At 64.3% G+C, this 54,786-nt stretch carries 57 protein-coding genes and 1 pseudogene (2 of these 58 running past the window's edge); 32 read left to right on the top strand and 26 right to left on the bottom strand.

Translation table 11 applies throughout. The features are described 5' to 3' along the window. Positions 1-735, top strand: the 3' portion of a protein-coding gene (locus tag CK227_RS26065; RefSeq protein ID WP_095774881.1) for a lytic transglycosylase domain-containing protein. The gene continues 63 nt to the left of window position 1, outside the view; the window shows 735 of its 798 coding nt (coding positions 64-798); its start codon lies off the left edge, out of view; the stop codon is at positions 733-735. A 134-nt stretch (positions 736-869) separates the two neighbouring features. Here the strand turns inward: CK227_RS26065 and CK227_RS36880 are convergent. Together CK227_RS36880 and CK227_RS26060 are read right to left on the bottom strand one after the other, a co-directional pair. Further along, positions 870-989: pseudogene (locus CK227_RS36880) on the bottom strand (IS110 family transposase); the annotation flags it as partial. Between the two features lie 75 nt (positions 990-1,064). Further along, a complete protein-coding gene (locus CK227_RS26060; protein ID WP_095774837.1) occupies positions 1,065-2,288 on the bottom strand; it encodes an argininosuccinate synthase in 1,224 nt (407 codons plus the stop codon). Positions 2,289-2,638: 350 nt separating this feature from the next. On the opposite strand from CK227_RS26060, the gene CK227_RS26055 reads away from it, so the two are divergent. Then, the gene (locus CK227_RS26055) at positions 2,639-4,717 is read left to right on the top strand and encodes a bifunctional diguanylate cyclase/phosphodiesterase (protein WP_245318255.1); all 2,079 of its coding nucleotides are present in this window, start codon (positions 2,639-2,641) and stop codon (positions 4,715-4,717) included. A gap of 120 nt (positions 4,718-4,837) precedes the next feature. Further along, positions 4,838-5,479 carry a LysE family translocator gene (locus CK227_RS26050; protein ID WP_095774836.1) on the top strand — a complete coding sequence of 214 codons (642 nt, stop codon included), beginning with the start codon at positions 4,838-4,840 and terminating at the stop codon, positions 5,477-5,479. Here the strand turns inward: CK227_RS26050 and CK227_RS26045 are convergent. From CK227_RS26045 to rlmN, 3 genes are read right to left on the bottom strand one after another with little or no spacing between them, the layout of a single operon-like run. Beyond that, positions 5,451-5,933, bottom strand: a complete 483-nt coding sequence (locus tag CK227_RS26045) for a hypothetical protein (RefSeq protein ID WP_095774835.1) — start codon at positions 5,931-5,933, stop codon at positions 5,451-5,453. The two genes, CK227_RS26050 and CK227_RS26045, sit on opposite strands and share 29 nt — an antisense overlap. Next, positions 5,930-6,379, bottom strand: a complete 450-nt coding sequence (locus tag CK227_RS26040; RefSeq protein WP_179295982.1) for a hypothetical protein — start codon at positions 6,377-6,379, stop codon at positions 5,930-5,932. The genes CK227_RS26045 and CK227_RS26040 overlap by 4 nt, the downstream gene beginning before the upstream one ends. After that, on the bottom strand, positions 6,376-7,608 hold the full coding sequence (rlmN, locus tag CK227_RS26035; RefSeq protein ID WP_095774834.1) for a 23S rRNA (adenine(2503)-C(2))-methyltransferase RlmN: 1,233 nt from the start codon (positions 7,606-7,608) through the stop codon (positions 6,376-6,378). Before rlmN ends, CK227_RS26040 begins: the two co-directional genes overlap by 4 nt. A 383-nt stretch (positions 7,609-7,991) precedes the next feature. On the opposite strand from rlmN, the gene CK227_RS26030 reads away from it, so the two are divergent. Continuing rightward, on the top strand, positions 7,992-8,291 hold the full coding sequence (locus CK227_RS26030) for a hypothetical protein (RefSeq protein WP_095774833.1): 300 nt from the start codon (positions 7,992-7,994) through the stop codon (positions 8,289-8,291). Between the two features lie 112 nt (positions 8,292-8,403). Beyond that, complete coding sequence (locus CK227_RS26025) at positions 8,404-9,759, top strand: chloride channel protein (RefSeq protein ID WP_095774832.1); 1,356 nt, start codon at positions 8,404-8,406, stop codon at positions 9,757-9,759. Between the two features lie 55 nt (positions 9,760-9,814). On the opposite strand, the gene CK227_RS26020 is transcribed toward CK227_RS26025, so the two are convergent. The 3 genes from CK227_RS26020 to CK227_RS26010 all read right to left on the bottom strand — a co-directional run bounded on the left by CK227_RS26020 (position 9,815) and on the right by CK227_RS26010 (position 11,380). Further along, positions 9,815-10,318 (bottom strand): invasion associated locus B family protein, encoded by a 504-nt coding sequence (locus tag CK227_RS26020; RefSeq protein WP_095774831.1) that lies wholly within the window; start codon positions 10,316-10,318, stop codon positions 9,815-9,817. Between the two features lie 274 nt (positions 10,319-10,592). After that, the gene (locus tag CK227_RS26015; protein WP_095774830.1) at positions 10,593-10,955 is read right to left on the bottom strand and encodes a YkvA family protein; all 363 of its coding nucleotides are present in this window, start codon (positions 10,953-10,955) and stop codon (positions 10,593-10,595) included. A 128-nt stretch (positions 10,956-11,083) separates the two neighbouring features. After that, positions 11,084-11,380, bottom strand: a complete 297-nt coding sequence (locus CK227_RS26010; protein WP_095774879.1) for a 4a-hydroxytetrahydrobiopterin dehydratase — start codon at positions 11,378-11,380, stop codon at positions 11,084-11,086. Between the two features lie 104 nt (positions 11,381-11,484). On the opposite strand from CK227_RS26010, the gene CK227_RS26005 reads away from it, so the two are divergent. Next, positions 11,485-11,997, top strand: a complete 513-nt coding sequence (locus tag CK227_RS26005; protein WP_095774829.1) for a low molecular weight protein-tyrosine-phosphatase — start codon at positions 11,485-11,487, stop codon at positions 11,995-11,997. Here the strand turns inward: CK227_RS26005 and thpR are convergent. Both thpR and CK227_RS25995 read right to left on the bottom strand, forming a co-directional pair. After that, positions 11,901-12,497 (bottom strand): RNA 2',3'-cyclic phosphodiesterase, encoded by a 597-nt coding sequence (thpR, locus tag CK227_RS26000; RefSeq protein WP_019862074.1) that lies wholly within the window; start codon positions 12,495-12,497, stop codon positions 11,901-11,903. The two genes, CK227_RS26005 and thpR, sit on opposite strands and share 97 nt — an antisense overlap. 128 nt (positions 12,498-12,625) lie before the next feature. Continuing rightward, positions 12,626-13,270, bottom strand: coding sequence for an arylesterase (locus CK227_RS25995; RefSeq protein WP_095774828.1), 645 nt, complete (start codon positions 13,268-13,270; stop codon positions 12,626-12,628). Positions 13,271-13,352: 82 nt separating this feature from the next. Between CK227_RS25995 and CK227_RS25990 the strand changes: the two genes are divergently transcribed. The 4 genes from CK227_RS25990 to CK227_RS25975 all read left to right on the top strand — a co-directional run bounded on the left by CK227_RS25990 (position 13,353) and on the right by CK227_RS25975 (position 18,318). After that, a complete protein-coding gene (locus tag CK227_RS25990) occupies positions 13,353-14,048 on the top strand; it encodes an ABC transporter ATP-binding protein (protein ID WP_095774827.1) in 696 nt (231 codons plus the stop codon). After that, positions 14,048-16,597, top strand: a complete 2,550-nt coding sequence (locus CK227_RS25985) for an ABC transporter permease (RefSeq protein ID WP_095774826.1) — start codon at positions 14,048-14,050, stop codon at positions 16,595-16,597. The genes CK227_RS25990 and CK227_RS25985 overlap by 1 nt, the downstream gene beginning before the upstream one ends. A gap of 243 nt (positions 16,598-16,840) precedes the next feature. Continuing rightward, complete coding sequence (locus CK227_RS25980) at positions 16,841-17,614, top strand: Bax inhibitor-1/YccA family protein (protein ID WP_095774825.1); 774 nt, start codon at positions 16,841-16,843, stop codon at positions 17,612-17,614. A gap of 119 nt (positions 17,615-17,733) precedes the next feature. Continuing rightward, positions 17,734-18,318, top strand: coding sequence for a GNAT family N-acetyltransferase (locus tag CK227_RS25975; RefSeq protein ID WP_095774824.1), 585 nt, complete (start codon positions 17,734-17,736; stop codon positions 18,316-18,318). Between the two features lie 162 nt (positions 18,319-18,480). Here CK227_RS25975 and CK227_RS25970 read toward each other — a convergent pair whose 3' ends face one another. Together CK227_RS25970 and CK227_RS25965 are read right to left on the bottom strand one after the other, a co-directional pair. Next, entirely contained in the window at positions 18,481-18,867 is a 387-nt protein-coding gene (locus CK227_RS25970) for a DUF2794 domain-containing protein (protein ID WP_027055166.1), read from the bottom strand. A gap of 631 nt (positions 18,868-19,498) precedes the next feature. Then, positions 19,499-20,284, bottom strand: a complete 786-nt coding sequence (locus CK227_RS25965) for a thioredoxin family protein (RefSeq protein WP_095774823.1) — start codon at positions 20,282-20,284, stop codon at positions 19,499-19,501. Positions 20,285-20,460: 176 nt separating this feature from the next. On the opposite strand from CK227_RS25965, the gene CK227_RS25960 reads away from it, so the two are divergent. Continuing rightward, on the top strand, positions 20,461-21,129 hold the full coding sequence (locus CK227_RS25960; RefSeq protein WP_095774822.1) for a ceramidase domain-containing protein: 669 nt from the start codon (positions 20,461-20,463) through the stop codon (positions 21,127-21,129). A gap of 56 nt (positions 21,130-21,185) precedes the next feature. Here CK227_RS25960 and acnA read toward each other — a convergent pair whose 3' ends face one another. Further along, positions 21,186-23,876, bottom strand: a complete 2,691-nt coding sequence (gene acnA, locus CK227_RS25955; RefSeq protein WP_095774821.1) for an aconitate hydratase AcnA — start codon at positions 23,874-23,876, stop codon at positions 21,186-21,188. 285 nt (positions 23,877-24,161) lie between these two features. On the opposite strand from acnA, the gene ccmA reads away from it, so the two are divergent. The 4 genes from ccmA (at position 24,162) to CK227_RS25930 (ending at position 26,554) form a co-directional block, all read left to right on the top strand. Continuing rightward, positions 24,162-24,770, top strand: coding sequence for a heme ABC exporter ATP-binding protein CcmA (ccmA, locus tag CK227_RS25950; RefSeq protein ID WP_095774820.1), 609 nt, complete (start codon positions 24,162-24,164; stop codon positions 24,768-24,770). A 208-nt stretch (positions 24,771-24,978) separates the two neighbouring features. Beyond that, positions 24,979-25,644, top strand: a complete 666-nt coding sequence (gene ccmB / locus CK227_RS25940) for a heme exporter protein CcmB (RefSeq protein WP_095774818.1) — start codon at positions 24,979-24,981, stop codon at positions 25,642-25,644. A 161-nt stretch (positions 25,645-25,805) separates the two neighbouring features. Beyond that, positions 25,806-25,979: a heme exporter protein CcmD gene (gene ccmD, locus CK227_RS25935; RefSeq protein ID WP_095774817.1), complete on the top strand. Its 174-nt coding sequence runs from the start codon at positions 25,806-25,808 to the stop codon at positions 25,977-25,979. Beyond that, complete coding sequence (locus CK227_RS25930; protein WP_095774816.1) at positions 25,976-26,554, top strand: DsbE family thiol:disulfide interchange protein; 579 nt, start codon at positions 25,976-25,978, stop codon at positions 26,552-26,554. Before ccmD ends, CK227_RS25930 begins: the two co-directional genes overlap by 4 nt. A gap of 227 nt (positions 26,555-26,781) precedes the next feature. Here CK227_RS25930 and CK227_RS25925 read toward each other — a convergent pair whose 3' ends face one another. Further along, positions 26,782-26,949, bottom strand: coding sequence for a hypothetical protein (locus tag CK227_RS25925; protein ID WP_019862058.1), 168 nt, complete (start codon positions 26,947-26,949; stop codon positions 26,782-26,784). A gap of 292 nt (positions 26,950-27,241) precedes the next feature. Here CK227_RS25925 and CK227_RS25920 point away from each other — a divergent pair, with 292 nt between their 5' ends. Both CK227_RS25920 and CK227_RS25915 read left to right on the top strand, forming a co-directional pair. Continuing rightward, entirely contained in the window at positions 27,242-28,162 is a 921-nt protein-coding gene (locus tag CK227_RS25920) for an SMP-30/gluconolactonase/LRE family protein (protein WP_095774815.1), read from the top strand. A 56-nt stretch (positions 28,163-28,218) separates the two neighbouring features. Beyond that, entirely contained in the window at positions 28,219-28,425 is a 207-nt protein-coding gene (locus CK227_RS25915; protein ID WP_010912352.1) for a 4-oxalocrotonate tautomerase family protein, read from the top strand. A 207-nt stretch (positions 28,426-28,632) separates the two neighbouring features. Here CK227_RS25915 and CK227_RS25910 read toward each other — a convergent pair whose 3' ends face one another. The 9 genes from CK227_RS25910 to CK227_RS25870 all read right to left on the bottom strand — a co-directional run bounded on the left by CK227_RS25910 (position 28,633) and on the right by CK227_RS25870 (position 36,724). Beyond that, entirely contained in the window at positions 28,633-29,163 is a 531-nt protein-coding gene (locus CK227_RS25910) for an NADPH-dependent FMN reductase (RefSeq protein ID WP_095774814.1), read from the bottom strand. Between the two features lie 39 nt (positions 29,164-29,202). Next, a complete protein-coding gene (locus CK227_RS25905) occupies positions 29,203-29,823 on the bottom strand; it encodes a pyridoxamine 5'-phosphate oxidase family protein (RefSeq protein WP_095774813.1) in 621 nt (206 codons plus the stop codon). Between the two features lie 24 nt (positions 29,824-29,847). Further along, the gene (locus CK227_RS25900) at positions 29,848-30,522 is read right to left on the bottom strand and encodes a septation protein A (protein WP_095774812.1); all 675 of its coding nucleotides are present in this window, start codon (positions 30,520-30,522) and stop codon (positions 29,848-29,850) included. Between the two features lie 45 nt (positions 30,523-30,567). Continuing rightward, positions 30,568-32,439: a signal recognition particle-docking protein FtsY gene (gene ftsY, locus CK227_RS25895; RefSeq protein ID WP_095774811.1), complete on the bottom strand. Its 1,872-nt coding sequence runs from the start codon at positions 32,437-32,439 to the stop codon at positions 30,568-30,570. Positions 32,440-32,451: 12 nt separating this feature from the next. After that, on the bottom strand, positions 32,452-33,792 hold the full coding sequence (gene mtaB / locus CK227_RS25890) for a tRNA (N(6)-L-threonylcarbamoyladenosine(37)-C(2))-methylthiotransferase MtaB (protein WP_179296520.1): 1,341 nt from the start codon (positions 33,790-33,792) through the stop codon (positions 32,452-32,454). Further along, positions 33,792-34,676 carry a diaminopimelate epimerase gene (gene dapF, locus CK227_RS25885; protein WP_095774810.1) on the bottom strand — a complete coding sequence of 295 codons (885 nt, stop codon included), beginning with the start codon at positions 34,674-34,676 and terminating at the stop codon, positions 33,792-33,794. The genes mtaB and dapF overlap by 1 nt, the downstream gene beginning before the upstream one ends. 98 nt (positions 34,677-34,774) lie before the next feature. Next, positions 34,775-34,936 carry a DUF1328 family protein gene (locus CK227_RS25880; protein ID WP_095774809.1) on the bottom strand — a complete coding sequence of 54 codons (162 nt, stop codon included), beginning with the start codon at positions 34,934-34,936 and terminating at the stop codon, positions 34,775-34,777. Positions 34,937-35,033: 97 nt separating this feature from the next. Continuing rightward, the gene (locus CK227_RS25875) at positions 35,034-35,600 is read right to left on the bottom strand and encodes a hypothetical protein (protein WP_179296519.1); all 567 of its coding nucleotides are present in this window, start codon (positions 35,598-35,600) and stop codon (positions 35,034-35,036) included. Positions 35,601-35,671: 71 nt separating this feature from the next. Further along, the gene (locus CK227_RS25870; RefSeq protein ID WP_179296518.1) at positions 35,672-36,724 is read right to left on the bottom strand and encodes an MBL fold metallo-hydrolase; all 1,053 of its coding nucleotides are present in this window, start codon (positions 36,722-36,724) and stop codon (positions 35,672-35,674) included. Positions 36,725-36,959: 235 nt separating this feature from the next. On the opposite strand from CK227_RS25870, the gene CK227_RS25865 reads away from it, so the two are divergent. Both CK227_RS25865 and zapE read left to right on the top strand, forming a co-directional pair. Then, positions 36,960-37,499: an AprI/Inh family metalloprotease inhibitor gene (locus CK227_RS25865; RefSeq protein WP_095774807.1), complete on the top strand. Its 540-nt coding sequence runs from the start codon at positions 36,960-36,962 to the stop codon at positions 37,497-37,499. A 188-nt stretch (positions 37,500-37,687) separates the two neighbouring features. After that, entirely contained in the window at positions 37,688-38,902 is a 1,215-nt protein-coding gene (zapE, locus tag CK227_RS25860) for a cell division protein ZapE (RefSeq protein WP_095774806.1), read from the top strand. A 36-nt stretch (positions 38,903-38,938) separates the two neighbouring features. On the opposite strand, the gene CK227_RS25855 is transcribed toward zapE, so the two are convergent. Continuing rightward, on the bottom strand, positions 38,939-39,367 hold the full coding sequence (locus tag CK227_RS25855) for a GNAT family N-acetyltransferase (RefSeq protein ID WP_095774805.1): 429 nt from the start codon (positions 39,365-39,367) through the stop codon (positions 38,939-38,941). A 234-nt stretch (positions 39,368-39,601) separates the two neighbouring features. Between CK227_RS25855 and mdh the strand changes: the two genes are divergently transcribed. From mdh to lpdA, 11 genes are all read left to right on the top strand, one after another. Then, complete coding sequence (gene mdh / locus CK227_RS25850) at positions 39,602-40,570, top strand: malate dehydrogenase (protein WP_095774804.1); 969 nt, start codon at positions 39,602-39,604, stop codon at positions 40,568-40,570. A gap of 49 nt (positions 40,571-40,619) precedes the next feature. Beyond that, a complete protein-coding gene (gene sucC / locus CK227_RS25845) occupies positions 40,620-41,813 on the top strand; it encodes an ADP-forming succinate--CoA ligase subunit beta (protein ID WP_095774803.1) in 1,194 nt (397 codons plus the stop codon). Positions 41,814-41,817: 4 nt separating this feature from the next. Continuing rightward, positions 41,818-42,189 (top strand): cupin domain-containing protein, encoded by a 372-nt coding sequence (locus CK227_RS25840; RefSeq protein WP_095774802.1) that lies wholly within the window; start codon positions 41,818-41,820, stop codon positions 42,187-42,189. Between the two features lie 3 nt (positions 42,190-42,192). Then, positions 42,193-42,690, top strand: coding sequence for a DUF1579 family protein (locus tag CK227_RS25835; RefSeq protein ID WP_095774801.1), 498 nt, complete (start codon positions 42,193-42,195; stop codon positions 42,688-42,690). Between the two features lie 12 nt (positions 42,691-42,702). Beyond that, on the top strand, positions 42,703-43,605 hold the full coding sequence (gene sucD / locus CK227_RS25830) for a succinate--CoA ligase subunit alpha (protein ID WP_095774800.1): 903 nt from the start codon (positions 42,703-42,705) through the stop codon (positions 43,603-43,605). Positions 43,606-43,741: 136 nt separating this feature from the next. Then, entirely contained in the window at positions 43,742-46,729 is a 2,988-nt protein-coding gene (locus CK227_RS25825) for a 2-oxoglutarate dehydrogenase E1 component (RefSeq protein WP_095774799.1), read from the top strand. A 31-nt stretch (positions 46,730-46,760) separates the two neighbouring features. Then, positions 46,761-48,038 (top strand): 2-oxoglutarate dehydrogenase complex dihydrolipoyllysine-residue succinyltransferase, encoded by a 1,278-nt coding sequence (gene odhB, locus CK227_RS25820; protein WP_095774798.1) that lies wholly within the window; start codon positions 46,761-46,763, stop codon positions 48,036-48,038. A 10-nt stretch (positions 48,039-48,048) separates the two neighbouring features. Beyond that, the gene (locus tag CK227_RS25815) at positions 48,049-48,630 is read left to right on the top strand and encodes a hypothetical protein (protein WP_095774797.1); all 582 of its coding nucleotides are present in this window, start codon (positions 48,049-48,051) and stop codon (positions 48,628-48,630) included. A gap of 65 nt (positions 48,631-48,695) precedes the next feature. Beyond that, positions 48,696-49,148 carry a hypothetical protein gene (locus CK227_RS25810; RefSeq protein WP_245318257.1) on the top strand — a complete coding sequence of 151 codons (453 nt, stop codon included), beginning with the start codon at positions 48,696-48,698 and terminating at the stop codon, positions 49,146-49,148. Then, a complete protein-coding gene (locus CK227_RS25805) occupies positions 49,145-49,900 on the top strand; it encodes an SDR family oxidoreductase (RefSeq protein ID WP_095774795.1) in 756 nt (251 codons plus the stop codon). Before CK227_RS25810 ends, CK227_RS25805 begins: the two co-directional genes overlap by 4 nt. Before the next feature lie 24 nt (positions 49,901-49,924). Continuing rightward, a complete protein-coding gene (lpdA, locus tag CK227_RS25800) occupies positions 49,925-51,331 on the top strand; it encodes a dihydrolipoyl dehydrogenase (RefSeq protein WP_095774794.1) in 1,407 nt (468 codons plus the stop codon). Positions 51,332-52,002: 671 nt separating this feature from the next. Here lpdA and CK227_RS25790 read toward each other — a convergent pair. Together CK227_RS25790 and CK227_RS25785 are read right to left on the bottom strand one after the other, a co-directional pair. Further along, positions 52,003-53,070 carry a TraB/GumN family protein gene (locus tag CK227_RS25790; RefSeq protein ID WP_095774793.1) on the bottom strand — a complete coding sequence of 356 codons (1,068 nt, stop codon included), beginning with the start codon at positions 53,068-53,070 and terminating at the stop codon, positions 52,003-52,005. A gap of 61 nt (positions 53,071-53,131) precedes the next feature. Then, positions 53,132-54,070 carry a tyrosine recombinase XerC gene (locus CK227_RS25785; RefSeq protein ID WP_095774792.1) on the bottom strand — a complete coding sequence of 313 codons (939 nt, stop codon included), beginning with the start codon at positions 54,068-54,070 and terminating at the stop codon, positions 53,132-53,134. A 96-nt stretch (positions 54,071-54,166) separates the two neighbouring features. Here CK227_RS25785 and rimM point away from each other — a divergent pair, with 96 nt between their 5' ends. Continuing rightward, on the top strand, positions 54,167-54,766 hold the full coding sequence (gene rimM / locus CK227_RS25780) for a ribosome maturation factor RimM (protein WP_095774791.1): 600 nt from the start codon (positions 54,167-54,169) through the stop codon (positions 54,764-54,766). Next, on the top strand, positions 54,763-54,786 hold the 5' portion of the coding sequence (gene trmD, locus CK227_RS25775) for a tRNA (guanosine(37)-N1)-methyltransferase TrmD (RefSeq protein WP_095774790.1). It continues 678 nt past the right edge of the window; 24 of the gene's 702 nt are visible here — the first part of the coding sequence; it begins with the start codon at positions 54,763-54,765; its stop codon lies beyond the right edge, outside the window. The genes rimM and trmD overlap by 4 nt, the downstream gene beginning before the upstream one ends.

The following is a 54,786-nucleotide window of genomic DNA, read 5'->3' as shown; positions in this document are numbered from 1 at the left end:
ACGGGTGCACAGGCGGCGGCGAGCTGTGGCAGCACCGGTGCCGGCTTCGACGCCTGGAAACCGGGCTTCGCCGCACAGGCCAAGTCCGAAGGTGTCGGCGCCAAGGGTCTGGCCGCTTTGGCTGGCGCCACTTACGCGACAAAGACAATCTCCGTCGATCGCGGTATCCACAAGGCGTTCAGCGGCTCGGTGGATGCCTTCATGAAGCGCCGTGGCGGCGAGGCGATCATTTCCAAGGGCCGTTCGCTGAAAAAGGCGAACGCGGCGCTGTTCAGCCAGATCGAAAGCAATTACGGCGTGTCGCCCGGTGTGTTGCTGGCCATCTGGGGCATGGAGACCGGCTTCGGTTCGTCCATGGGCAACCAGAATACGGTTTCGGCCATTTTGACGCTTGCCTATGATTGCCGCCGTCCGGAATTCTTTCATCCGCATGCCATTGCGGCGCTGAAGCTGGTCGATCGCGGCGCCTTGAGCGCCTCGTCGGTTGGCGCCGCGCATGGCGAGATCGGCCATACGCAGTTCCTGCCCGGGAATGTCCTGAAATATGGCGTGGGCAGCGGCAACCTGCGCGACAAGGCCACCGCGCTGGCTTCCACCGCCAACTTCCTCAAGGCCCATGGCTGGCGGCGGGGCGCGAGCGCGGCGGACAATGTCGGTGCCATTGCCGGCTGGAACGACGCCAACGTCTACCAGCAGGCCATCGTGCGCATCGCCACGGCGATCGACGGCGACTGATTGAAGTCCAACTCTTCGTTTTGAGGCAATTCCGGACGGAAAACCGCTTCACGCTTTTCCTGAGGGTGCTCTGTTCGACAAAAGCCCGGCCATGCGCCGGGCTTTTGTGTTGGTGGAAGTCCCCTACTTCGTCATCAACTCTGAGGAATGGCGGCGTCCCTGAGCCTAGCGTTTAAGGTGACGACGATCTTTCGCATGACGGCAGCGATGGCCACCATTGGCTTTTTGCCGTTGGTGATGAGGCGTTTGTAGAAGGTTGCGAACTCACCCCTTCCGGCAGCGGCGTGCAATGCGGGCATGTAGAGCATGCTCCTGATCTCGGGTCGATATCAGCCCTTGCGGTTGCGCGCGGCCAGCGTGCGCAGCCTCAGCGCATTGAGGCGGATGAAGCCGGCGGCATCCTTCTGGTCATAGGCGCCGCGGTCATCCTCGAAGGTGACCAGCGCGTCCGAATAGAGCGTCTTCTTCGACTTGCGGCCGGTGACCATGACGTTGCCCTTGTAGAGCTTCAGCCGCACCGTGCCTTCGACGTCTTCCTGGCTCTTGTCGATCATCGCCTGCAGCATCAGGCGTTCGGGCGCGAACCAGAAGCCGTTGTAGATGAGCTCGGCATAGCGCGGCATGAACTCGTCCTTGAGGTGCGCGGCGCTGCGGTCGAGCGTGATCGATTCGATGGCGCGGTGGGCCACGATCAGGATGGCGCCGCCGGGCGTCTCGTAGACGCCGCGCGATTTCATGCCGACGAAGCGGTTCTCGACCAGGTCGAGCCGGCCGATGCCGTTGTCGCGGCCAAGATCGTTGAGAGCGGTCAGCATGGTCGCCGGCGACAGCTTCTTGCCGTTGAGCGCGATCGGATCGCCCTTCAGGAATTCGATCTCGATCTCGGTGACCTTGTCCGGCGCGTCCATCGGCGAGACGGTGCGCTGGTGGACGAATTCCGGCGGCTCGCTCCAGGGATCTTCCAGCACCTTGCCTTCGGAAGAGGAGTGCAGCAGGTTGGCGTCGACCGAGAACGGCGCCTCGCCCCTTTTGTCCTTGGCCACCGGGATCTGGTGCTGCTCGGCGAAGTTGATCAGGTCGGTGCGCGACTTGAACGACCAGTCGCGCCACGGCGCGATGACCTTGATGTCAGGGTTCAGCGCATAGGCCGACAGCTCGAAACGCACCTGGTCGTTGCCCTTGCCGGTGGCGCCATGCGCGATCGCATCGGCGCCGGTTTCCCTGGCGATCTCGACGAGGTGCTTGGAGATCAGCGGCCGTGCGATCGAGGTGCCGAGCAGATAGGTGCCTTCGTAGACGGTGTTGGCGCGGAACATCGGGAAGACGAAATCGGCGACGAATTCCTCGCGCACATCGACGATGCGGATGTCCTTGATGCCCATCATCTCGGCCTTCTTGCGTGCCGGCTCCAGCTCGCCGCCCTGGCCGAGATCGGCGGTGAAGGTGACGACTTCGGCACCGAGTTCGGTCTGCAGCCATTTCAGGATGATGGATGTGTCGAGGCCGCCGGAATAGGCGAGCACGACTTTCTTGACGTCTTTGGTCTTGGACATTTCTGCTCCGTCGGTGGCAGACGCCTGGGCAAGGGCGTCACGCATTGTCGGAGCGCCTTTTAGCAGGAACGGCAAAGCGAGCAAGCAGGCGCGGCGCCAGACTGCTGATCCAGCGCGCGGCGAGGGCATGGAACCGCCTCAGGCTTTTCGCTGGCGCGGTCCTCAGTTCGCGACCAAGTTCCTGGGAAAACAACCTGCTACAATCATGGGCTGCATTTATGCGCCGGATTTAAGCAAGTTTTCACGTCCTGCCGCTAAAGCAGCGACACGGAACTGCCCTGGCCACGCAACGGGTGGCCAAGCGGCTTTTGCCTGCTCATTGCGGGTGTCTCGGGCTTGGACCATTCCTGATGCGCGTCATATCATGCATCGTCACGGAGCATAATCTGTGGCTCGTCCTGCTGGCGGCGCTGATGTGCGTCACCGGCTGCTGGGTGACGATCGGCCTTCTGGACCGCGCCAGGAAAACCGTCGGCGTGCAGATGCGGGGATGGCTTTTCCTGACCGCGGTCGCGGCCGGTTCCTCGATCTGGTGCACGCATTTCATCGCCATGCTGGCCTATCAGCCCGGCGCGCCGATCACCTTCGATCCGGCGCTCACCATGATCTCCCTGGTCATCGCCATGGTCGGCACCGGGGCGGGCTTCGGTCTTGCGCTCGACAAAGGCCGCGGCCTGGCGCCGGAATGGGGCGGATGCCTTGTCGGGCTGGCGATCTCGGCCATGCACTATACCGGCATGATGGCCTATCACGTGGCCGGCATCGTCGAATGGGACGCCGGCTACGTCATCGCTTCGGTGCTGATCGCGATGGCATTCTCCTCCGTGGCGGTCGGCCATGCGATGCGCCGGCCGTACCGCTGGTCGCACTATGTCGGCATCGGCCTTCTGGTGCTGGCGATCGTCGGCCTGCATTTCACCGCGATGGCGGCGGTGGCGGTGACGCCGCTTTCCTTCATCACCACGGGCACCAATCCCGACATCCTGGAAGCCATGGCCGTCGCGGTCGCCGTGGTCGGCCTGATCGTCGCCGCCACCGGGTTCGCCAGCTATCTGATCGACGAACGCGGCCGGCTCGAGAGCTTCGAGCGGCTGCAGCATCTTGCCCTCAACGACTCGCTCACCGGCCTTGCCAACCGGGTCTCCTTCAACGACCGCCTCGACCATGAGATCGAGCGGGCGCGCGAGGATAGAGACACGATGACCGCCGTCATCGTCATCGACCTCGACCGGTTCAAGGAAATCAACGACCTCAGGGGACACGCGGCCGGCGACCAGGCGCTCAAGATCATTGCCCGCAGGCTGGCGAAGCTGGCCGGCGACGGCGAGTTCGTCGCCCGGCTCGGCGGCGACGAATTTGCCGCCATCAAGCGCTTCAAGGACCAGAACGACCTGCTCGGCCTGGTGTCGCGGCTGGAGAAATCATTGTTCGAGCCGTTGCGGATCGACGATTTCGAGAGCGTTACCGGCGCCAGCATCGGGGTTGCCGTCTATCCGCGCGACGGGGCCGACCGGGAGAGGCTGGTCAGCAATGCGGATCTGGCCATGTACCGGGCCAAGAACGACGTGACGCGGGCCGTCTGCTTTTACGAATCGGCGATGGACGAGACGGCGCGGGCGCGCCGGGCGCTGGCGACCGACCTTCGTCAGGCGATCGACCATGGCGAACTCTCGCTGCACTATCAGGTGCAGACCTCGGTGCAGACCGGCGCCACGTGCGGCTACGAGGCGTTGCTGCGCTGGACGCACCCCGTGCACGGCATGGTTCCGCCCGCCGAATTCATTCCGATCGCCGAGGAAAACGGTTCCATCCTGGCGATCGGCGAATGGGTGCTGCGCACGGCATGCCGCCAGGCCGCCTCCTGGGACAATGGCCACAAGATCGCGGTCAATCTGTCGCCGGTGCAGTTCGCCCATGCCGATCTCGCCACGCTCGTCCACCAAATCCTAGTCGAGACCGGCCTGTCGCCGAAGCGTCTCGAGCTCGAGCTGACCGAATCGACGATCGTCGCCGACAAGGTGCGCACGCTGCACGTGCTGCGCCAGATCAAGGCGCTGGGGGTGACGATCGCGATCGACGATTTCGGCACCGGCTATTCTTCGCTCGACACGCTGCGCTCGTTCCCGTTCGACAAGATCAAGCTCGACCGCTCCTTCATGGCCGATGTCGAGCGCAGCCCGCAGGCCAAGGCGATCATCCGCGCCGTGCTGACGCTGGGGCGCAGCCTCGACATTCCCGTGCTTGCCGAAGGCGTCGAGACCGATGTCCAGCTCAGCATCCTGCAGGTCGAGGGCTGCAACGAGGCGCAAGGCTATTTCCTCGGCCGCCCCAAGCCGATCGATCAGATCGTGCTCATCGGCAGGCTTGACGGCCAGGACGGCCCGCCCACCTTCGAGGTGCCTGTCAGGGTGAGGACAGCCACCGGCTGACGCTCGCCGCCACGAGCGGGAACTGTCATTGCGGAAAGCGATTGCCTTGCTGGATCAACGCTTTATCTGGCGCCGGCACGGCGCATGCTGTATAGGCCTATGCGTTTCCTGGGGCCTGCCATGTCCTTCATTCCCGACACCGCCACGCTGATCCAGTTCGCCATCGCCACCGTGATCCTGGCGATCACGCCCGGGCCCGACATGACCCTGTTCGTCTCGCGCACGCTGAGCCAGGGGCGCGCCACCGGCTTTGCCTCGATGGCCGGCGCGCTGTGCGGCACGCTGATCCACACCACGCTGGTGGTGGTCGGCGTCTCGGCGCTGATCGTCGCCTCGCCGATGGCCTTTTTCGTGCTGAAGATCTTTGGCGCCGGCTATCTCGTCTTCCTGGCCTGGCAGGCCATCGCCAAGGGCTCGGCCTTTTCGCCGGAAAAGAAGATAGGCCCGCAGATCTCGCTGCTGCGCAGCTGGGCGGCCGGGCTCGGCGTCAATTTGCTCAATCCCAAGATCATCCTGTTCTTCATGACCTTCCTGCCGCAGTTCGTCTCCGCGCATGACCCGAACGCGCCGGGAAAGCTGTTCTTCCTGGGCTCGATGTTCATCGTGCTGTCGATCCCGGTGACGGTGCCGATGGTGCTGGCGGCGGAGAAATTTTCCGCGGCGATGAAGGCCAGCCCGCGCGTCACGCGGGTGGTCGACTATCTCTTCGCCGGCGTGTTCTCGGCCTTCGCGCTCAAGATCCTGACGGCCCAGGCGAAGTAGGCGCGTTCGCCTCTTTCCACCAGTTTCCGGCCCAGCGCCCGGCGCTCAGCCAGTAGAAGATACCGCCGACCATGCCGCCGCCGATCACCGCCATGATGGCGCTGGCGTCGGTGATCGCGAAGGTGGACTCTTGGGCGTGGTCGACCAGGCCGAGGAAAACGCCCGCCACCACCGCGCCCGCCAGCGCGTAGTACAGCCAGTCGCGCCGGCCGAGGATTTCGGCAAGCAGGATGACGATCACCGCCGGCAGGAAAGCGAAATAGGCGACGAACACAGCGACGAAGGGGATCGAGAAATACAGCGACGCCGTCGCCGTCGGGTATGTGTGGTCAGGCGTATAGCCGAGCGAGGCCAGGAACAGCACGTTGAGGAAAGCGCTCGCCGCCAGCGAGGCGACGGCATAGCCGAACAGGATCATGGCAAAGCGCACGAGATAGGCGACGAGACGGGTCATCCGGGATCCCGCGGCGTCAGACGGCCGGACTCGCGCCCGGCCAACAGCCAGTAGACCGAACCGGCGGCGGTGCCGGCCGTGGCCAGGAAGCCGAGAAAGCCTGGATTGAACACAAAGCCTCCGGCCGAGCCCGGGACAAGGACGCCAAAGGCGATGGAGGTGATCGCGCCCGTGACCGCGAAATAGAACCATCCCCGCAGCGAAAACCATTCGGCGACCAGGATCGCAGGCCCGACGATCAGCAGCGCGCAGACCGCCACGGTCAGCACGGCGAGCGGAAACGACCGCAGCCAGTCGAAGGTGAAGACCAGCGACCAGTTGCCGTACTCGATACCTTCCAGCAGCGTGATCAGCAGCACCGGCACCAGGATCGAGGTCAGCACACCGGCGATGTAACCGACGGCTATCATGGCGATACGTTTGAGCCCGACGACGAGACGGCTCACGCCTCCCCGTGCCCCGCGATCATCATGGCTTCCAGCGCCAGCCGGTCCACTTTTCGCATGCGCTCGGATTCCGATTTCAGCTGGCCGCAGGCGGCGAGGATGTCGCGGCCGCGCGGTGTGCGGATCGGCGAGGCATAGCCGGCATTGTTGATGTAGTCTGCGAATTTCTCGATCGTCTCCCAGTCCGAGCACTGGTAGTTGGTGCCCGGCCACGGGTTGAACGGGATCAGATTGATCTTGGCCGGAATGCCCTTGAGCAGCTTGATCAGGCCCTTGGCATCCTCGATGGAATCGTTGACGTCCTTCAGCATCACATATTCGAAAGTGATGCGCTTGGCGTTCGACAGGCCGGGATAGGCGCGGCAGGCGGCGATCAGTTCCTTCAGCGGATACTTCTTGTTGATCGGCACCAAGAGGTCGCGCAGATCGTCATTGGTGGCATGCAGCGAGATCGCCAGCATGACGCCGATCTCCTCGCCGGTGCGGAAGATTTCCGGCACGACGCCGGAGGTCGACAGCGTGATGCGCCGCTTCGACAGGGAAAGCCCGTCGCCGTCGGAAGCGATCAGCAGCGCCTTCTTCACAGCCTCGAAATTGTAGAGCGGCTCGCCCATGCCCATCATGACGATGTTGGACACTTTGCGGCCCTCGGCCGGCACGATGGCGCCGTCCGGCGTGTCGCGGTCGGGGAAATCGCCGAGCCGGTCGCGCGCGGTGAGCAGCTGGGCGAGAATCTCTTCCGCCGTCAAATTGCGCACCAGCTTCTGCGTGCCGGTGTGGCAGAAGGAGCAGGTCAGCGTGCAGCCGACCTGCGAGGAGATGCAAAGCGTGCCGCGGCCTTCCTCGGGAATATAGACGGTCTCGATCTCGACCGGCCGGCCGGCGCCGCGCGCCGGAAAGCGGAACAGCCATTTGCGGGTACCGTCGGAAGAAATCTGCTCCTCGACGATCTCGGGACGCGCGACGGTGAAATGCTTGTCGAGCTCGGCGCGCAGGTCCTTGGAGATGTTGAACATGCCGGCGAAGTCGGAGACGCCGCGCACATACATCCAGTGCCAGAGCTGCTGGGCGCGCATCCTTGCCTGGCGCTCCGGCACGATACCGGACGCGACGAGCGCCTCCGCGAGCTCGGCCCGCGTCAGGCCGATCAGCGACGGCTTCTCGGGCGCGGCGCGGGCGCGCAACGCGTCACGGGCACCTTCAGTGGTGAGGTCGAAGGAAAGGGTCATGGTCGCACTGATATAAGCGTTTTGCGGCCGATTTCATTCATCGTGCCGGGAACTGAAGCGCGGCGCATAGCACAGGTTGAGCGCGGAGTCATGCAGTGCGCTTCATTGTATGATCGCCTGACCTTGAAGGTCGGCGCTGGCCTTCATTGCCCTGCCGGGCTTTTCTCCTCCTGTGCAGGGTTATGCCTGTCTTGCGGCGGCGGCGCGATTGACGAGCGGCTTCCCCGGAGTGGGGGTCGACCTTGCACCGAAGCAATGCTTCCGCCTGATTGGACGCCAGCCCCTATTGACCGATCACATGATCGTGTTCGCGTAACGATTCCCATCGCGCCTGCGAAGTCTGAATGGGGCAACTATGCCTCTACAAAATGGGAGTATGCAGAATGAACTCTATCAAGTTCGCCGTCATTGCCGGCCTCGTCGGCCTTTCCGCCTCGCAGGCATTTGCCGAAGACGCGATGGGCACGATGACCATGATGAAGGGTGGAGAAGTGATGGCGATCATGCCGGACGGGCATATGGGCACCATGATGCCGGATGCAAAGATGGGCGCCGAGATGATGAAGATGGCAAAGCCGATCAAGCACTGCATGATGATGATGACCGACGCCAAGGGCAAAGCCTACATGATCGATACGTCGACCAAGAAGGCTCAGGCCGAATGTGAAAAAATGGCCATGTGAGCCAGCCCGGATCCCGCCGGTGTACGCCGGCGGGATCCGACGCGTGGATCAGCCCCACAGGCTTGATCGGCTCCGTGGGTGTGCTAGGCCGGGCCACCACAATGAGGCGCGGATGGCCGGCATATCGCGAAAATACCCGATGTTGCGGCGCTCACAGGCGATGTGGGCCTCGCGGCGCGTCTGGCAGCCGCGGCTCGTCTTCTGGGCCGGCGCCATCTCGATCGGCCTGATCAGCGTGCTGTTCGCGATACTGGCCGACCGGGCGCAAGCGCTGTTTCACCTCGTCACCGGCAACGGTGGCGGCTGGCGTTTCTACCTGCCGTTGATCATAACGCCGCTCGGCTTCGTGCTCTGCGCCTGGCTTGCCCAGGCCTTTTTCCCCGGATCGCAGGGCAGCGGCATTCCGCAGGCGATCGCCGCTCGCCATTTGCGCGACGACGAGGATCGCGGTCATCTCCTTTCGCTTCGCCTGGCGGCAGGCAAGATCGCGCTTACCGTCATCGGCCTGTTCTGCGGCGCTTCGATCGGCCGCGAGGGTCCGACCGTGCAGGTCGGCGCCTCGCTGATGCTGCAGGCGGCGCGCTGGGGCGGCATGGCGCAGGCGCGCGGCCTGATCCTGGCCGGCTCGGCCGCCGGGATCGCCGCCGCCTTCAACACGCCGCTCGCCGGCATCGTCTTCGCTATCGAGGAGATGGGCCGCACCTATGAGGCGCGCACCAACGGGCTGGTGCTGACGGCGGTGATCCTGGCCGGCCTCGCCTCGCTCGGCCTGCTCGGCAATTATACCTATTTCGGCGTCTCCAAGGAAACCATCGCCTTTGCCGCCGACTGGCCGCTGGTGCTTGGCTGCGGCGTCATCGGCGGCGGCTTCGGCGCGCTGTTCTCGCTGCTGGCGCTGAAGATCACACGGCGGATCCGGCGCTGGCACACGCAGCAGCCTTTGGCTCGCGCACTGCTGGTGGCGGCTGTCTGCGGGCTTGGCGTGGCGGCGATCGGCATCGCCTCCGGCGGGCTGACCTTCGGCACCGGCTACGCACAGGCGCGCGGCGCTGTCGAAGGCACGCCGCTGCCCTGGTTCTTCTTCGTGGAAAAATTCCTGGCCGGGCTGCTGTCGATGGTCTCGGGCATTCCCGGCGGCATTTTCGCGCCGTCGCTGGCGGTCGGCGCCGGCATCGGCAGTTCGCTCGGGCTGCTGTTTGGCGCCGGCGCTGGTGCCGCCGCGCTGCTCGGCATGGCCGGCTATTTCGCCGGCGTCGTGCAGGCGCCGATGACGGCCTTCGTCATCATCCTGGAAATGACCGGCAATCACGACAATGTCATCGCGCTGATGCTGGCCTCGATGCTGGGCTATGGCACTGCGCGCCTGATTTCGCACGAGCCGCTCTATCATGCACTGTCGCGCGTCTTCATCGCCGAGGCGATCCGGCGGCGGCGGGCCGAGACAGTTCCGGAGCCAGGTCAGGGCTGAAAAAGCAAAGGGCCGGCTTTGCGGCCCGGCCATTCGCTTCAAAACGAAGGTTTGCCTATTTGCACTTGGCGATCGACGTCAGCGCCGCCGAAATGCCCTTCAGCGAGAAGACATAGGAGGTGGGGTTGCCGCGGCCGGACTTCGCCGTCACCTTCATGTCGGTGCCGGTCTTCATGGCGGCGATCAGCACCGGTTCCTCGGCGGCGTTCTCGACCCAGGCCGACTTGCCGCGCGTGAACATCGAGAAGGACTTCTTGTCGATGGTGACGGTGGCCTTGGAGCCTTCCTGGAAATTGTAGCCGGCGATGAATTGCGGCTCGTAGGATACCTGCTGGCCGGGACGCTGGCTGACGAAGAAGAACATGTCGCCATGGTCGAGCGTCGGCGGCTGCTTGTCGGTCGGCACGGTGAGCACGTAGCAGACCTTGCCGCCCGATGCCTGGTAGCTATAGGTGCCCCAGGCATTGTGCTGGCCGATCTTGGTCGCCTGCTGCGCCAGAACAGGCGCTGCCGAGGCCACCAGGACCAGACTCGAAACCAGTGCTATCAATCCGCGCATCGTCTTTCCCGTATTCCAAATGGTGCGGGGGCGGGCCGCATGGCGTCCAGCCGTCGCTTCATTTTGATTTAATCTGGGTTACCAAACGGTGAATTTCCCTCAAGAAAAGGACGCTCACCCCCGGAAACCGCCGCCATTCCCGCACCGCCGCCTTGTCAGCGGCCGGCGCGACGTCCCTTCGGCGACTTGGAGGCCACGAAAGCGGCAAGAGTTTGACTTTTCAGCAGGGCCTCCAAACGCCTCTGTCCACAGGCCAAGCGCCACGTGACGACGCTCAGCCCTTGTCGGCAATGGCGTCCTTGGCGGCCTGGCGATGTGCCGGCGTGATGTGGGCGCTGACGGCGGTGATCGCTGCGGTCAGCACCGCGATGTCGTCGGTGAAACCGAGGCCGACGACGAAGTCGGGGATGAGGTCCACCGGCAGGACGAAATAACCGAGCGCGGCCACCAATATGCCCTTGGCGCGCAGCGGCGTGTTCTTGTCCATGGCGCAGTAATAGGCGGCAACGACCTCTTCCATGAACGGGATCTGCCGCGCGGCCTTCTTGGCCGTGCGCCAGAATTTCTCGCGCACTTCGCCCTCGCCGCCCAGCCTGTCGCCAAAGCCGAAGAAATCAAAACCGGGTTGTCGCGCCATCAATCACTCCTTGCGGGTCTCATGCGCGTCCTGGCGCATGCCTCGCGAGCGAAAATGTGGTGAAAGCCGGACCCGGCTGCAAGATGCCGGTGCCGATTTGGGGTCACCGCTCACGGCCAGGCGTGCACTCAGCCGCCGAAATAGCGGTTCATCTTCTTTGCCAGCGCTATGTCGAGCGCCGTGACGCCGCCGGCGTCATGGGTGTTGAGCGTCACGTCGACGGTCTTGTAGACATTCGACCAGTCGGGATGATGGTCCATCTTTTCGGCCGCCAGCGCGACGCGGGTCATGAAGGCGAAGGCTTCGGAGAAATTCCTGAAGACGAAGCTGCGCTTGATCGAGCCACCGTCCGCGGCCAGCGACCAGTCGCCGAGTTCGGCAAGGGCGGCGGTGATGGCGTCCTTGCTGAGTTTTTCTCTCGTCATGATGATTTCCCGTGCTATTTCGAATTTGACCCTCACCATAGTGCAAGTCGCCCCGAAGTGCTGTGCGGTTTTGGGGTTCCAAATGCACAAACGGCGCATATCGAATGAGCATGAAGCCGATAAATTCCATTCTGTTCGTCTGCCTCGGCAACATCTGCCGCTCGCCACTGGCGGAAGGTGTTTTTCGCGCCGTCTGGGCCGAGCGCGGCCGGGGCCGCGACATGCTGCTCGATTCGGCCGCCACAAGCGGCTGGGAGGTCGGCTCGGCCCCCGATCCACGCTCGATCGCCGTCGCGATGCGTCACGGCATCGACATTTCCGGACAGAGAGCACGCAAGGTCCGGCGTGAGGATTTCTCCCGTTTCGACCTGATCCTCGGCATGGACCGCTCGAACGTCGCCGACCTCGAGGCGCTGGCGCCCGCACGGGACCGGGTGCACCTGTTTTTAGAGTTCGCGCATGGACAGGCGCGTGACGTGCCCGATCCCTATTATGACGGCGAAGATGCGTTCGCTTCGGTCTACCGCATGATCCGCGAAGCGTCGGAGGCGCTGGCGACGCGGCTGGCGGCGCGGGCATCGTTGCCGGACAGCGGCCAGGCCTCCTCGACGATGTAGGGGCCGCCGCCGACCGAATCGCGCGACGACATCAGGACGAAGCGGCCGATGCGGAACGGCAATGTCGAGAAATTGCCGCGTGCCGACAGATATTGCGCGACATCCAGCGGGCTCGAATTGCGCAGCCGCGCCAGTGTGACGTGTGGCATGAACTTGCGCGGATCGGCGGGGATGCCGAGCCGCTGGCAGATGCGCTCGATCTCGCCCTGAAGCGCTGCCAGATCTGGCGAGGCGGACGCGCCGGCCCATACGGCGTGCGGCTTTTTCTGGCCGAAAGCGCCGACACCGGACAGTGTCAGCGAGAAGGAAGGGCGGTGGACGCGGTCCAGCGCGTTGGCGATCTCGTCGGCGACATGGCCTTCGACATCGCCGATGAAGCGCAGCGTCAGATGGTAGTTTTCGACATCGATCCAGCGGGCCCCCGGCAGGCCGCCCCGGAGCAGGGACAGCGAAAGGGCAGCATCACGCGGAATTTCGAGGGCGGTGAAAAGACGCGGCATGAAGAGCCTCCCTTCCTCGAATCGAACTGTCACCTATAGCGAATCATCGATAGGCTGATGGAGCAAGAGGTTTATTGGTCACAGGCTTTGCTAAAAACTTCCCTAACGGAAAGCGGTTCCGCCCGGCCTCACGCGCCTCCGGGCACCGCCGCGATGGCCTTCTCGACCGTCGGCAGGATGCGCTCGACCATCTGGTCGACCCCCTTGGCGCTCGGATGCAGGCCATCCTCGAGCTGCATGCCGGGCTGCCCGGCGACGCCGTCGAGGAAGAACGGGTAGAGCGTGACATCGTATTTTTTCGCCAGCTCCGGAAAGATGCGGTCGAAGGCGGTCTGATAGTCGGCGCCGAGATTGGGCGCGGCGCGCATGCCGGCCAGGAGCACGGCGATGTTGCGCCGCTTGAGCCTGGCCAGCATCTCGTCGAGGTTGTTCCTGGGGATATCGGGCGAGACGCCGCGCAGCATGTCGTTGGCGCCGAGTTCGAGGATGACCAGCCGGGTTCCGTCCGGCACCGACCAGTCGAGCCGCGCCAGGCCGCCGCTGGTGGTGTCGCCGGAAACACCGGCATTGGCGACGGCCACGTCACGGCCCTTGGCGCGCAGGGCGGCCTGGAGCTTGTCGGTAAAACCCTCGCCAGGCCCGAGACCGTAACCCGCCATCAGGCTGTCACCGAAGCCGACGATCTTGAAGGGCTCGGCCCGCGCCGACGAAATGGCGCCGCAAAGGGCGAGGAAAAGGATCAAGCCTGCGGCTATCTGGCGTTTGAAAGACATGCGGCAGGCCCCATATGACCAAAAGATTCTTCCCGGCTTCCGGCAAACAGAGCCTTCACGTTCCATATAGGACACTTTCATTTTGACAGAAGCCGTCATCGCGCTGAAAGACGTATCGCTGACGCTCGGCGAGGGCGCTTCGTCTGTCCATGTGCTCAAGGACGTCAGCCTCGAAGTGGGGCGCGGCGAGGCGACCGGCATCGTCGGCCCTTCGGGGTCCGGCAAGTCGACACTGTTGATGGTGCTGGCAGGCCTGGAACGGGTCGATTCGGGCACGGTACGAATCGCCGGCGAGCTGCTCAACGGCAAAAGCGAGGACCAGATTGCTTCGTTTCGCGGCCGAAACATTGGCATCGTCTTCCAGTCCTTCCACCTCATCCCCAATATGACGGCGCTCGAGAATGTCGCGGTGCCGCTGGAGCTGGCCGGCCATGCCGATCCGTTTTCGGTGGCGGCACGCGAACTGGCGGCGGTGGGCCTGAGCGACCGCGTCACCCATTATCCCGGCGAACTCTCCGGCGGCGAGCAGCAGCGCGTGGCGATCGCCCGGGCGCTGGCGCCGTCGCCGCGCATCCTTATCGCCGACGAGCCGACCGGCAATCTCGACCAGGCGACCGGGCGGCAGGTCGCCGACCTGCTGTTCTCCAAGGCGGCCGAGCGCGGCATGACGCTGGTGCTGGTCACCCACGATCCGGCGCTGGCGGCGCGTTGTTCGCGCCAGGTTTCGATGCGTTCGGGCCGGATTGAAACACCGGCGCCCCTGAAGGTCACCGCCTGATGCCGCTGGCGCAGACGCTGAAACTCGCGGTCCGCTTCTCGCTGCGCGAAATGCGCGGCGGCCTGTCCGGCTTCCTGATCTTCCTTGCCTGCATCGCGCTCGGCGTCGCGGCGATCGGCGGCGTCAATTCGGTTGCCCGCTCGATCAGCGCCGGCGTCGCCGATCAGGGCCAGACGCTGCTTGGCGGCGATCTCCGCTTCCAGATCAATCAGCGCGACGCCAGCCAGGCCGAGCGCGGCTTCCTCGACGGGCTCGGCACCGTTTCGCGCACCGCCAGCATGCGCTCGATGGCGCGGCTGGCCGACGGCTCGGATCAGGCACTGGTCGAGGCCAAGGCGGTCGACGACGCCTATCCGCTCTATGGCGCGCTGGAGACCGAACCGAAGTTGTCGAAGCAGGAACTGTTCGGCGAAGAATTCGGCGTCTTCGGCGCGGCCGCCCCCGATCTGCTGTTCGAAAGGCTGCATCTCAAGCCCGGCGACCGGCTGAAGCTCGGCACGGCGACCTTCGAATTGCGCGCCAGACTGATCACCGAGCCGGATGCCGTGTCCGACGGTTTCGGCTTCGCGCCGAGGCTGATGATCTCGGCCGAAGGTCTGGCCGCCACCGGGCTGGTGCAACCAGGCAGCCTGGTCGAAAACGCCTACAAGATCCGGCTGCCGGCCGACGCCGGCGAGGCGGGGCTCAAGGCCATTCAGGATCAGGCGGCGCAAAACTTTCCCGAGGCCGGCTGGTCGATCCGCACGCGCGACAATGCGGCGCCGGCGCTGTCGTCCAACATCGAACGCTTCTCGCAATTCCTGACGCTGGTCGGGCTGACGGCGCTGGTGGTCGGCGGCGTCGGCGTCGCCAATGCGGTGCGCGCCTATCTCGACGGCAAGCGCGGCGTCATCGCCACCTTCAAGAGCCTCGGTGCTTCCGGCGGCTTCGTCTTTGCTGTCTATCTCGTGCAGATCCTGATCATTGCCGCCCTCGGCATCGCCGCCGGCCTGGTGCTCGGCGCGCTGATGCCGTTCGTGGCAAGTGCCGCCCTCCAATCCGTCATTCCGGTGCCGGCGCAGGGCGGCTTCTATCCTGGCGCGCTCGCCATGGCGGCGCTGTTCGGCCTGCTGGTGACGCTGGCCTTCGCGCTGCTGCCGCTCGGGCGCGCCCGCGACGTGCCGGCGACGGCACTGTTCCGCGAGATGGGGCTTGAAGGCCGCGGCCAGCCGCGGCCCGTCTATGTCGCTTCGGCGCTCGGCATCGCGCTGTTGCTGGCGGCGCTCGCCATCCTGTTCTCGGGCGACCAGCGCATCGCCTCGATCTTCGTCGGTGCCACCATCTTCGCCTTCCTGGTGCTGCGCCTGGTCGGCGCGCTGGTGCAATGGGCGGCGAGAAAAAGCCCGCGCGTGCGCTTCGTGGCGCTCAGGCTCGCCGTCGGCAACATCCACCGGCCAGGCGCCCTGACGCCGTCGGTGGTGCTGTCGCTGGGGCTCGGGCTGACGCTGCTGGTGACGCTGGCGCTGATCGACGGCAATCTGCGGCAGCAGATCTCCGGCAGCCTTTCGGAGCGGGCGCCGAACTTCTTCTTCGTCGACATCCAAGGCAGCGATGTCGATGCGTTCTCCGCGCTGATCGCCAAGGAGGCGCCAAAGGGGACGCTGGCCAAAGTGCCGATGCTGCGCGGCCGGGTGATGGCGCTCAACGGCGTCGATGTCGACAAGGTCAAGGTGCCGGCCGCAGGCGCCTGGGTGCTGAAAGGCGATCGCGGCCTGACCTATGATGCCAAACAACCGGAAAATGCGACGCTGACCGAGGGCAAATGGTGGCCGGACAATTATGCCGGCGAGCCGCTGGTTTCCTTCTCGGCGCATGAGGGCCAGGAGATCGGACTGAAGCTTGGCGACACCGTCACCGTCAATGTGCTCGGCCGCAACGTGACGGCAAAGATCGCCAATTTCCGTCAGGTCCAATGGGAAACGATGGGGATCAACTTCGTCATGGTGTTCTCGCCCAACACATTCGCCGGGGCCCCGCATGGCTGGATGGCGACGCTGACCGAAAGGAGCGCCACCACGGCCGACGACGCGCGCGTCCTCAATGCCGTCACCCGCGCCTTTCCCGCGGTGACGACGGTGCGGGTCAAGGACGCGCTCGATGTCGTCAACCGGCTGGTCGGGCAGCTCGGCACGGCGATTCGCGCGGCGGCCGGCGTGGCGCTGGTCGCTTCGGTGCTGGTGCTGGCCGGCGCGCTCGCCGCCGGCAACCGGGCGCGCATCCACGACGCGGTGGTGCTGAAGACGCTCGGCGCCACAAGGCGAACGCTGATCACGGCGTTCTCCCTCGAATACATGCTGATCGGACTGGCCACCGCCATCTTCGCGCTGGCGGCTGGCGGCATCGCGGCCTGGTACATTGTCGCCCGTATCATGACCCTGCCGTCGCATTTCATGCCGCAGGTGGCGGTGGCGACCATCGTCTTTGCGCTTGTGATCACCGTCGGCATCGGCCTCGCCGGCACCTGGCGGGTGCTCGGCCACAAGGCGGCGCCGGTGTTGCGCGAGCTGTAGTTCCGGGGCCGACGCCGCTATCGCGGATTAAATCTTGGTAAGGATGGCGGCTGGAAAGCCCGAGAATCCGCATTTCGGCCCCTCACGAACCGTTACATCCGGTTACGGTCTTGTTCTTGACGCGAATAACCATCATATTTCGCCACAGGCATGCTGGAGCCCCGCCAGCGGCGCCTGGGTCCGGTGGATTTACGTCCCAACAGGATCTGACACCGGACGGGGCAGAAGCAATAGAGGACTACAATGGCTGAACCCATTCGCAACTTCCAGACGCGCGCCGTGCCCGGCGCAGCCGTCGACATCGACCAGGGCCTGCGCGCCTATATGATCAAGGTCTACAATCTGATGGGGCTTGGCCTCCTCATCACCGGCCTTGCCGCTGTCGGCACGATCATGCTGGCCACCACCACCGATCCGGCCTCGGCCGTCGCGACGCTGCCGAGCGGCGAGATGCTGACGTCGTTCGGCTACGCGATCTTCGGATCGCCGCTGCGCTGGGTGGTGATGCTGGCGCCGCTGGCCGCCGTGCTGTTCCTGTCGTTCCGCGTCCAATCGATGAGCGTTTCGGCGGCGCAGACGACCTTCTGGGTCTATGCCGGCCTCGTCGGCCTGTCGCTGTCGTCGATCTTCCTGGTCTACACCACGGCCAGCATTTCGCAGACCTTCTTTGCCACCGCCGCCGCCTTCGGCGCGCTGTCGCTGTTCGGCTACACGACCAAGCGCGACCTGACGGCGATGGGCTCGTTCCTGATCATGGGCGTGTTCGGCATCATCATCGCGATGGTGATCAACATCTTCCTGCAGTCGTCGGCACTGTCCTTCGCTGTTTCGGCGATCGGCGTGCTCGTCTTCGCCGGCCTCACCGCCTATGACACGCAGAAGATCAAGGAGATGTATTTCGAGGGCGACGCTTCCGATATCGCCGGCCGCAAGGCCATCATGGGCGCGCTGAGGCTCTATCTCGACTTCATCAACCTGTTCATGTTCCTGCTGCAGTTCATGGGCGACCGCCGATAAGGCTTCGCGTCATGGTCTGACTGGACCATCGGGTTTGGAAAGGGCGGCCCAACGGCCGCCCTTTTCTTTTGCGCCGGCGTTTGCTGTTATCGAAGGCAGACAGAAGGCTTGCATAAAGAATGAGCAATATCGTGATTCGGGCGGCCAGCGCCGCCGACCTCGACACCATCACCGAAATCTACGCCGACGCCGTGACACACGGAACGGCGAGCTACGAGCTGGAGCCGCCCAGCCGCGCCGAGATGGGCACGCGATTCGCCACGCTCACGGCCGGCGGCTTTCCCTATCTGGTGGCGGAGAAGGACGGCGCAGTGCTCGGCTACGCCTATGCCGGCGCCTTCCGGCCGCGCCCGGCCTATCGCTTCATCGTCGAGGATTCGGTCTATGTCGCGCCTGATGCCAAGGGCCAGGGCATCGGTCTCCAGCTGATGCAAGCCTTGATCGCGGCGGCCGAGGCGGCGGGTTTTCGCCAGATCATCGCGGTGATCGGCGACGGCCATGCCGACAGCGCCTCGGTCAGGCTGCACGAAAAGCTCGGCTTTCGCCATTCAGGCCGGCTCGAAGGCTCCGGCTACAAGCACGGGCGCTGGCTGGACACGGTGTTCATGCAGTTGTCGCTGAATGGCGGTGCGTCGCTGCCGCCCGACCCGGTCTCGCTGCCGGAGCGGAAGTTTCGGGGGGATAAAGAAGAATTGAAGAACTGAGGAACTGGAGAACTGGAGAATTGAAGAACAAAGAAGATGGCGCTTACGTCAGGTATTGAGTGCCTTTTTCCTCAATTCCTCAATTCCTCAATTCCTCAATTCCTCAATTCCTCAATTCCTCAATTCCTCAATTCCTCAATTCCTCAATTCCTCTTCCCCGGCTCAGGCCTCGACCACTCTCAGCTTGCTGTCGAAGACGCCAAGCACGCGGCCGAGCTCCTGGCCGCGTTTGAGGATGCGGCCGCCGGCGGCGATGACGGCGAAGGCGCCTTGCTTGCGGGCCAGTTTCGGATCCTTGACGATCTGGAACAGCGGCACTTCACTGGCGCGGCGGAAGACGGAAAACACCGCCCTGTCGGTCAAATGATCGATGGCGTAGTCGCGCCATTCATTGGCGGCGACCATGCGTCCGTAGAGCCTGAGGATCTGGTCCAGTTCACGCCGGTCGAAGCGCACCGGCTGGTCGAGGCGTGCGCTGCGCGCCTCGTGCAGCGGGATTAATATTGCGGATGCGTCACCATCCCCCGTCCCGCCGCTGTCGTCAGTCATGCCTCGATCCTTCAAAATGAATCTTTGCCAACCAAAATTGGCCCCTTCGCGCTGCAATTGCAAGAGCCGGCGAAGCGGTCGCGGCAGCGCGCCTTTTCGGTCACGTCCAGTCACGTTTGCAAACCGCATGTTGGAATTGGTGATGCTTCGCCACATTTCTGCCTCTTTTTATCCGCGCTCATGCCCCAATGTCCGACGAATTTACCGGCGTTGCCTGAGACGGTTCGGTCCGGCACCGGCTCGTAAACCCCAAGCCCCCCGCCCACGGGTCTGCGTCGGATCGAACCAACCTCGGTTTTTCCTTGGAAAAATCGGGTGCGACGATCCCAAAACTTCAATGACCGGCGTCAGAAGCAAGCTGACGTCGGTTTTTTCATGCCTGAAGGTCCGGATCGATCGTGATGTTATCGGCGCCGTCGATCCATGCCGCGACATTGCCCGAAGAACGCGCCGGTTCAGAATAAGCGGTCGCACGAGTTGGCGTCGGTCAGGTCCGAGTCGAGAGCGCCCGATCCTGGACCGCTTTTACATATGGCAAATGTCACGGCATGGATCCTCGGGTCTCCGCGACGGAGCTTCGCTCCTGCTCCGCCCGTGGATGACGAAGGCAAGGCCGTTTTCGGCGATTCCGTTACGGCTTGTGGATGAAGGCAGCGCCGAGAATGGGTCCTGGCATGCCGTCCTTGCCGACCGACTGCAAAAGCACGGCGCAGCCGCCCTTCTTGGTGATCTCGCTCATCGGCAATTCATAGCGCTGCGCCTTGCCGTGCCACATGCCGGCGGTCTGGATGCTGGTGACGGCGTTCCAATAGGTCATCTTGCGGCCGGAGTTCTCGCCCTGGGCGATCTTGACCGTCTGCGGCGGCTCGAAATAAACGATGACGACATGGGCGTCGCTCGGACCGGCGCCGGCATCGCCGGCATCGATGATCACGCGGTCGCTGGTGCGGCTGACCTTGACGGGCACACGCATGCCTTCGCCGGATTTCGCCATGCGGGCCAGCGCGCCGTCGACCTCGCCGCGATTGGCACCGTTGACATGCGCGCGGCCATTGAGGACCGCTTGCGGCGTATAGACGGAGCGACTGCCGAAGGCGCGCATGTAATCATATTGCCGCTCGGTGTTTTCCTTGCGGCTGAGCGTGTCCTTCCAGCCGAGATAGTCCCAATAGTCGACGTGATAGGAGAGCGCGACAATGTCTTCCCTGGTCGCAAGTTCGGCGAAGAAGGCATCGGCCGGCGGGCAGGAGTTGCAGCCCTGGCTGGTGAAAAGTTCGACCACGCCGAGCGGCCTGTCGGGCGAGGGTTTTTCGGCCTGGATCCCTTCGGCGTCGCCGGCATGGCCGGCACCGGCAAACGCCGAGAAGGCCAGCGCGAAGGCTGCCAGCCAAAGTGATCTTCGCCAGGCCATGATCATTCCAATTCCCGCCGGTGGCGCCGGCTTTGTTCTGATTGTCTGAAATATGTGGCAGAAGCGGAAGTCAACGGGAAGTCACGTTGCGGTGAAATTTTTGCCGTTGCAGCCGCAGCTAAGGCCGCAATAGGAGGGACCCTGCATTTCACGACGCGGTTCGATCGAGGGCTGGCATCATCATGTGGCAAACTCTCCTGATCCCTGCCGATCTCTATTGCGAGCGGACCGGGCCTGGACTTTGGGCCGAGCCCGCCAATGCTTTGACCAACCTTGCCTTCATTGCCGCGGGATTATGGGGTGCGCGGGAAGTACGCCGATGCGAGGCCGGCACTTTCGCCGCGGTACTGGCCTGGTGGGTGGTGGCGATTGGCATCGGCTCGACGATCTTCCATACCTTTGCCACCAGGGGCACGATCTGGGCCGATATCCTGCCGATTGCCGGCTTCACCCTCGCCTATACGCTGTTCAATCTGCGCCGCTTCCTCGGCATGGAATGGGGCAAGGCGATGGTGGTCTTGGTCGTCTTCCATGCGGTGGCCGGCGCGACAGGTTTCGCCGTGCCGGACTGGCTGCGCCTGGCATCGAACGGCACGACGAGCTACCTGCCGCCGTTCCTGGCGCTGGCCTTCTTCGGCATCTGGGTGACGGCACACGGCAACCGGGCCGGCTGGTACAATCTGGCGGGGTCGGCGATCTTCGTGGTGTCCGCCTTCTGCCGGATGATCGACCCGATGGTCTGCGCCAGCTTTCCGCTCGGCACGCATTTCCTGTGGCACATCCTCAACGGGCTGATGCTGGGGGTGCTGCTGGCGGCGGTGGCGCGGTTTGGGGGCGCCGAAAGGCAGTAGGCAGTAGGCAGTAGGGGCCTTATTCCCTACTGCCTAAGCCCCATTTCCTTGCTGCCTTATGCAGCCAGATCGCGCAGCACGTACTGCAAGATGCCGCCGTTCTTGAAGTAGTCGAGCTCGTCCAGCGTATCGATGCGGCAGACGATCGGCACGTTCTTCACCGTGCCGTCGCCATAGGTGATCTTGGCGGTCATCGTCTGGCGCGGCTTGATAGTGCTCAGGCCATCGATCTCGACCAGTTCGTCGCCCTTGAGGTTGAGCGAGGCCCAGGACGTGCCTTCCTCGAAGACGAAGGGGATGACCCCCATGCCGACCAGGTTCGAGCGATGGATGCGCTCGAAGGACTGGGCGATGACGGCGCGGACGCCGAGCAGGTTGGTGCCCTTGGCCGCCCAGTCGCGCGACGAGCCGTTGCCGTATTCAACGCCGGCGAAGATGACCAGCGGCACGCCTTCCTTCTTGTACTCCATCGCCGCGTCGTAGATCGATTCCTCTTCCTTCGACGGGTAGTGGATGGTGTAGCCGCCCTCGCGGCCGTTCTCGCCCAGCATGTGGTTGCGGATTCGGATGTTGGCGAAGGTGCCGCGCATCATCACCTCATGATTGCCGCGCCGCGTGCCGTACTGGTTGAAATCGGCGACGCCGACGCCATGGTCGGTGAGATACTTGCCGGCCGGGGAGGCGGCCTTGATCGAACCCGCCGGCGAGATATGGTCTGTGGTGATCTTGTCGCCGAACAGGCCGAGCACGCGAGCGCCCTTGATGTCGCCGATCTTGCCGAAACCGGATGTCATGCCGGCGAAATAGGGCGGGTTCTGCACATAGGTCGAGTTGTCGTCCCAGGCATAGGTCTGGCCTTCCGGCGCCTGCACCTTCTGCCAGTGCTCGTCGCCCTTGAAGACGTCGGCATATTTGCGGGCGAACAGCTCGCGGGTGACGTTCTTCTCGATGAACTCCTGGATCTCGGCCGAGCTCGGCCAGATGTCCTTGAGGTAGACCGGATTGCCGTTCTTGTCCTCGCCGAGCGGTTCGGTGGTGAGGTCCTTGGTGACGGTGCCGGCCAGCGCATGCGCCACGACCAGAGGCGGCGACGCCAGATAGTTGGCCTGCACGTCGGGCGAGACGCGGCCTTCGAAGTTGCGGTTGCCGGACAAGACCGCGGCAGCAATCAGACCTTTGTCGTTGATGGTCTTGGAGATCGGCCCAGGCAGCGGGCCGGAATTGCCGATGCAGGTGGTGCAGCCGAAGCCGACCAGGTTGAAGCCGATCTGGTCGAGCTCCTTCTGCAGGCCTGACTTCTCCAGATATTCGGCGACGACCTGGCTGCCGGGGGCGAGCGAGGTCTTCACCCACGGTTTCTGCTTGAGACCGAGGCGGTTGGCGTTGCGGGCCAGAAGGCCGGCGCCGATCAGCACGCTCGGGTTCGAGGTGTTGGTGCACGACGTGATGGCGGCGATGACGACGTCGCCATGGCCGAGATCATGGTCGGTGCCTTCGACGGCGTAGCGCTTGGAAATCTCCGCCGCCTTCTTGTATTCGGTCTCCATCGCCTTGGCGAAGCCGGCCGGGATGCCTTCCAGCGGGACACGGCCTTCGGGGCGCTTGGGGCCGGCCATGGACGGCACGACGTCGCCGAGGTCGAGCTCGAGCAGGTCGGTGAAGACCGGGTCGGCGGAGCCCGCTTCGCGCCACATGCCTTGCGCTCTGGAATAGGCCTCGACCAGCGCGATGCGGCTTTCCTCGCGGCCGGACATGGTCAAATAGCGGATGGTTTCGCTATCGACCGGGAAGAAGCCGCAGGTGGCGCCATATTCGGGCGCCATGTTGCCGATGGTGGCACGGTCGGCGAGTGTCATGTTGGAGAGGCCCGGGCCGAAGAACTCGACGAACTTGCCAACGACGCCCTTCTTGCGCAGCATCTGGGTGACGGTCAGCACCAGGTCGGTGGCGGTGACCCCTTCTTTCAGCTTGCCGGTGAGGCGGAATCCGATCACTTCGGGCAAGAGCATGGAGACCGGCTGGCCGAGCATGGCCGCCTCGGCCTCGATGCCGCCGACGCCCCAGCCGAGAACGCCAAGGCCGTTGATCATGGTGGTGTGCGAATCGGTGCCGACGCAGGTGTCGGGATAGGCTGTCGTTTCACCGTCCTCGGTGTTGGTCCACACGACCTGGCCGAGATATTCGAGGTTGACCTGGTGGCAGATGCCGGTGCCGGGCGGCACGACGCGGAAGTTGCGGAACGCCTGCTGGCCCCATTTCAGGAACTTGTAGCGTTCCTCGTTGCGCTCATATTCGAGCTCGACATTACGGGCAAAGGCCAGCGGCGTGCCGAACTCGTCGACGATGACGGAGTGGTCGATGACGAGGTCGACCGGGACCAGCGGGTTGATCTTCTGGGGGTCGCCGCTGAGTGAGGCCATGGCGTCGCGCATGGCGGCAAGGTCGACCACGGCCGGAACGCCGGTGAAATCCTGCATCAAGACGCGGGCCGGGCGGTAGGCGATCTCGACGCCGGCGGTGCCCTTGTCGGTCAGCCAGCCGGCCACCGCCTGGATCGAGTCCTTGGTGACGGAGCGGCCGTCCTCGTTGCGCAAGAGGTTCTCCAGCAGCACCTTCATCGAATAGGGCAGCTGGGCGATGCCGGTGAGGCCGTTCTTCTCGGCCTCGACGAGGTCGAAATAGACATATTCCGCATCGCCCGCTTTCAGCGTGCGGCGGCAATTGAAACTATCGAGGGATTTTGACACGTGCGATCCGTCCTTGTCTGTTCAGCCTGAAAGGGAACGGACGCCGATGGCATGCAGTCACGCGCAAAGGTGCGGGTACGGCCATTTCCGCTGTCCGTTCCCAAGCAACCCGAGCCGTTCAAGGCGGCGCGTGCGCTGGTTCGGCGCTAATTCTGTTCCCGCGCCGACCGCTGGCACGGATGCACCGCATATAGAGAATTTTCTGGAATAGTTCTAGACAGTCAAAAAGCAAATTTGTGCGATGCGGCAGCGACCGCGGAACATTGTTTTCGGGGCAGGCGAGGGATGCGGCTTATCGCCGAAAATCTGGGCGGCGAACGCGGCGGCGAGGCGGTTTTTTCCGGCATCGGCTTTGCGCTCGATCAGGGTCAGGCGCTGGTCGTCACCGGGCCGAACGGATCGGGCAAATCGACCTTGCTCCGGATCATCGCCGGGCTGCTGCCGAAGGCCGAAGGCCGGCTGCTGCTCGAGAACGGCGGCGATGACTTTCCGTCGATCGCTTCGGCCTGCCATTATCTCGGACACCAGAACGCGATGAAGACGGCGCTCAGCGTCGTCGAAAACCTGCGCTTCTGGCGCGATTTCAATGGAAGTGGCGATTCGGGCGTCGAAGAGGCGCTGGAGACGGTCGGGCTCGGCGGCATCGGCCATCTGCCGTTCGGCTATCTCTCGACCGGGCAGCGGCGACGCGCGGCGATCGCCAAGCTTTTGGTCAGCCACCGGCCGCTGTGGCTGCTCGACGAGCCGACGGCGGGACTGGACAAGGCGTCGGAGGCGCGGTTCGCGGGGCTGATGATGAAGCATTGCATGGCTGGTGGGATGATCGTCGCGGCGACGCATTTGCCGCTGGGGATCGAGGGAGCGAAGGAATTGAGGATGGGGGAAGCCGGTTGATGGCGGTGCGAGGCGCCCCCCTCTGTCCTGCCGGACATCTCCCCCACGAGGGGGGAGATTGGATGGCGCCCAGGCTTTCGCCAATCCCCTCCGTCGCAAAGACAAGCGAGGCGCCGAAGCTGCCAATCTCCCCCCAAGTGGGGGAGATGGCCGGCAGGCCAGAGGGGGGCGTGACAGAACGCCAACCTCAACAAAGGACCACATCGTAATGTGGTCCCTTTTCGCCCGCGACATCCGCCTCAACATCCGCGCCGGCGGCGGGGCGTTGACCGGCGTCATCTTCTTCCTTGCCGTCATCGCCACCATCCCGTTCGGCGTCGGGCCGGACCTGAAGCTGCTTTCCCGCATCGGCCCGGCGATCCTGTGGATCGGCGCGCTGCTCGCCTGCCTGCTCGGGCTCGACCGGCTGTTTCAGGCCGACCGCGAGGACGGCTCGCTCGATCTGCTGGTGCTCGGCAACGACCGGAACATGCTGGCGCTGACGGTGCTGGTGAAATGCCTGGCGCATTGGGCGGGCAGCGTTCTGCCGCTGGTCGTCGCCGCCCCCTTGCTCGGCCTGTTCATGAACATGGAGCCGCTCGGCATCGGCGCGACGGCGCTGACGCTGCTGGTCGGCACGCCGGCCATCACCTTCATTGGCGCCGCTGGTGCCGCCGTGGCGGTGGCGCTGCCGCGCGGCGGGCTTCTGATCTCGGTGCTGGTGCTGCCGCTGACCATTCCGGTGCTGATCTTCGGCGTTTCGGCGAGCTATGGCGCGACGGCCGATCCCGATCCTTTCCTGCAGCCCTTCCTCATTCTTGCCGCGCTGACGCTGTTTCTTGGTGTGCTGGGGCCGGCCTCGGCAGCGCTGGCGCTGCGCCACGGAACCGATTGAGCGAGGGTCGGCATGGTTTGCGCGACATCAAGGGCGGCGGCGCGGCGGCCACGTATGTTTGAAACCACGGCGCGTTGCGCAGCCATGGGCATGTCGCTAAGGGAAAGCATGATCGAACGAGGCAGACGGCTGGAAAGAGGCGCGCTGATGGAGCGGCAGGCATGAGTGCGCACGCCCTCTATGTCACGGCCGCCTATGGCATCACGGCGGTTGCTCTGGCCGGGCTGATCGGCTGGATCCTGCTTGATCAAAAGGGGCGCAAGCGCGATCTTGCCGAGCTGGAAGCAGCCGGCGTGCGGCGGCGTTCCGACAAGGCGGAGGCGGAGAAGTCGTGAGCGGCGAGACCGAAACACCGACGCGCGGCCGCCGCCTGTTCGTCCTGTTGCCGCTGCTGGTCTTCCTCGGCCTTGCGGGCCTGTTCCTGTGGCAGCTGTTGTCGGGACGCGATGTCTCGGAAGTGCCCTCGGCACTGATCGGGCTGCCGGCGCCGCAGACCAATCTGCCGGCGCTGGCGGGGTCAAACCTGCCGGGCCTCGATTCCAGGGCGTTTGCCGGCAAGGTCACGCTGGTCAACGTGTTCGCGTCATGGTGCGCACCGTGCCGCGAAGAGCACCCTGTGCTTCTGGCGCTGGCGGAGGACAAGCGGTTCACCATGGCGGCGCTGAACTACAAGGACCGGCCGGAAAATGCCCGCCGGTTCCTCGGCGATCTCGGCAATCCGTTCCAAGCCATCGGCGTCGACGAAGCCGGCCGCACGGCGATCGACTGGGGCGTCTACGGCGTGCCGGAAACCTTCGTCATCGGCAAGGACGGCAGAATTGCCTACAAGCATGTCGGCCCGCTGACGGCGGAAGCGGCGCGGGATTTGTTGCTGCCGCAGATCGACAAGGCATTGGCCGCACCGAACTGACGGCGTTCTCTCGCTTCGTCATTCTAGAGCGAAGCGACGCGGCGCAGACCCTGGAATCCATGCCGGGACGTTGGTCAAGGATTCGGATCAGAATAGCCGCGTATAGCGGTAGACAGATATTCCGCACCGCTGCGGCGCTCGAAGATCACGGCATGAATCCTTGGCTCTTTGCTCCGCTTCGCGTCGCTACGCCCCAGCATGACGAACGTGATAGGTCGACCGAATACTCAGCCGTAGATCTGCTTGTGGATCTGGTAGAGCATTTCCGAGCGGTCGGCGCGCATGTCGGCCAGATCGCGGCTGGAGAAGCTGTCGATTTCGGCGACGAGGCGGTTGTAGTGCTTGCGCTTGGCGATGTTGTTGCGAGCGCGGGTCATGAGATCGTTGAAGATCATAGCAAGGGTCCTTCTGTGCCGCATTCTGGCGGCGGTTTCTTCCTCCCTTGGTCAATACGGAGCATGACATAGGATTGGTGCGTTGCAAAAAGAAGATGTTGCAATGCACCATTGCACGCAGCGCATAGCCGGTTAATCGTGTCCTAAGGCGTCCTGGTTGGATGATCGGGGCTGGAACCGCCTGGGCGGCGGGTTGCTCTCCGTTTTGTCATACAAATTGCGAAGGCCGCGTCTTGCCAGATCGATCGCGGGCTGGCTTGATCCGGCATCACGTGATGCCGGGAGGAAATGCATGGCGGCCGCAGACTATTACGAAATTCTCGATCCGCGCTTCGCGCGGCTGTTTAACGGCAACGCGCAGGTGGAGAAGCTGTTCACCGGATGCCGCTGGGCGGAAGGACCGGCCTGGTTCGCCGCCGGGCGCTACGTCGTCTGGTCCGACATCCCGAACAACCGCATGCTGCGCTATGACGAGACCGACGGCAGCGTCAGCGTCTTCCGCCAGCCTTCGGGCAATTCCAACGGCAACACCGTCGACCGGCAGGGCCGGCTGGTCACCTGCGAGCATTCGGGCCGCCGCGTCAGCCGCACGGAGTATGACGGCTCGGTCACCACCATTGCCGCCAAATGGAAGGGCAAGCGGTTGAACTCGCCCAACGACGTGGTGGTGAAGTCCGACGGCTCGATCTGGTTCACCGACCCAAGCTACGGCATCGACACCGACTATGAAGGCGACAAGGCCGAGAGCGAGATCGGCGCCTGCTACGTCTATCGGGTCGACCCCGACAGCGGCGAGATCGAGGCCGTCATCACCGACATGGTGCGGCCCAACGGGCTCGCCTTCTCGCTGGACGAAAGCCTGCTCTATGTCGTCGACACCGGCCGCACGCATGGCGCTGAGAATCCGGCGCATATGCGGGTGTTCAACGTCGGCAAGCACGGCAAGAAGGTTTCCGGGGGCAAGGTCTTCGCCGACTGCACCGCCGGCCTGTTCGACGGCTTCCGGCTCGACGCCGACGGACGCATCTGGACCAGTGCCGCCGACGGCATCCATTGCTACGATCCCGACGGCACGCTGATCGGCAAGGTCAAGGTGCCGGAGGTGACCGCCAATTGCGTGTTCGGCGGCGCCAAGCTGAACTGCCTCTACATCGTCGGCACCACCTCGCTCTATTCGGTGCGGCTGATGGTGAACGGAGCCAAGACCTACTGAAACAGATCGCGGCGCGAGCGCCGGCTCGGGAACGCAACCATCCTGGGGGAGAAAAAATGCCATTCGTCAACATCCGCATCGTCAAGGAAGTGATCGCCGCCGACCCGGCAGGCAAGAAGGCTGACATCGCCAAGAAAGTCACGGCGGCCATCATGGAAGCCACCGGGCTTGGCAATGACGATGTCTGGGTGGTTTTCGAAGAGGTCAACGCCCGCGACTGGTATGTCGGCAAGACCGATGTGGAGACGTTGCGGAAGGGCTAGGTCTTGCCTTCTCCCCTTGTGGGAGAAGGTGGCCTCGCGAAGCGAGGTCGGATGAGGGTGTTGGAAGGATCGCGACTTTGTAAAAGTAAGCGCTTAGAATCCTTCGATCTTTTCAAGCCTCACTCCGCTGGAACACCCCTCATCCGTCTCGGCGCTGCGCGCCGATCCACCTTCTCGCACAGGGGGAGAAGGGAAAGACAGTGCCGCTCAACGCGAGGCGATGAAATCCGCGAAAGCAGATAGCGCATTGCACATTGCCAGCACGTTCACCGGCTCCGCCAGGATGCCGTCCACCTCCGGCGGCTTCTTCCCCAGCAGGGCAATTTCCAGCCCATCCTCATAAAGCGCGAAGGACATCGTCCGCATGATCTCGGCCAAAGCGGCACGGGCGAACAGCGAGCGCGGCGAGGCGTGCACTGGCATGGCGGGCTTGGCGACGGCGGCGTCGCGCGAGACCAGCCAGTCGAGCGCGTTCTTCAGCCCGCCCGGCACGCCATGGGCATATTCGGGACAGGAGACGATGACGCCATCGGCGCCGGTGACGGCGTCGATCAGCTTGGCCGCTTCGCGCGGCGTGCGCTCGCCCTCGTCATCGGGATTGAAGATCGGCAGACGGCCGAGCCCGTCATAGATTGTGACCTGGCAGCCTGCGGGCGCATTGCGCGCCAGTGCCGCGACCAGGGCCGAATTGGTGGAGGCGGCACGCAGGCTGCCGGAGATGGCGAGGAGGTTCAGCACAGGGTGGGGACCGGTTCGGCGCGAATCGCGTCGGGAAAACTACCACATCGTCTGCTTGTATTCCTCGTCGAGCAAGCGGTCGGTCGCCTCGGCCGAATCGGCAACCACCAGCTGGTCGCGCAGGATCTGGCCGAGCGTCGGCAGCGTGGCGCGGTCGTACCAGGTGTCGGGCTTCCACAGATCGGAGCGCATGAAGGCCTTGGCGCAATGCATGTAGGCCGCCTTGACCGTGACCACGATGACGCTTTGCGGCTCCTTGTCATCGACGGCGAGGCGCTCGCGCAAACCGGCATCGACGGTGATGCGGGCATCGCCATTGACGCGCAGCGTCTCGTTCATGCCGGGGATCAGGAAGAGCAGGCCGACTGAGGGATTGCGCAAGATGTTCTCCAGCGTGTCCAGCCGGTTGTTGCCGGGTCGGTCGGGGATGGCGATGGTCCTGTCGTCGAGAATGGCGGCGAAGCCGGGCTTGTCGCCCTTCGGCGTCACGTCGGCATTGCCTTGGCCGTCGGACGATCCGATCAGCACGAAGGGGCTTTTGCCGATGAAGGAGCGGCAGTGGCCGTCGAGTGCCTTCAGCTCCTTGCGGATCGAGCCGTCGGTCGGGCGCGGCGTCTTGTAGATCGTCCGCAGTTCTTCACGCGTGGTGACGAATTCCATGGCTCTCCCCCTGTTTGCAGGGCGCTACTTGCCGGCCTTTTCTTCCCCGCCTTCTTTATCGTCCAGCGAATGGCGCAGGATCAGCGGCATCTGGCTGAAGGTGAACAGAAGCGTGATCGGCATGATGCCCCAGACCTTGAAGGTAACCCAGGCATCGGTGGAAAAATTGCGCCACACCACTTCATTGACGATGGCCAGGAACAGGAAGAACAGGCCCCAGCGGAAGGTGAGCTTGCGCCAGCCTTCGGCATCGAGCCTGAAGGCCGAATCGAAGACATAGCCAAGCAGCGACCTGCCGAAGTAGAGGCCGCCGAGCAGCACGCCGCCGAACAGCGTGTTGACGATGGTCGGCTTCATCTTGATGAAGATGTCGTCCTGCAGATAGAGCGTCAGCGCGCCGAAGATGAAGACCACGACGCCCGAGACCATGGGCATGATCGGCAAGGTGCGCGTCAGCAGCCATGAGGCGATCAGCGCGATGGCCGTGGCGGCCATGAACAGGCCGGTGGCGACGAAGATCGGGCCGCCGAATTCGGCCAAAACAGGGAATTTCTGCACCAGCCACTCGCCGCGCGCATTGGCGAAGAAGAAGACCAGCAGCGGTCCTAGCTCCAGCGCCAGCTTGAGCACGGGATTGACGCCTTCCTTCTTCTCTTTCTGCGGGTCGGACGGATCGCGTTCGAGAATGGGTGGGTTCATGATCTTCCTTCTTACGCACGATCCCGTTGAAACGGGATCATGCCGTTACGCCACTCCAGCGATCGCCCTGGCGAATTCGCTTGCGGAGAAAGGTTCGAGGTCGTCGACCTGTTCGCCGACGCCGATGAAATAGACCGGCAGTTTGTGCTTTGCCGCGATCGCCACCAGAATACCGCCGCGCGCCGTGCCGTCCAGCTTGGTCATCACCAGGCCGTTGACGCCGGCGATGTTGCGGAAGATCTCGACCTGGTTGAGCGCGTTCTGGCCGGTGGTGGCGTCGACCGTCTGCAGCACGGTGTGCGGCGCTTCCGGATCGAGCTTGCCCAGCACGCGCACGATCTTTTCCAGCTCCGCCATCAGTTCGGTCTTGTTCTGCAGCCGGCCGGCGGTGTCGATGATCAGCACGTCGGAGCCGGCGTCCTTGGCCTTCTCGAAGGCATCGTAGGCAAGGCCGGCCGCATCTGCCCCGAGCTTGGAGGCGATGACGGGCGATTTCGTCCGCTCACCCCAGATCTTCAATTGCTCGATCGCGGCGGCGCGGAACGTGTCGCCGGCGGCGAGCATCACCGACAGGCCGCCATCGGTCAGTTTCGCCGCCAGTTTGCCGATGGTGGTGGTCTTGCCGGTGCCGTTGACGCCGACCACCAGGATGACATGCGGCTTGTGCGAGAGGTCGAGTTCCAGCGGCCGGGCGACAGGGGTCAGCACCTTCTCCACCTCGGCCGCCATGACGGTGCGGACATCGGTATCGGAGACGTCCTTGCCGTAGCGGCTGGCGGCCAGCGCGTCGGTGATACGAAGCGCCGTTTCCATGCCGAGGTCGGCGCGGATCAGCACATCTTCCAGGTCCTGCAGCGTGTCCTCGTCCAGCTTGCGCTTCGTGAAGACGCCGGCGATGTTGCCGGTGAGTTCGCGCGAGGAACGGGCAAGTCCGTCCCGCATGCGCTGGAACCAGGAGCGCCGCGGTGCCGGCTCCGGCGCCTTGACCGGCTCGGCCTTCTGCTCGACCTTTTTGGTGACGGTCACCTTGCCGGGAGCGGGTTTAGATTCCGGCTTCGGCTGTGGGACGGGCTGCGGCTCGGGCGTGATCTCGGCAATGACGGGCTGCGTCTCGACGGGCGTGCGCCTTACCTCCCCCTCGATGGGGGAGGTCCCGGGCGCGGCTCGGGGGTGACTGGCGCTGGCGTTGGCGCCATCACCCCGCCCCGCCACTTCGTGGCGACCCTCCCCATCGAGGGGAGGGTGGGGCGCTGGCGTAGCTTCGGCAGCCGGTGGCGGCACTTCAACGGGAGCGGGTGTCTCGGCCGGGATCTCGGCAGGCGGGACCGGCACTTCGATCGGTGCCGGTTCGGGCTGCCTTTCCGGGCGCGGCGGCACAATCTCCGGCTCGGCAGGTGCCGGAGCAGGGACTTCCTGCGGCTGCGGTTCGGGGACGGGCTCCGGAGCGGCGGGGGGAAGCGGAATCTCCTCGGGAGCCGGCGGCTCTGGGGGCTCCGGCGCGGGTGCCGGTTCCTCTTGCGGCGCGGGCTGCGGCAGGGGTTCCGGCTCGGCGGGAACCGTCGGCTCCGGCGTGGGCGGGATCGTAGGAGCGGTCTCGGGTGCCGGTTCTTCAGGTGCGGGCTGAGGTGCCGGCTCTACCTGCCACTCGATGGGGGTCCCAGGCGGAGCTTGGGGGTGACTGGCGTCGGCATCACCCCTCCCCGCCACTTCGTGGCGACCCTCCCCATCGAGGGGAGAGTGGGGAGCCGGCTCCAGCTCCTCGCGCTTCAGAAATTCCGGAACGACCTGTTCGGCCGCCGGCTTCAGCGCATCGAGCTGGTCCCATTTGATCGGGGGCAGCGGGGCGGTCTCGTCAACGCGCTCCTCGACAACCTCTTTCTTGCCGAACGAAAATATCTTCTTGAAAAAACCAGCCATGCTTTGCGTTTCTCAGGCGGCGCGTGCGGCAAGCGGCACTGCGTTGAGCCGGACGCCATCGTGGCCAGTAATTGTCGCTTCGACGATCTCGCCCGGCGCGCCGGTGCCGAGTGCGGCGAGGGTAAATCCTTCGGTGCGGCCGAGGCCATCGCGCTCGATCAGGATCGACTGGCGCGTTCCCGGCAGCGAGGACAGATGGCGCCGATAGGCGGCCTCGCCGGCGGCGCGCAGCTGGGCGGCGCGCTGCTTGACCACCTCGCGGCGGAGCTGCGGCATGCGCGCGGCGGGCGTGCCCTCGCGCGGTGAAAACGGGAAGACATGGAGATGGGTCAGGCCACATTCCTCGACGATTTTTATCGAGTTCTCGAACATGGCGTCGGTCTCGGTCGGGAAGCCGGCGATGATGTCGGCGCCGAAGACGATCGCAGGGCGCAATTTGCGGACATCCTCGCAGAAACGGATCGACTGGTCGCGCAGATGCCTTCGCTTCATGCGCTTCAGGATCATGTCGTCGCCCGATTGCAGCGACAGATGCAGATGCGGCATCAGCCTGGGTTCGGTGGCGATGGCATCGAGCAAATCGTCGTCGGCCTCGATCGAATCGATCGAGGATAGCCGAAGGCGCTTGACGTCGGGCACCTGCTTCAGAATGGTCTTGACCAGTTTGCCGAGCTTGGGCGCGCCCGGCAGATCGGCGCCGAAGCTGGTCATGTCGACGCCGGTCAGCACGATCTCGGCATAACCATTGCCGGCGAGTCGCTTGACCTGCTCGACCACGGCGCCCATCGGCACCGAGCGGGAATTGCCGCGACCGTAGGGAATGATGCAGAAAGTGCAGCGGTGGTCGCAGCCATTCTGCACCTGCACGAAAGCGCGCGCCCGGCCCTCTATGGCGTCGACCATGTGGCCGGCGGTCTCGCGCACCGAGAAGATGTCGTTGACGCGGGCCTTCTCGGTGTCGTTGACGCCGAAATCCGGCAGCGCACGGTAGGAATGCGCCTTCAACTTCTCCTCATTGCCAAGCACGAGATCGACCTCGTCCATGGCGGCGAATTTTTCAGGCTCGGTCTGGGCGGCGCAGCCGGTGACGATGATGCGCGCCGCAGGGTTGGCGCGGCGCGCCTTGCGGATCGCCTGTTTGGCCTGGCGCACCGCCTCGCCGGTGACGGCGCAGGTGTTGAAGATCACCGCGCCGCCCTGCAGCGCGCCGAGACCGGCGCTTTCGGCCTCGCGCCGTATCACTTCGGACTCATAGGTGTTCAGCCGGCAGCCGAAGGTCACCACGTCAATGCGGCTGGGGGCCTCGGAAAGGGAGCCGTCGAAGTCCGGGCTCCTGGACAGAGCAACCGACATCAGGCCGCGCTTTCGGTGTCGCGGGCCCAGGTGCCGGTCGAGGGGTCGAAGCTGCCGGAAAATTCCCACTCGGCGGCACCGGTCAGGATGACGTGGTCGTCTTCGCGCCATTCGACATGCAGCGTGCCGCCGCCGGGCGTCAAAAGGCTGACGCTGCGGCCGGTGCGCCTGGTGCGGGCCGCGGCCACCACCGATGCGCAGGCGGCGGAGCCGCAGGCCTTGGTCAGGCCGGCGCCGCGTTCCCAGGTGCGGATGATCATGCTCTCGGGCGAGGTCACCTGTGCAATGGTGATGTTGGCGCGCTCGGGAAAGATCGGGTGGTTTTCGAGCAGCGGGCCGAAACGTTCGAGCTCATAGGACCAGACATCGCGGTCGACCCAGAAGATGGCGTGCGGATTGCCCATCGACACGGCGGAGGGCGAATGCAGCACCGGCGCGTCGATCGGGCCGATCTGCAATTCGATCATGCGGGTGTCGCGGAACTCCTCGGCCAGCGGAATCTCCTGCCAGCCGAAACGCGGCATGCCCATGTCGACCGAGATCGTGCCGTCGGCATGTTCCCTGGCGTTGAGAATGCCGGCGCGGGTCTCGAAGGTGAAGGTCTTTTGCCCGGTCTCGGCGGCGAGCGCCTGGACGACGCAGCGCATGCCGTTGCCGCAGGCCTGCGCACTGGTGCCGTCGGAATTCAGGATGTCGACATAGTAGGCGGTGCCCGGCGTCTTCGCATCATGGATCGCCATGATCTGGTCGAAGCGGGTCGCGGCATCGGCGTTCAGCGCAAGGGCGGCGGCCGCCGTTACCTGATCGGCACGGCCGCGCATATCGGCGACGATGATCTCGTTGCCGATGCCGTTCATCTTGGCGAAAGGGGCAGTGCTTGCCATTGCTCCGCGAAATTCCGTGTCCGTTTGGCGCTATATGGCGGAAACGGGCGGGAATTACCAGTGCGCAGGCGTGTTCAGTCACGGCGAAGACGCCGGGATTAAGTCACGGCAAAGATGCCTAGCACCACCAGCAGGAAGATGATGAGAACGATGCCGATGAGGATGCGCGCGCCTGTGGCGGCGGCTCCAGCCAGCGCCGGCATGCCGAGCAGGCTCGCCGCGGCGGCGATGATGAGCAGGATGATGATCCATCTGATCATGGGAATGCCTCGCAAACCGACAGATTTGTAACCGCATTAAGAACGCGGCTGTCGTGTCTGGGTTCCCGCGGTTTGCGAGGCGATGTCAGCGGAAAACCTACCCAGCGATCTCGATATCGGTGCTGAACGGCGCCGTCTTGGTCGAATTCTGGTCATGCATGAGGAAGTTGCATTTATATTTGCCGGGCGGCAGTCCATCGAGGGACAGGTCGAGCTTGAAGAAGAGTTCGCGGTTGTGCGAGCGGGAAGCGACCTGAACGCTGCCGATTTTCTCGAAGGTACCCAGAGCTTCGCCCGAGTCGGAGAGCACGGTGAGGTCGACGGAAAGCGCGATCTGGCTGTTGCCCAGGCCGTCCGACCCATAGCCGTAGCCGACCGGTTCCATATAGAGCACGACCTTCTCGCCTGGCTTGTAGATCTGATTGGCACGCTCGCTGTAGATGCCGAAGCCGCCGGCCGAATCGACCTGTTTGACATTCTGCACGGCGAGCGGCATCGCTTGCCACAAGGCCTCCTCGGCGCCGCGGAATTTCTCCAGCGCGCCGGCTCCGTCGCCTGCCTGCAGCGCCTTTTCGGCCTCGGCGGCGCGATCCGTGATTTCGCCCGCGAAAGCCGCCGGCATCGAGATTGCCAGCACCATCAGCGCTGCAAGCATGGATTTCATCTGCATTCCCCTTTTTCTGCTGGGCGGACCATCGGCGAAAATGATGGTGCCGTAAATGGCCAATGCAGACTTCAACCGTGCTCGATCTCCGGCACGTTCCAGACCTCGCCGGGTTGCAAGGCGCGAAAGCGCTCCGGCGGCAGGCCCTCGGCCTCAAGGGCCTCAGCCAGTTTGCGGACGGGCTCGTCCATCGGTTCGTCGGTGAGCTGGAATGTGCCCCAGTGGCAGCCGGCGGCGAAGGCGGCCTTGCATAGCTTCATGCCTTGCACCGCTTCCTGCGGGTTCTGGTGCTGCGGCGCCATGAACCAGCGTGGCTCATAGGCGCCGATCGGCAGAATGGCGAAGCGGAAGCCGCCATGTTTGTCCGCCATCAGCCGGTAGTTGATGCCGTCATGGAAGCCGGTATCGCCGGCGAAATAGAGTTTGCCGCCCGGCGTCTCGATGACGAAGCCGGCCCACAGTGCCATGCGCCGGTCGCGGGCGCCGCGCGCCGACCAGTGATGCGCCGGCTCGATGTGGACGGCGGTGCGGTCGCCGATGTCGACCCTGTCGCCCCAGTCATGCGCCGCCAGCCGCATGCCGGGAACCACCTCGCCGATCAGCACATCATTGCCGAGCGGCGTCACCACCAGCGGATCGTCTCTTTCCTTCAGCCGCTTCAGCGTGACGAGGTCGAGATGGTCATAATGGTTGTGGCTTACCAGCACGAGGTCGATCGGCGGCAGATCGTCGAAGGCGATGCCTGGCGCATTGACGCGTTTTGGCCCGGCGAAGGAAAACGGCGAGGTGCGTTGCGACCAGACCGGGTCGGTGAGGATGTTCAGCCAGGCCGTCTGGATGAGCAAGGTCGAATGGCCGACCATGGTTACAGTAAGGTCGGTGCCTTCGACCATCGCGGCCGGCCTCGCCAGCGGAAAGGGGCTCGGGCTGGTTGCCGGCCATTTCGCACGCTGGCCGTTGAGCTGCCATTTCAGGAGATCGGTGAAGCGGCCGGGCATCCGGCCGCCGGGATTGAAGAACAAGGTGCCATCGAAATGGTCGCTGGGCGGACCGCTGTAATAGCGGTTGGCGGCTTTCTTTCTCGCGGCCAAGGTATGCTCCAGCGGGGTTCGGCTCCTAGACATAGGCGTTGCGGCGGTTGGCGCAAGCATTTGCAGGCGAATGCGTGGTCGCGGCCGAACTCCACGGACTTAAGCGACGACCGGACTTGGCAGGTCGAGATTGCGATAAATTTGCAACAATCTTGCCGCAAACCCTATTTTAACCATATCGGGTTGAAATTTCGCCACCTTCTCCATCTTGGTTGAGGGTGATATTGCGCGGACGGCTTCCCCCCAGCCGGATCCGACGGAGGTTGTAATGAATTTTTCGAAAAGCGGTCTTGTGGCCGTATCGCTGGCGGCGCTCGTTGCGAGCGGTTGCTCGACCTCGCGCTTCTCGTCGATGGACGACCAGCAACCGGCGCCTCTGCAGCCGGCGCCGGCCGGCCAGGTGACCTCCAATCAGCTGCCGCCGCCGGCCTCGCCCGGCACCACCGACCCGTCGAAGTTCCCGACCGCTCCGGGGAACACGCAGGTGGCGTCCTTGCCGCCGGACGGCCAGGCGCCCGCCGGGGCCGCGGATCTCAGCGCGGCAGCCGTCGCCGGCGTCTGGAATGCCAGCGTTTCCGGGCAGAGCTGCAAGATCGCGACGCCGCAGACCAAGTTCGGCGCCGGCTTCCGCGCCGGGCCGCTGCATTGCCCGGCCCCGATCGACGGCATCAAGTCGTGGAACGTCGCCGGCAAGCAGTTGACGCTTTACGATGAGAATGGCGGGTCGCTGGCGCGGCTCTATTCGTCGGGCGGCTCGAAATTCGACGGCCAGACTTCCAACGGTCAACCGATTTCGCTTACAAGGTAAGCCAGGTATGCCGATATTCAGGTGATGCCGGCCTGCGAACGGCGGGTTTCTGCGCTTCCGGTGCTCACGTACTTTAAGTACGCTCCGCTCCGGTTCTCGAAAGCCGCCATTCTCGGTTCGGCCTGACCTGAATCTCGACACACCTAGTTTCCTTGGAGCATTCCTGCTCTGAACAAACGACGTGACCGATGCATCTGCGTGACGGCCTCCAGACCCATGCGACCGTCAGGCAGCGCTACGACCACCTGGTGGAAACCGGCGCGATCGGACGCGATCCTGCGCAGGAGCGGATCGCCGCCGCGCTCGACCGGCTGACCGACGAGATCTCGGCCAAGCGGCTGGCGCACAAGTCCAGCGCGCTGGGCTGGCTGTTTGCCCGCAAGCGCGAGACGCATGAGGCGGTCAAAGGCCTCTACATCCATGGCGGCGTCGGCCGCGGCAAGACCATGCTGATGGGCATGTTCTTCGAGCTGCTGCCGGTCCGGCGCAAGCGCCGCGTCCATTTCAACGACTTCATGGCCGATGTGCAGGACCGCATCCAGAAGCACCGGCAGGCGCGCAAGAATGGCGACGTCAAAGAAGACGATCCGATCCCGCCGGTGGCAAAAGCCTTGGCCGAGCAGGCCTGGGTGCTGTGCTTCGACGAATTCTCGGTCACCGACATCGCCGACGCGATGATCCTGTCCAGGCTGTTTTCGGCGCTGTTCGCCAACGGCGTCGTGCTGATCGCCACCTCGAACGTGGCGCCGCAAAATCTTTACCGCGATGGGCTGAACCGCCAGCTGTTCCTGCCGTTCATCGGCATTCTGGAGCGGCACGCGCAGGTGCTGTCGCTCGACACCGACAAGGATTACCGGCTCGAGAAGCTCGCCCGCACGCCGGTCTATGTCACGCCGGCCGATGCGGCGGCCGACCGGACGCTCGACGAGGCCTGGCGGACGATGACGCGCGGCGCGCCGACAGCCGCGACCTCGTTGACGCTGAAGGGCCGCCAGGTTCCGGTGCCGGCCGCCGCCGGCGACGCGGCGCGGTTTTCCTTCGCCGATCTCTGCGAAAAACCGCTCGGCGCGCGCGATTTCCTGGCGATCGCAGGACGTTTCTCGACCGTCTTCATCGACCACGTCCCGGTGCTGGGCGAAGGCAAGCGCAACGAGGCCAAGCGCTTCATCCTGTTGATCGACACGCTCTACGATCATCATGTGCGGCTGGTGGTGAGCGCCGATGCGCCGCCACAAGAGCTTTATGTGGCAAAACGCGGCGTCGAGGTGTTCGAGTTCGAACGCACCGCTTCACGCCTGATCGAGATGCAAAGCCGTGACTGGCTGGAGGACTGGGCGGAGCGGCTGAAGGTGAAGGCGGCGCCGGATGTGCCGCTGGCTCAGGCCCTGCCTTCGTCGCCCTAGGCAGAGGAACGCAAAGCAGGGCGAAGACGCTGGCCGCTAAAGCCTGTACGCATACATGACGAAACTCTCCGCTTCCCCATGCGGCTCCTTGCGCGATTCATAAAGCGCGCGGGCCGGAAGATTGTCGGCTTCGGTGCCGACCCAGGCCTCCTCGCAGCCATTCTCCCTGCCGATCGCGAACATCGCGTCGAGCATTCTGCGCGCGATCCCCTGGCGCTGGAATTCGGGCGATACGCCGACCTCATCTATATAAAGTTCCGCAACTTTGTCGGGATGGCGGTGGATGACGGCGGCGCATTGCCCGACGACCACGCCATTGGCGAGGGCCACGACCATGAAATGGCCGGGTTGGTTGAGATAGGCTGCCAACCGGTCCGGCCTGACAGGCTCGTCGAACACATCCTCGGCGATCCGCATCACAAGGGCGTCATCGCTGGCTTCAAGCCTTACGATCTCCATACTCATTGTGTAGATTTCTCCAAGTCGGCTTACAAACTTTGACGTTTACGTAAATCCCAATCCATCTAACCGATTGAAAATGTTCACTCCAAAATAATCGTTTGAATTTATCTCGCCCGGAGGCTATTGGGTGCGGCGAAATCTCGCGGGTTTCCTCAGCATTCCGGCCTCTTCCTCGGCGCCGTCATCAAGTCGTCAAAGATTTGGGCGCAGTCACAGACAAAGGGAAAACATCCTCACATGGCACGCAACAAGATAGCGCTTATCGGCTCGGGCATGATCGGCGGCACGCTGGCCCACATGATCGGCCTCAAGGACCTCGGCGACGTGGTGCTGTTCGATATTGCCGAGGGTATTCCGCAAGGCAAGGGGCTCGATATCGCGCAGTCGTCGCCTGTCGATGGTTTTGACTCCCGGCTGACCGGCGTCAACGACTATGCCGGCATCGAGGGCGCCGACGTCTGCATCGTCACCGCCGGCGTGCCGCGCAAGCCGGGCATGAGCCGCGACGACCTGCTGGGCATCAACCTCAAGGTCATGGAACAGGTCGGCGCCGGACTGAAGAAATACGCGCCCAAGGCTTTCGTCATCTGCATCACCAACCCGCTCGACGCCATGGTGTGGGCGCTGCAGAAGTTCTCTGGCCTGCCCAAGACCCATGTCGTCGGCATGGCCGGCGTGCTCGACTCCTCGCGCTTCCGCTATTTCCTGGCCGAGGAATTCAAGGTCTCGGTCGAGGACGTCACCGCCTTCGTGCTTGGCGGCCATGGTGATTCCATGGTGCCGATGATCCGCTATTCGACGGTGTCGGGCATCCCGCTGCCAGACCTCGTCAAGATGGGCTGGACCTCGAAGGAGAAGCTCGACCAGATCGTGCAGCGCACCCGTGACGGCGGCGCCGAGATCGTCGGCCTGCTCAAGACCGGCTCGGCCTACTACGCGCCGGCGGCCTCGGCGATTTCGATGGCCGAAGCCTATCTCAAGGACAAGAAGCGCGTGCTGCCCTGCGCGGCCCACCTCTCCGGCCAGTATGGCGTCAAGGGCACCTATGTCGGCGTTCCCGTGGTGATCGGCGCCGGCGGCGTCGAGCGCATCATCGAGATCGACCTCAACAAGAGCGAACAGAAAATGTTCGACAGTTCGGTGGCGACCGTGCAGGGCCTGACCGAGGCCTGCGTCAAGATCGCGCCGCAGCTCGCCTCGAAGTAAATCCCGCCAAAACGTCCACCCCGGCAAAACGACCTGGAGATAGTTCCCGATGAACATCCATGAATATCAAGGCAAGGCGCTGCTGAAGAGCTTTGGCGCGCCGGTGGCCGAAGGCGTGCCGGTGTTCAAGGCGAGCGAGGCGGAAGCCGCCGCCAAGGCGCTGCCCGGCCCGCTCTATGTGGTGAAGAGCCAGATCCATGCCGGCGGCCGCGGCAAGGGCAAGTTCAAGGAACTGTCGCCCGACGCCAAGGGCGGCGTGCGGCTGGCGAAGTCGGTCGCCGACGTCGTCGCCAACGCCAACGAGATGCTCGGCCACACGCTGGTGACCAAGCAGACCGGCCCGGCCGGCAAGCAGGTCAACCGCCTCTATATCGAGGACGGCGCCGACATCGAGCGCGAGCTTTATCTGTCGATCCTGGTCGACCGCTCGGTCGGCCGCATCGCTTTCGTCGTGTCGACCGAAGGCGGCATGGACATCGAGGCGGTCGCGCACGACACGCCGGAAAAGATCATCACTGTCGCCATCGATCCGGAAAAGGGCGTCACGGCGGATGACGTGAAGGCGCTCAACGCCGCGCTGAAGCTCGACGGCGACGCGGCCAAGGATGGCGGCACCCTTTTCCCGATCCTCTACAAGGCCTTCGTCGAGAAGGACATGAGCCTGCTCGAGGTCAATCCGCTGATCGTCATGAAGAACGGCCGGCTGCGCGTGCTCGACGCCAAAGTGTCGTTCGACAACAACGCGCTGTTCCGCCACCCCGACGTGCTCGAACTGCGCGACACCACCGAAGAGGACGAGAAGGAGATCGAGGCGTCGAAATACGACCTCGCCTATGTCGCGCTCGACGGCAATATCGGCTGCATGGTCAATGGCGCCGGCCTTGCCATGGCGACGATGGACATCATCAAGCTCTATGGCGCCGAGCCCGCCAACTTCCTCGATGTCGGCGGCGGCGCGTCCAAGGAGAAGGTGACGGCGGCGTTCAAGATCATCACCAAGGATCCGGCGGTCAAAGGCATATTGATCAACATCTTCGGCGGCATCATGAAGTGCGACATCATCGCCGAGGGCGTGATCGCCGCGGTCAAGGAAGTCGGCCTGAAAGTGCCGCTGGTGGTGCGCCTGGAAGGCACCAATGCCGAACTCGGCAAGAAGATCATCAACGACAGCGGCCTCAACGTGGTGTCGGCGGACGATCTCGACGACGCGGCCAAGAAGATCGTGGCGGCGGTGAAGGGCTGAGCCTGTGCCTCCACGCAAGATAAACCTGGTCGAGGCGGCGGATCAGAAGATCAGCAAGGTCTTCGATCCGCATATCGCTGGCGACATCAACGACAGCCAAGCCAAAGTCGCCAAATTCGGCGAGATCTTCGACTGGCACGCGCATGACAATGAGGATGAAGCCTTCCTCGTGTTGCGCGGGCGCATCGCCATCGATTTCCGCGACGGTCCGGTCGAGCTCGGCGAGGGTGATTTCATCGTCGTGCCGCGCGGTGTCGAGCACCGGCCGCGTTCGCTGACCGCCGAGCCGGTGGTGCTGATGTTCGAGCCGGCGACGACGCTCAATACCGGCAACGCCAAGAGCGACCTTACCGTCACCGACCTGAAGCGGCTCTGACCGATGAACGCGGCCTCCTTCTCCTCGCTTTCCGCCGATCACCAGCGCCTGCAGGTGCTGGTCGGCGCGTGGCGCGGCGAGGAAGAGGTCGCGGCCACGCGGTGGACCGATGCCGGCAAGGCGATGTCCGAAGTTCTGGCGGAGGCGCAGTTCGGCGGCCTGTTCGTGGTGCAGCGCTGTCGCCAGCGCCGCGACGGCACGATTTCCTTCGGTTCGCACAATGTGTTCGGCTTCGACCAGCCGAACCGCCGCGTCACCATGCACCAGTTCGATTCGATGGGCTTTGTGCCGGCCTCGCCGGCCACGGGAACGTGGAACGGCAGCGAGCTCAATCTGGAGCGGTCGTCGCCGCGCGGCGCGGCGCGCGTGACGTATATTTTCGACGATGCCGATACCTACCGCATGCGACTGCATTTCAAACCCGCCGGCAGCGATGGCTGGCAAGACATGGTGAGCGGCGTCTACCGGCGCGTCTCGCCTTCCTCGATCAACAGTCTTTAGAAAAGGGCTCCGATGTCCATTCTCGTCGACAAGAACACCAAGGTGCTGGTGCAGGGCCTGACCGGCAAGACCGGTACGTTCCACACCGAACAGGCGCTGGCCTATCACGGCACCAAGATGGTGGGTGGCATCCATCCCAAGAAGGGCGGCGAGACCTGGACCGGGTCGAAGGGCGAGAGCTTGCCGATCTTCGCCACTGTCGCCGAGGGCAAGGCACGGACCGGCGCCAACGCTTCCGTCATCTACGTGCCGCCGGCGGGTGCCGGCGAAGCGATCCTGGAAGCGATCGAGGCGGAGATCCCGCTGATCATCTGCATCACCGAAGGCATTCCGGTGATGGACATGGTCAAGGTCAAGGCGCGGCTCGATCGCTCGACCTCGCGGCTGATCGGACCGAACTGCCCGGGCGTTCTCACGCCTGACGAATGCAAGATCGGCATCATGCCCGGAAACATCTTCCGCAAGGGCTCGGTCGGCGTTGTTTCGCGCTCGGGAACACTTACCTATGAGGCCGTGTTCCAAACCACCAATGTCGGCCTCGGCCAGACCACGGCCGTCGGCATCGGTGGCGACCCGGTCAAGGGCACCGAGTTCATCGACGTGCTCGAGATGTTCCTGGCCGACGACGAGACCAAGTCGATCATCATGATCGGCGAGATCGGCGGTTCGGCCGAGGAAGACGCCGCGCAGTTCCTCAAGGACGAAGCCAAGCGTGGCCGCAAGAAGCCGATGGCCGGCTTTATCGCCGGACGCACGGCGCCGGCCGGCCGCACCATGGGTCATGCCGGCGCGGTCATCTCCGGTGGCAAGGGCGGCGCCGAGGACAAGATCGCGGCCATGGAATCGGCCGGCATCAAGGTCTCGCCGTCACCCGCGCGGCTTGGCACGACGTTGGTTGAAGCCATCAAGGGCTGAGCGTCGGCGCCGGTTGTGGAATGAGAGCCGACGGCGGTTCGTTGGCTTTGAGGGGACAAGAAGGGCGAGTGAATCGCCCACTATCGCGGCGCTGCCGCAAACGTAAGGAGACGGAGCCAGGCTCCGCTGAAACGACATGGCAAGACAAGATCAGGCCAACGACCAGTTCTCGCTCACCTCGTTCCTCTATGGCGGCAACGCCGATTACATCGACGCGCTCTATGCCGCCTATGAGGACGATCCCGCCTCGGTCAATCCCGAATGGCAGGAGTTTTTCGCCGGGCTGAAGGACGATGCCGGCGATGTGCGCAGGAACGCCAAGGGCGCTTCCTGGGCCAAGCCTTCCTGGCCGCTGCAGGCCAATGGCGAATTGGTTTCGGCGCTCGACGGCAATTGGGGCATCGTCGAGAAGCACCTGGAAAAGAAGGTCAAGGACAAGGCGGTCACCAACGGCATCGTGCTCTCCGATGCCGACGTGCACCAGGCGACGCGCGATTCGGTGCGCGCCATCATGATGATCCGCGCCTACCGCATGCGCGGCCATCTGCACGCCAATCTCGACCCGCTCGGCATCGCCAAGCCGCTCGAGGACTACAATGAGTTGTCGCCGGAGAATTACGGCTTCACCGAAGCCGACTACGACCGGCCGATCTTCCTCGACAATGTGCTGGGGCTCGAATTCGGCACCATCCGGCAGATGCTGGAGATCCTGACCCGTACGTATTGCTCGACGCTCGGCGTCGAGTTCATGCACATCTCGGACCCCGAGGAGAAGGCCTGGATCCAGGGGCGCATCGAGGGCGCCGACAAGGAAATCTCCTTCACCACCACCGGCAAGAAGGCGATCCTGCAGAAGCTGGTCGAGGCCGAAGGCTTCGAGCAGTTCATCGACGTCAAGTACAAGGGCACCAAGCGCTTCGGCCTCGACGGCGGCGAGGCGCTGATCCCGGCGCTGGAGCAGATCGTCAAGCGCGGCGGCCAGCTCGGCATGAAGGAGATCGTGCTCGGCATGGCGCATCGCGGCCGGTTGAACGTGCTCAGCCAGGTGATGGCCAAGCCCCACCGCGCCATCTTCCACGAGTTCAAGGGCGGTTCGGCCGCCCCCGACGAGGTCGAGGGCTCGGGCGACGTCAAGTACCATCTCGGCGCCTCGTCGGACCGCGAGTTCGACGGCAACAAGGTGCATCTGTCGCTGACGGCCAACCCGTCGCATCTGGAAATCGTCGACCCGGTGGTGATGGGCAAGGCGCGCGCCAAGCAGGACTATCTGTTCGGCCGCAGCCGCGAGGAGATCGTGCCGCTGGAGGAGCGCGCCAAGGTGCTGCCGCTGCTGCTGCACGGCGACGCCGCCTTCGCCGGCCAGGGCGTGATCGCCGAAATCCTCGGCCTGTCCGGCCTGCGCGGCCACCGCGTCGCCGGCACGCTGCACTTCATCATCAACAACCAGATCGGCTTCACCACCAATCCGCGCTTCTCGCGCTCGTCGCCCTATCCGTCGGATGTCGCCAAGATGATCGAGGCGCCGATCTTCCACGTCAATGGCGACGATCCGGAAGCCGTGGTCCACGCCACCAAGGTGGCGATCGAATTCCGCATGAAGTTCCACAAGCCGGTCGTGGTCGACATGTTCTGCTACCGCCGCTTCGGCCACAATGAGGGCGACGAACCGGCCTTCACCCAGCCGATCATGTACCGCAACATCCGCACCCATAAGACGACGGTGCAGATCTATGGCGACCGGCTGATCGCCGAGGGTCACATCACCCAGGCCGAGCTCGACCAGCTGAAGGCCGACTGGCGCGCGCATCTGGAATCCGAGTGGGAAGTCGGCCAGAGCTACAAGCCCAACAAGGCCGACTGGCTGGACGGCGCCTGGTCGGGCCTGCGCACGGCCGACAACCAGGACGAACAGCGGCGCGGCAAGACCGCCGTGCCGGTCAAGACGCTGAAGGAAATCGGCAAGAAGCTGACCGAGGTGCCGAAGGGTTTCGAGGCGCACAAGACCATCATCCGCTTCCTCGAAAACCGCCGTGAGGCGATCGAGTCCGGTGAAGGCATCGACTGGTCGACGGCCGAGGCGCTGGCTTTCGGCGCCATCCTGCTCGACGGCAATCCGATCCGCCTGTCGGGGCAGGATTCCGAGCGCGGCACCTTCTCGCAGCGCCATTCGGTGCTCTACGACCAGCGCGACGAGACCCGCTACATCCCGCTCAACAATCTGTCGGCGGCGCAGGCCGGCTACGAAGTCATCAACTCGATGCTGTCGGAAGAGGCGGTGCTGGGCTTCGAATATGGCTATAGCCTGGCCGAGCCAAAGGCGCTGACCTTGTGGGAAGCGCAGTTCGGCGACTTCGCCAACGGCGCCCAGGTGGTGTTCGACCAGTTCATCTCGTCGGGCGAGCGCAAGTGGCTCAGAATGTCGGGCCTCGTCTGTCTCTTGCCGCATGGCTATGAAGGCCAGGGTCCCGAACACTCCTCGGCCAGGCTGGAGCGCTTCCTGCAGCTTTGCGCCGAAGACAATATGCAAGTGGCCAACTGCACCACGCCGGCCAACTACTTCCACATCCTGCGCCGGCAGCTGAAGCGCGACTTCCGCAAGCCGTTGATCCTGATGACGCCGAAGTCGCTGCTGCGCCACAAGCGGGCGGTGTCGACGCTGCCGGAAATCTCGGGCGAAAGCTCGTTCCACCGGCTGTTGTGGGACGACGCGCAGCTGTTGCCCAACCAGCCGATCAAGCTCACCAAGGACTCCAAGATCCGCCGTGTCGTGCTGTGTTCGGGCAAGGTCTATTACGACCTCTACGAGGAGCGCGAGAAGCGCGGCATCAACGACATCTATCTGCTGCGCGTCGAACAGCTCTATCCTTTCCCGGCCAAGGCGCTGATCACTGAACTGTCACGCTTCCGCAACGCCGAGATGGTGTGGTGCCAGGAGGAGCCCAAGAACATGGGCGCCTGGTCGTTCATCGACCCGTATCTGGAATGGGTGCTGGCGCATATCGACGCCAAGCATCAGCGGGTGCGCTACACCGGCCGGCCGGCGGCCGCGTCGCCGGCGACCGGATTGATGTCCAAGCACCTTGCCCAGCTCGCCGCCTTGCTCGAAGACGCGCTCGGCGAATAAAGAACAGAACCGACAGAAACGGACAGGCACAATGGCTACCGAAATCCGCGTTCCCACTCTCGGCGAATCCGTCACCGAGGCGACCATCGGCAAATGGTTCAAGAAGGTCGGCGATGCCATTGCCGTCGACGAGCCGCTGGTCGAGCTCGAAACCGACAAGGTGACGGTGGAAGTTCCGGCCGCCGCCGCCGGCACGCTGGGCGAAATCGTCGCAAAGGAAGGCGAGACCGTCGGTGTCGGCGCGTTGCTGGGCTCGATCTCGGCAGGTGGCGCCACCGCGCCGGCGACCAAGCCGCAGGCCGTGGCTCAGGCCTCGTCGCCGGATGCGGCTTCGACCAGCAAGCAGGCCGCCGCCGAAACCGCCAAGGTCGCCGGCGATGCCGGTTCCATCGAGCCGCGCAGCATGCCGCCGGCGCCGGCGGCGGCAAAGCTGATCGCCGAGCACAATCTGTCGGTCGACCAGGTTTCCGGTTCGGGCAAGCGCGGCCAGGTGCTGAAGGGCGACGTGCTCGACGCCATCGCCAAGGGTGCGCCGTCGCAGCCGGCCGAGACGCCGAAGGCGGCGCCGGCACCGATTTCGGCGCGCGCGCCATCTTCCGGCGACGATGCCTCGCGCGAAGAGCGCGTGCGCATGACCAAATTGCGCCAGACCATTGCGCGCCGGCTGAAGGAAGCGCAGTCGACCGCCGCCATGCTCACCACCTTCAACGAGGTCGACATGTCGGCGGTGATGGCGCTGCGGACCAAGTACAAGGACGTGTTCGAGAAGAAGCACGGCGTGAAGCTCGGCTTCATGGGCTTCTTCACGAAGGCCGTCACCCACGCGCTGAAGGAAATCCCGGCGGTCAATGCCGAGATCGACGGCACCGACATCATCTACAAGAACTTTGCCCATGTCGGCGTCGCCGTCGGCACCGAGAAGGGCCTCGTCGTGCCGGTCGTGCGCGACGCCGACCAGATGTCGATCGCCGAGATCGAGAAGGAGATCGGCCGGCTGGGCATCGCCGCGCGCGACGGCAAGCTGTCGGTCGCCGACATGCAGGGCGGTACCTTCACGATTTCCAATGGCGGCGTCTACGGCTCGCTGATGTCGACGCCGATCCTCAACGCGCCGCAGTCGGGCATTCTGGGCATGCACAAGATCCAGGACCGGCCTGTCGTGGTCGGCGGCCAGATCGTTATCCGGCCGATGATGTATCTGGCGCTCAGTTACGATCACCGCATCGTCGACGGCAAGGAAGCCGTGACCTTCCTGGTGCGCGTCAAGGAAAGCCTGGAGGATCCGGAACGGCTGGTGCTCGATCTCTAGGCCTACTGCGGTGGCTGAGTCTGTCGAGCCAATCGACCTGTTCGAGCTTGTCGCGACAGGCCGCGCGGGTCCGATCGAACTCGGCAAGGGCAACCGTGAAACGGTTCGCAGCCTTATAGATACGGAGGATTTGCGAGCCGACAATCACTATCGCCACGGAGATCCCGAGTCGGCGTGGTGTATCTATGGCACCAATTGCGAGTTCTTCTTCAGCCCAGATTTTCGCTTGCGGTCGATTAGCATCGAACCTGTCTTCGGAAGATTGCAACCGGGTGGAATGATGTCGACTTGGCACGGCCATCTGGATGTCGATGTGGGGCGGCACCCAGCAATGTTTGGAGGCCGAAAGCCAATAGACATACATACTTTGCCTAAGGCCCTGCAGTTCCTGAACGAGAGCGAATTCAGGTGGACAATCGGCGGTGGTAGGGAGCGCGACATTTATATCGAGTTGGCGGATGGTTCTCGTATCTTGACCCTCAAATACGAGATGAACACCATTCCGGTCGACAAGGATAATAACGTTGCGTTCGAGATAGACTATTTTCTCTCGACGATCTTCATTCTCGATCAAGCTGTTCAAGGCGGATAACCGTGACGATCCGTTCGTTCTTGTCGGAAAGCCTGTCGACTGCATCGATAGCGGTCGGTGCGGCGATGATCCCGGCGAGCGCGTTCGCCGCCTGCCCGATCGAGCTCGCCGTCTATGGCGATGGCCAGAGCGGCAGCGAGATCGATTTTGCCCCGACCGGCACATCGGCTGTTGTCACCAACAGTTTCCGCATGATCCTCGACAACAATGTCGTGCTGAACGGCATCGTGATGTGGAACGAAGGCGTGGCACGGCCGAACGGTTCCTTGATGTACAAATGCCCCGAGGGCGACACCACCGGCGCCGAGCTCGCCGCCTGTACCCCCTGGCACGGCGTCATCTACACGTCCGACGACAAGGGCAGCATCGGGCTCTTGCCGGCGCAAGGCGTCGAGGCGCCGAAGACGCTGATCCTGCCGGCTCTCGGTCCGGCGCTGCGTCAGTCCCCGGCCTATGGCGGCGGCGGCTTTTCGAAAGTTCCGTCGGATGTGTTCACGCTGAAGGGATGCCAGGAATGAGCGAGGCGCAAAAGGTGCTGCTGGTCACCGGCGGCAGTCGCGGCATCGGCGCCGCCGTCTGCCGGCTTGGGGCCAAGGCCGGCTATCGCGTCGCGGTCAACTATGCCTCGAACAACGCTGCCGCTGATGCGCTGGTCGGTGAAATCAAGGCGGCCGGCGGCGAGGCTTTCGCGGTCAAGGGCGATGTCGGCAGCGAGGCCGATATCATCTCCATCTTCGAGGCCGTCGACCGCAGCTTCGGCCGGCTCGACGCCTTCGTCAACAATGCCGGCATTGTCGACGCCAAGGCGCGTGTGGAGGAGATGAGCGCGGCGCGGCTCGAACGCATGATGCGCATCAATGTCGTCGGTTCCATTCTGTGCGGCCGCGAGGCGGTCAAGCGCATGTCGACGCGCCATGGCGGCAAGGGCGGCGCCATCGTCAACATCTCATCGGCTGCGGCGGTGCTGGGCGCGCCGGACAATTATGTCGACTATGCCGCCTCCAAGGGCGCCATCGACACGTTCACCGTCGGGCTCGCCCGCGAGGTGGCGCTGGAAGGCATCCGCGTCAATGCGGTGCGGCCGGGCATCATCGACACCGACATCCATGCTTCCGGCGGACAGCCGGATAGGGTGGCGCTGATCCAGGACACGCTGCCGATGAAAAGAGCCGGCACCGCGGATGAAGTCGCGGGTGCGGTTCTCTATCTTCTATCCGACGCCGCGTCCTATACGACGGGCGCGATCCTGAATGTCAGCGGCGGCCGCTGAGCCCCAATCGAGAAGGACAATATCATGGCTTATGACGTCGTTATCATCGGATCGGGACCCGGCGGCTATGTCTGCGCCATCAAGGCGGCACAGCTCGGCCTGAAGGTCGCGGTGGTCGAGAAGAACGCTACCTTCGGCGGCACCTGCCTCAACATCGGCTGCATCCCGTCCAAGGCGTTGCTTCATGCCTCCGAAATGTTCGCCGAGGCCGGCCATTCCTTCGACACGCTGGGCGTCGAGATACCAGCGCCGAAGCTCAATCTGAAGAAGATGATGGCGCACAAGGACGCGACGGTGTCGTCCAACGTCAACGGCGTCGCCTTCCTGTTCAAGAAGAACAAGATCGACAGCTTCCGCGGCACCGGCAAGGTGGTGGCGGCCGGCAAGGTGTCGGTGACGGGCGAGGACGGCAAGGTCGAGGAGATCGAGACCAGGAACATCGTCATCGCCACCGGTTCCGACGTCGCCGGCATTCCCGGCGTCAAGGTCGATTTCGACGACAAAATCATCGTGTCGTCGACCGGCGCGCTGGCGCTGGACAAGGTTCCCGGCCATCTGGTGGTGGTCGGCGGTGGCGTCATCGGGCTCGAGCTCGGCTCGGTCTGGGCGCGGCTCGGCGCCAAGGTCACCGTCGTCGAGTTCCTCGACACGATCCTCGGCGGCATGGACGGCGAGGTCTCCAAGCAGTTCCAGCGGCTGTTGTCCAAGCAAGGTTTCGAGTTCAAGCTCGGCGCCAAGGTCACCGGCGTCGCCAAGGCCAAGAAGGGTGCGACCGTCAGCTTCGAGCCGGTGAAGGGTGGCGCCGCCGAAACCATCGCAGCCGATGTCGTGCTGATCGCCACCGGACGCCGCGCCTATTGCGACAGTCTCGGGCTGAAGGAAGCGGGCGTCGAGGTCGACGAGCGCGGCCGGGTCAAGACCGACGGGCATCTCAAGACCAATGTGCCGGGCATCTATGCCATCGGCGATGTCATCGCCGGGCCGATGCTGGCGCACAAGGCCGAGGATGAGGGCGTGGCGGTGGCCGAAACCATCGCCGGCCAGGTGGGCCATGTGAACTACGAGGTCATTCCGAGCGTCGTCTACACCAGTCCGGAAATCGCCTCGGTCGGCAAGACCGAGGAGGAGCTGAAGAAGGCCGGCATCGACTACAAGGTCGGAAAATTCCCGTTCAGCGCCAATGGCCGCGCCCGCGCCATGCTGCACACGGACGGCTTTGTGAAGATCCTCGCCGACAAGGCCAGCGACCGCGTGCTCGGCGTGCACATTGTCGGCTTCGGCGCCGGCGAGATGATCCACGAAGCGGCGGTGCTGATGGAGTTCGGCGGCTCGTCGGAGGATCTCGCCCGCACCTGCCATGCGCATCCGACGATGTCGGAAGCGGTGAAGGAAGCGGCGCTGGCCACCTTCTTCAAGCCGATCCATATCTGAGGGCGCCCCGCGCTTCGTCGTCCTATGGCGGAGCAAGGAGCGAAGCGACGCGGCGCAGACCCCTGGAGCTGGTCCGCAGCCCAAGGGATCCATGCGGTGGCTTCAGAGCGCTCCTGCGGTGCGGAATTCTGCTCCGCTGCCAAGGCCCCCAACGGTCATCACCCAAAACAAAACGGCCCGCATTTCAGCGGGCCGTTGGTATCTGGTGCCGGGCCGATCAGTTGGCCGGTGCTGGAGCAGGCGCTGGTGCGGGCGCCGGAGCGGGCGCAGGGGCCGGCGCGGGCGCGGGTGCCGGAGCAGGAGCAGGAGCAGGAGCTGGTTCTGCCGGCTTGGCCGGTTCAGCGGGCTTCATTGGTTCTGCCGGAGCTGGCGCGGGAGCCGGTGTGCTGGCCGCCGGCGGTTCGGCGGGTGCCGGATGTTCGCCGCGTCTGCCGAAAACGTAATATGCGACAATCGCCAGGATAACGACGACCAGCGCAATCAGCCAGGGGCTGCCGCCGCCGCCGCCGCTTGGCCTGGGAGTGTCGTTCGATGGATTCGCCATAAAAGTGTCCTCCGTGGATGAAAATGATCAATCAATAGCCATCAACGCGCAACCGTTGAATGGGTTTCACTCTGGCGAAGGAAACCGCCGGAAACGCGGCGTTTTGGTCCCCCCGCTGCCATCCGACTCAATTGACGGCGGTGACAGTATAGCCGGCTTTGCGGAAATCCTCGACCAGTCCCTCGGGACCGGGCAGGTGTAGCGCGCCGACCGCCATGAAGGCGTTGCCCCTGGCCAGGATCGGCCCGGCATGATCGACCATCACCTTGTTGCGGCTGGTGATCATGGTTTCCTCGAAGGCGGCATAGCCCGAGGGATCGTTCTGCTCGTCCGGCATGGCGGCGCGGAACAATGGCCAGAACATGCCGGTGTCGCCGCGCTGGTAGAGCACGATCATGGTCTCGTTGATGTCGTTGACCTTGTCGCCGAGCTTCAGCGTGTCGACCAGGCCCTTCATATGAAAGGCGAGCGGCAGCGAGGCCATGGCGCGCAACTGGCTTTCGGCCGTTTCCAGACCTTCCACCGGCTTGCCGGCCGCCTTGGCGCTCTCGGCCAGCTTGACGTCGAGCACCGGTGCCCCGCCGGACTGGCGGGCGAGTTCGCAGGCCGGCAGCGCCATCATCGCCGACAGCATCCACGGCTTCATCTTGGCGACGGTTGCCGGCGGGATGCCGCGCGCGTCGAGTGCGGCGTTCATCGCCGCCGCTTCGTCCGGCTTCAGTAAGGATGACAGCGTCGTGGAGTCGGTGAACATCATCAGGTCCGGCTCCTTCAGCATCGCCGTCATCATCTTCTGCTTGTCGAGCACGTCGGTGGTTTCGATGATGAGGGTGCCGGCGGCGTCAAAGGCCTTCTGTGCCTCGGGCGGCAACGTGGTGACGCGCGGGTCAGTCATGTGCATGGTGCCGAACAGGTAGGAGGGCTGTTCGCCCGGTTTCTCCAGCTTCCACAACAGGCCCTTGCCATTCAGCGTGGCGGCGGCTTCCGCCTCGATCTTGCTGTAGGTGGCAGGGCTGCTCTTCTGCAGGGCCGACAGCATGTCGGCGCCGCTGCAGGTCGGGACTTCCGCATGCGCCCTGCCGGCCGCGAACAGCAGGACGGCCAGGAAGGACAGGAAAAACAGCACGTTGAGCGCGACAAGCAGCTTCAGCGAGATGGAAGCTGCACGGTCGGCGATGGCAATGACGCGTTTCATGACCCCTTTCTAAGGATGAAAAGCGGCAAAACGGTTAATTGGGGGCACGAAATTGAAGAGGTCACGCCCTTGGATGGGCCGATTCGTAGATTTCCAGCAGCCTTGCGGTGTCGACGCCGGTGTAGATCTGCGTCGTCGACAGGCTGGCGTGGCCGAGCAGTTCCTGGATGGTGCGCAGATCGCCGCCACGGCCGAGCAGGTGCGTGGCGAAGGAATGGCGCAGCGCGTGCGGCGTCGCGGTGTCGGGCAGGTTGAGCGCCGAGCGCAGTTTGGCCATGTCGCGCTGGATGATGGCCGGGTTGAGCGGGCCGCCGCGCGCGCCGCGAAACAGGAGTTCCTTGGGATCGAGATGGTAGGGGCAGAGCCGGCGGTATTCGGCGATAGCCCTGAGCGCCACCGGCAGCACCGGCACCAGCCGCGTCTTGCCGCCCTTGCCGGTGACGCGCAGCACGGTGTCGGCCTCCGAGGCCAGATCGGCGCCGGCGAGGCCGAGCGCCTCGGAAATGCGCAGGCCCGAGCCGTAGAGCAGCGTCAGCACGGCGGCGTTGCGGGCGGCGATCCAGGGCTCCTCGGCCAGCTGGCCTTCCACCGATACGACCTGTCTGGCGTCGCTCGCCGTCAGCGGTTTTGGCAGCGATTTGGGTTGGCGCGGCGCGCGCAGCGCGGCGGCGCCCGCGGCGTTGACCAGGCCACGGCGTTCGAGGAAACGCAGCAGTGAGCGGATGCCGGCCAGACCTCGGCCCAGCGTGCGGGCGCCGGCGCCGGCGTTGCGGCGGGCGGCAAGAAAGCCGCGCAGATCGGCCGGACGCAGATTGGCGATGTCGGAAACGCCGGGCGAGCCGCCGCAATGGCCGGTGAGGAAATGCAGGAACTGGCGCGTGTCTCGCTCATAGGCTTCCACTGTCTCGGGTGACAGGCGACGTTCACGCGCGAGCATCTTCAGCCAGCTTTCACGCGCCGCCTGGAGATCGGGTTTCGCCGGGATGAGGAATTCCTGCATGGCGGCATTTTCTTGTATCCGGGTTAGGAAGCGGTGAAGAGCGCGTCATTGAAATGACAGCCGCGTGGGGTTAGAGCAGGCCAAAGGATATTCGCGATGAGCAAGCCGCAAAACCCTGTCCAGATGGCCGTGATCGGCGCCGCCCATGGCATCAAGGGCGAACTCAGGGTGAAGACCTTCACCGGCGATCCGATGGCGCTGGCCGATTATGGGCCGCTCTATGCCAGGGACGGCCGCGCCTTCCAGATCACGGACATAAGGCCGGCCAACACCGTCGTCGTGGTGCGTTTCAAGGGCATCAGCGACCGCAATGCCGCCGAAGCGCTCGCCGGCACGGAATTGTTCGTCGATCGCTCGATGCTGCCGGACGATGGCGAGGAGGATGAGTTCTACCATGCCGACCTGGTCGGACTGGAGGTTCGCGACGACACCGGCACCGCGCTCGGCAAGGTGGTCGCGGTGCATAATTTCGGCGGCGGCGACATTCTCGACGTGACGCTTGCCGGCCGCAAGGGCGTGCTGATCCCGTTCACCCAGGCCGCCGTGCCTGACGTGTCGATCGCCGAGGGCTTTGTCCGCGTCGACCCGGTGGCGGCCGGGCTGGTCGAGGACGAGGATGGCGAGGCGCCGCGCGAGGAAGATTTCGACCCGAAGGGCAGGCCGCGCGGGCCGCGCGACGCCGGGGGCAACCGGTGACATTCCAGGCCTCGGTGCTG

This window comes from Mesorhizobium sp. WSM4308 (assembly GCF_002294905.1).
Classification (GTDB): Bacteria; Pseudomonadota; Alphaproteobacteria; order Rhizobiales; family Rhizobiaceae; genus Mesorhizobium.
Note: the sequence above shows the minus strand (reverse complement) of the source record. Positions and strands in the feature narration are given on the sequence as shown.

What these genes read in the sequence shown, in the direction of transcription:
- CK227_RS25905 (WP_095774813.1), bottom strand. Translation starts at nt 29,823, where the DNA reads ATGGAATTCGTCACCACGCGTGAAGAACTGCGGACGATCTACAAGACG.
- CK227_RS25870 (WP_179296518.1), bottom strand. Translation starts at nt 36,724, where the DNA reads ATGTCTAGGAGCCGAACCCCGCTGGAGCATACCTTGGCCGCGAGAAAG.
- mdh (WP_095774804.1), top strand. Translation starts at nt 39,602, where the DNA reads ATGGCACGCAACAAGATAGCGCTTATCGGCTCGGGCATGATCGGCGGC.
- CK227_RS26005 (WP_095774829.1), top strand. Translation starts at nt 11,485, where the DNA reads ATGAGCATGAAGCCGATAAATTCCATTCTGTTCGTCTGCCTCGGCAAC.
- CK227_RS25785 (WP_095774792.1), bottom strand. Translation starts at nt 54,070, where the DNA reads ATGCAGGAATTCCTCATCCCGGCGAAACCCGATCTCCAGGCGGCGCGT.
- CK227_RS26050 (WP_095774836.1), top strand. Translation starts at nt 4,838, where the DNA reads ATGTCCTTCATTCCCGACACCGCCACGCTGATCCAGTTCGCCATCGCC.
- odhB (WP_095774798.1), top strand. Translation starts at nt 46,761, where the DNA reads ATGGCTACCGAAATCCGCGTTCCCACTCTCGGCGAATCCGTCACCGAG.
- CK227_RS25925 (WP_019862058.1), bottom strand. Translation starts at nt 26,949, where the DNA reads ATGATCTTCAACGATCTCATGACCCGCGCTCGCAACAACATCGCCAAG.
- CK227_RS25900 (WP_095774812.1), bottom strand. Translation starts at nt 30,522, where the DNA reads ATGAACCCACCCATTCTCGAACGCGATCCGTCCGACCCGCAGAAAGAG.
- CK227_RS26045 (WP_095774835.1), bottom strand. Translation starts at nt 5,933, where the DNA reads ATGACCCGTCTCGTCGCCTATCTCGTGCGCTTTGCCATGATCCTGTTC.
- CK227_RS25995 (WP_095774828.1), bottom strand. Translation starts at nt 13,270, where the DNA reads ATGTCTTTCAAACGCCAGATAGCCGCAGGCTTGATCCTTTTCCTCGCC.
- sucD (WP_095774800.1), top strand. Translation starts at nt 42,703, where the DNA reads ATGTCCATTCTCGTCGACAAGAACACCAAGGTGCTGGTGCAGGGCCTG.
- CK227_RS25965 (WP_095774823.1), bottom strand. Translation starts at nt 20,284, where the DNA reads ATGATCATGGCCTGGCGAAGATCACTTTGGCTGGCAGCCTTCGCGCTG.
- CK227_RS26010 (WP_095774879.1), bottom strand. Translation starts at nt 11,380, where the DNA reads ATGACGAGAGAAAAACTCAGCAAGGACGCCATCACCGCCGCCCTTGCC.
- CK227_RS25810 (WP_245318257.1), top strand. Translation starts at nt 48,696, where the DNA reads ATGATCCCGGCGAGCGCGTTCGCCGCCTGCCCGATCGAGCTCGCCGTC.
- thpR (WP_019862074.1), bottom strand. Translation starts at nt 12,497, where the DNA reads ATGCCGCGTCTTTTCACCGCCCTCGAAATTCCGCGTGATGCTGCCCTT.
- CK227_RS25980 (WP_095774825.1), top strand. Translation starts at nt 16,841, where the DNA reads ATGGCTGAACCCATTCGCAACTTCCAGACGCGCGCCGTGCCCGGCGCA.
- CK227_RS25835 (WP_095774801.1), top strand. Translation starts at nt 42,193, where the DNA reads ATGAACGCGGCCTCCTTCTCCTCGCTTTCCGCCGATCACCAGCGCCTG.
- CK227_RS26030 (WP_095774833.1), top strand. Translation starts at nt 7,992, where the DNA reads ATGAACTCTATCAAGTTCGCCGTCATTGCCGGCCTCGTCGGCCTTTCC.
- CK227_RS25975 (WP_095774824.1), top strand. Translation starts at nt 17,734, where the DNA reads ATGAGCAATATCGTGATTCGGGCGGCCAGCGCCGCCGACCTCGACACC.
- CK227_RS25915 (WP_010912352.1), top strand. Translation starts at nt 28,219, where the DNA reads ATGCCATTCGTCAACATCCGCATCGTCAAGGAAGTGATCGCCGCCGAC.
- CK227_RS26025 (WP_095774832.1), top strand. Translation starts at nt 8,404, where the DNA reads ATGGCCGGCATATCGCGAAAATACCCGATGTTGCGGCGCTCACAGGCG.
- lpdA (WP_095774794.1), top strand. Translation starts at nt 49,925, where the DNA reads ATGGCTTATGACGTCGTTATCATCGGATCGGGACCCGGCGGCTATGTC.
- CK227_RS25865 (WP_095774807.1), top strand. Translation starts at nt 36,960, where the DNA reads ATGAATTTTTCGAAAAGCGGTCTTGTGGCCGTATCGCTGGCGGCGCTC.
- dapF (WP_095774810.1), bottom strand. Translation starts at nt 34,676, where the DNA reads ATGGCAAGCACTGCCCCTTTCGCCAAGATGAACGGCATCGGCAACGAG.
- sucC (WP_095774803.1), top strand. Translation starts at nt 40,620, where the DNA reads ATGAACATCCATGAATATCAAGGCAAGGCGCTGCTGAAGAGCTTTGGC.
- CK227_RS25805 (WP_095774795.1), top strand. Translation starts at nt 49,145, where the DNA reads ATGAGCGAGGCGCAAAAGGTGCTGCTGGTCACCGGCGGCAGTCGCGGC.
- CK227_RS26015 (WP_095774830.1), bottom strand. Translation starts at nt 10,955, where the DNA reads ATGGCGCGACAACCCGGTTTTGATTTCTTCGGCTTTGGCGACAGGCTG.
- ftsY (WP_095774811.1), bottom strand. Translation starts at nt 32,439, where the DNA reads ATGGCTGGTTTTTTCAAGAAGATATTTTCGTTCGGCAAGAAAGAGGTT.
- CK227_RS25790 (WP_095774793.1), bottom strand. Translation starts at nt 53,070, where the DNA reads ATGAAACGCGTCATTGCCATCGCCGACCGTGCAGCTTCCATCTCGCTG.
- rimM (WP_095774791.1), top strand. Translation starts at nt 54,167, where the DNA reads ATGAGCAAGCCGCAAAACCCTGTCCAGATGGCCGTGATCGGCGCCGCC.
- CK227_RS25855 (WP_095774805.1), bottom strand. Translation starts at nt 39,367, where the DNA reads ATGAGTATGGAGATCGTAAGGCTTGAAGCCAGCGATGACGCCCTTGTG.
- CK227_RS25920 (WP_095774815.1), top strand. Translation starts at nt 27,242, where the DNA reads ATGGCGGCCGCAGACTATTACGAAATTCTCGATCCGCGCTTCGCGCGG.
- CK227_RS25985 (WP_095774826.1), top strand. Translation starts at nt 14,048, where the DNA reads ATGCCGCTGGCGCAGACGCTGAAACTCGCGGTCCGCTTCTCGCTGCGC.
- CK227_RS26055 (WP_245318255.1), top strand. Translation starts at nt 2,639, where the DNA reads ATGCGCGTCATATCATGCATCGTCACGGAGCATAATCTGTGGCTCGTC.
- ccmB (WP_095774818.1), top strand. Translation starts at nt 24,979, where the DNA reads ATGTGGTCCCTTTTCGCCCGCGACATCCGCCTCAACATCCGCGCCGGC.
- CK227_RS25875 (WP_179296519.1), bottom strand. Translation starts at nt 35,600, where the DNA reads ATGAAATCCATGCTTGCAGCGCTGATGGTGCTGGCAATCTCGATGCCG.
- CK227_RS25880 (WP_095774809.1), bottom strand. Translation starts at nt 34,936, where the DNA reads ATGATCAGATGGATCATCATCCTGCTCATCATCGCCGCCGCGGCGAGC.
- ccmA (WP_095774820.1), top strand. Translation starts at nt 24,162, where the DNA reads ATGCGGCTTATCGCCGAAAATCTGGGCGGCGAACGCGGCGGCGAGGCG.
- zapE (WP_095774806.1), top strand. Translation starts at nt 37,688, where the DNA reads ATGCATCTGCGTGACGGCCTCCAGACCCATGCGACCGTCAGGCAGCGC.
- mtaB (WP_179296520.1), bottom strand. Translation starts at nt 33,792, where the DNA reads ATGTCGGTTGCTCTGTCCAGGAGCCCGGACTTCGACGGCTCCCTTTCC.
- rlmN (WP_095774834.1), bottom strand. Translation starts at nt 7,608, where the DNA reads ATGACCCTTTCCTTCGACCTCACCACTGAAGGTGCCCGTGACGCGTTG.
- CK227_RS25970 (WP_027055166.1), bottom strand. Translation starts at nt 18,867, where the DNA reads ATGACTGACGACAGCGGCGGGACGGGGGATGGTGACGCATCCGCAATA.
- CK227_RS25960 (WP_095774822.1), top strand. Translation starts at nt 20,461, where the DNA reads ATGTGGCAAACTCTCCTGATCCCTGCCGATCTCTATTGCGAGCGGACC.
- CK227_RS25825 (WP_095774799.1), top strand. Translation starts at nt 43,742, where the DNA reads ATGGCAAGACAAGATCAGGCCAACGACCAGTTCTCGCTCACCTCGTTC.
- CK227_RS26060 (WP_095774837.1), bottom strand. Translation starts at nt 2,288, where the DNA reads ATGTCCAAGACCAAAGACGTCAAGAAAGTCGTGCTCGCCTATTCCGGC.
- CK227_RS26020 (WP_095774831.1), bottom strand. Translation starts at nt 10,318, where the DNA reads ATGCGCGGATTGATAGCACTGGTTTCGAGTCTGGTCCTGGTGGCCTCG.
- ccmD (WP_095774817.1), top strand. Translation starts at nt 25,806, where the DNA reads ATGAGTGCGCACGCCCTCTATGTCACGGCCGCCTATGGCATCACGGCG.